This window comes from Vibrio sp. R10-SG3-ISO10, from assembly GCF_059834185.1.
Window position 1 is genome coordinate 861,810 of the sequence record NZ_JCBDHG010000022.1, and the last position, 57,671, is coordinate 919,480.

Genomic DNA, 57,671 nt, shown 5'->3' on the forward strand with positions numbered 1-57,671 from the left:
GAATACGTGCATATCCAACGTTAAGCCCAAATGGCACTAAAGCAATTGCGGCTTAAGGTATCACTAATGGAAAGTAGAACTATGTACAACTCTGGGGTTAACTCTCGCTCATTGCGTCCTTCATCTCTTTTGCACAGGGTCAGTAAAGATAACCTAGTGCTATTTGGCTTATTGGCATTTCTATTTTCAGCGCTCACGATTTTTATTGTGATGCCTCTATGGGCGATGCTGACAAAAAGTGTTCAGAACAATAGTGGCGAGTTTGTTGGGCTGGAGAACTTTGCTACCTATTTTGCCAATGACAGCCTTTGGTACTCTGTTGGCAACACATTTACATTAGGACTTCTGGTGACTGCCGTAGTAGGTGTGCTTGCTTTTGGTTATGCCTACGCACTGACGAGATCGTGCATGCCAATGAAAGGTATGTTTCACATGCTGGGTACAGCTCCTATTTTGGCGCCTTCGCTGCTTCCTGCAATCAGCCTTATCTTTTTGTTTGGTAATCAAGGTATCGCTAAAGAGATGTTGGGCGGTCATTCAGTCTACGGCTTGGTGGGCATCTCACTAGGTCTGATCTTTTGGACCTTCCCTCATGCCCTGATGATACTCACCACCTCATTGAGAACCTCGGATGCGAGATTGTATGAAGCGGCGCGAGCTTTAAAAACGTCACCGTTCAAGACTTTCTTTGTCGTCACTCTTCCTGCTGCTAAGTATGGCTTGATCAGTACCTTGATTGTCGTGTTCACTCTGGTTGTATGTGATTTTGGTGTACCTAAAGTGATTGGCGGGAATTACAACGTTCTGGCGACAGATATCTTCAAACAGGTTGTGGGGCAGCAAAACTTCTCTATGGGTGCGGTGACCAGTATATTACTGTTAATGCCTGCTTTGCTCGCATTCATTGCTGACCGCTGGGTACAAAAGAAGCATAAAAGCCTATTTGATACTCGTTCTGTACCTTACCAACCAGAGCCTAATAAAGTCAGGGATGGGATCTGTTTTGCCTATTGTTTAATGATTTCTGCCGCGGTGATTGTGGTACTGGGGATGGCAGTGTATGGCTCATTGGTAACCTTCTGGCCTTGGAATAAGGCTTTGACTCTGAACAACTACAACTTTGCTGAAATGAGTACCTATGGTTGGTCTCCATACTTTAACTCGCTCACACTCGCAACATGGACAGCCATTATTGGTACAGCAATTATTTTTGTTGGAGCGTACTGTATTGAGAAAGGGCGGGCGTTTGCACCTGTTCGACAAGCCATGCAAATGCTCAGTGTTGTTCCTATGGCTGTACCGGGAATGGTATTGGGGCTGGGGTATATCTTCTATTTTAATGATACTAACAACCCACTGAGCGTTTTATATGGCGGCATGGCGTTTCTTGTTATCAACACCGTGGTTCACTATTACACTGTAGGTCATATGACAGCGGTAACTGCGCTTAAGCAAATTCCGAGCGAGATTGAAGCGACAGCGGCGTCGGTAAAGCTACCTCAGTACAAGCTGTTTTTTAAGGTGACGCTGCCAGTTTGCGTTCCTGCGACTCTAGATATCGCTACCTATTTGTTTATTAATGCATTAACCACCACTTCTGCGGTAGTATTTATCTACTCTACGGAAACTATCCCTGCTTCTGTGTCAGTGTTAAATATGGATGATGCAGGACAGACAGGTGCAGCTGCAGCGATGGCTGTGATGATCATGATCTCCGCTGCTATAGCTAAGTTAGCACACATGACGTTAGGCAAATGGTTAGAAAACAAAACGCAAGCATGGCGTAAAAGGTAAGGACAAGGGTGCAGTACGTAAAAATTAAAGATTCAATTGTTGAGCAAATTGAATCAGGCATGTTATCGCCAAGGCAGAAATTACCTGCAGAAAGGAAGCTTGCAGAGTCGTTTGACACCACAAGAGTCACACTGAGAGAGGCGTTATCCTTGCTTGAAGCAGAAGGGCGAATCTACCGAGAAGACAGACGTGGTTGGTTTATCTCGCCGCTGCCTCTTAAGTACGATCCGACGCAGACGCTAAACTTTACCAATATGGCGACGGCGCAGCAGCGTATACCACAGACAGAGTTGATTGCTGCAAAAGGTATTCTCGCCAATAAACAAGCGGCCAGTTTACTTGGGCTACAGCCTTTTTCCGATGTGTATCGAGTAGATAGGGTTCGATACTTAGAAGAACGCCCAGTGGTGTATGTCACTAACTATATTCGTCCTGAGTTGTTTCCAAATCTTCTCGATTTTGATTTGTCGAAGTCATTGACTGATATTTACCGTGAACATTATGGTGTTGTTTACGAAAAGATTCGCTACCGCATTAGCACCAGCACATTGCTCGGTGAAACTGCACAAGCATTGCGAGCGACGTCTGGGACGCCGGCTATGGTCGTTGAGCGAGTTAACTACAATCAAAATGGCGAGTTGATTGACTGCGACATAGAATACTGGCGGCATGATGCCATCAGCATTGAGTCCGTCGCTCAGCTTCAACGTTAATCTCACTTCTTTATTTGGGCTTCTGCGTAGTAACCAGAAGCCTTTTATCTGTTCAAGTTTAAGGAATGACTATGTCAGTGTGGGCGATATGTTTGGTTGTCGTATCGGCATTTCTGCATGCAGGTTGGAACCTTCTAAGTAAAAGTAACAAGTCGTCAGGTACGGCATTTTTCTTATCTAGTAGCGCTGCCGCTTCGATTGTGCTTGCACCATACGTAATCTGGTATCTCAATGGTGTCGGCATCGCGAATATTCCAGCAACGTTTTGGTGGATGTTGCTCGTAAGTGGTGTCGCTCAGTTTATCTATCTGATTGGTTTAGGTAACGCCTATAAGCATGGTGATATCGGCGTGATTTATCCCATTGCGCGCGCACTTCCAGTACTTATGGTTGGTGTGGGAACCGCTTTACTGGGATACCAGCTAACCACACTTGTGTGGGTCGGCTTCGTGTTAATCACCTTTGGCTGTCTGTTAGTGCCTTTGAGTTCTTTAAGAGAGTTACGTTTTAGTGACTACCTCAATGTTGGCGTGCTTTGGGCGGTGATTGCTGCCGTAGGCACGACAGGGTATTCCATTTTGGATAAAGAGGCGTTGGGAATTGTTGACCTTGAGCTCTCGCATATTATTTCCAATTTGCACTCGGCGATTTTCTATTTGGGTATCCAGTTCTGGACGATATTTTTGGTCATTACTTTCTATGTTATTGCAACACGCCAATGGAAGGAGTTTTCACAAGCTTGGAGCATCAAGAAGCCGTCTGCAATGGCCGGGATTATGATGGCTACCACTTATGGCTTGGTGCTATATGCGATGACGATGACCGAGAATGTGAGTTATGTGGTCGCACTGAGGCAGCTCAGTATTGTGTTTGGCATGATTTTCGGTGTGCTTCTATTGGGTGAACGCTTCGCCCTAACTCGAAGTTTAGGCACTTTATTAATTTTCGTTGGACTGGTATTGACGGTGATCTAATAAATAAGCGCTAATAAACACACAAAAGTTCCCTGAATTTATATGATATTTTCCACCTGTATTATAACGAATCACTCTAAAGTATGAACTAGGTTTGCTTTCTTTGTTTTTGAATCGAACTAATAACGTGTTGAGTTAAATGTCTTTTTTCTAAGCTGCATATTATGAACCAATAAAACCCTACATTTATTGCAAGAAAGAGTATTTCTCTTATTTCAAATTATTCGAATAACAAGTGCAATTATTTCTAATTCATTCTGGTCTTCTGTTACGTACTATTTGGTTACTCGGGCAACGAAATAAAGCTCGATTTTTAAAACCATTTTTAGGTAAGTAAGTATAGGTAGCTAAGGAGTCAGTTATGATTAAAGTAGTGAGTTTAGCAAGTGTCATGTTGTTTAGTTCTGTAGCGTTAGCTGGTTTAGGTGGTGCATACAATACAGTAATCCAAAGCGAAACAATGAATGGCGATGCAGTGGGTTCAAAAGAAGCGGCATTAGCAGCGGGCAAAACCATGATTATGGAAATTAACGATAAATCTCCATATGAGCTAAGTAGAGCTGTGTCTTACTCAAGCAATGACCTTGTTGACGTTAATTCATTCGAGTTGAGAAATTCACACGTGACAGTAAATGAAATTGTTACTAGTGACGGTGAAATTGCTTTCCAACCAGTGATTAATGTTAGTTACGAATTTAGAGCTCGCGACCGAGATTAACAACAGAATTTCAGTTTTTGCTAGCAAATAATAAAAAACCCAAGTTCATGCTTGGGTTTTTACTTTGTTTGAATACGCTGAGCGATTAGCTTTCCGCTTCAACCATTTCAGGTTGTTCATCAGCGCGCGCAGCTTCTAGCATCTTGCGAATAATCACAGAAGCAACTAGAGCAATCGCTACCATAACCACGGCAAGAACAGTCAGTAGTTGGAAGTAGTCGCCATAAACCGTTTGAACAATTTCTTGCGTGATCTCTTGGCCTTTCTCTAGAGCGATAGAGGTAGAGAATACTGCACCAACGATACCACTTAGTGCCATTGCAACAGAGAATAGTGATACAGAGAAACCTTCGATATGTTTTGGCGCTACCGAAAGGATAAACGCAACCACAAGGCTACCGACAATAACTTCTGCAAATGCTTGGAAGAAGTGAATCGCTAGGAAGACTTCAGGGCGAATTACTACATCTTCACCAATGTTCATCACCGCCATGGTCAAGATACCAAAAGCAATCGCTGTAAAGATAAAGGCAAAACCAATCTTAGTTGCGGTTGAGAAATTGATGCCTTTTCTCTCAAGAGAAGAGAAGGTCATAGCAATAACAGGACCGGCAACAATACACCACAGAGGGTTCATTGCCATGGATGCTTCTGGTGCAATTGGGATCAGGTTGAATAGATCACCACGCATTGTATTGATCGTTACCATTGTCATTGATGTCATCATCTGACCGTAGTAAACGAAGAAACATGTTGTTAGCACTGTCATGATTAGGATGGTACCCATCTTCAGCGCGTCTGACTTGCCTGACTTAAACATCAACGAGATGAAGTACAAGATGGCCGCTGCGCCAATGGCGTAAACGATGTTCTGACCAATATCCATGTTAGAGAACATGAAGAATACTAAGCCAACCATTGCAACAGAAACCGTTAAGAATGCTGCCCAGTTTTTAGCGCTGACTGGCTCTTGATCAATCTCAGTGGCCGCGCCAACAAGTTGCTTGTTGAAGATAACAAGCACTGCAAACGCAAAGGCTGCCATGACTGCAGATAGCGTGAAGCTTCCGTGGAAACCGATCACCAGTACGAACATTGGGAACAGGTATTGACCTAACAATGCGCCCACGTTGTTGACCGAGTAGTTTACAGGGTAGCCATTCTCGAAGTCCTCTTCTGAAGCAAAGGTGCGTTTGTAAAGACTTGGGTAAGAAGGAGACATTAAGCCACGTGCGTAACTTGCGAGTGCGATACCTGCTAAGCTCATTGGGATATTTGTTGTTGACGCGCCCAATACGAGTAAGGTGTATCCGGTAGCGAATGCACCATAAGCAATGGTGAGTGAGCGGTATGCGCCAAGAAATTTGTCGACAATAAAGCCGCCGGCGATAGCGAAAAGTGGGCCGATGGATGAGAACGCCCCGACAACCATCATGGTGTCTGCTTCGTTATACCCTAGATCTTCTAAGAAGAAACGGGTCAAGATAACCATCACACCATAGAATGATAAGCCAAACATTGCTTGGCAGAACATCATTGATTTATTGAGTTTATTCCACATAATATTCTCTTTTTGTTGATATAACACAGAGTTAACATCTGATTATTTTATCATTTGTGCTATGTTATAAATTGAAACAATTATCGCAGAATTACTTTTCTATGCACGATTTTTTCTCAACTTCGCATAAATTTTTATAATGAGTTTGATCCAAAACGTTTGCGTGGGATATTTTTGGCAAATATTCCGTGCGATAAAGTGCTCTAAAGAGATTTTTAACTTCCAAGAACTGTGCTAGCCTCCTGCATTGCTACGTAAATGTATAAGGAATGTAAGCATGAAGATTTTTAGTAATTTCGATAGTGGCAGCATCGAAGTCGTAAGCATCGAGAACAAAGATCAGATTCAACTCAAGATTCCCAATGACAATCAGTCAGAGTTTTATCAATGGTTTCACTTTCGCCTAGAGACTCAAGCAGAGCAATCTCATACTATTCAATTGCTAGATCTAAAGAACTCGGCCTACCCAGAAGGGTGGAGCGGCTATGACGTTGTCGCATCTTACGACCGTGAAGAGTGGTTCCGTATTCCTGCCGAGTTTGATGGTGATACGTTAACATTCAACGTTATCCCTGAGCGTGGTTCTATCTATTTCGCTTATTTTGCACCTTATACATATGATCGCCATCTTGACTTGCTTCACATGGCGCAGAGTGCTCATCACTGTCAACTTGAAACACTTGGTAGCACGTTAGATGGTAACGATATGAGCCTACTGACATTTGGTGAGCCAGAAGAAGGTAAAAAGAAAATCTGGTTAATCGCTCGCCAGCACCCTGGTGAAACTATGGCGGAGTGGTTTATGGAAGGCTTTATTCAACGCATGTTGGATGAAGACGATACTACGGCTCGTGCACTTCTTGAAAACGCAGTGCTTTATGTTGTGCCAAATATGAACCCAGATGGTGCGATTCGTGGGCATTTGCGCTGCAATGCGATTGGCGTGAACCTAAACCGTGAATGGCAATCTCCATCAATGGAACGCAGCCCGGAAGTCCATTTGGTACGAGAGCGTATGCTGGAAACAGGCGTTGATATGTTCCTAGATATCCATGGCGACGAAGCGATTCCATTCAACTTTGTCGCTGGCTGTGAGGGTATCCCATCATATGATGAGCGTTTAGCAGATCTAGAAACAGCATTTAAGCAAGTGCTTCACACGGTTACACCAGAATTCCAAGATGAGCATGGTTACGATAAAGATGAACCAGGCAAAGCGAACTTGACCGTTGGATCTAACTGGGTGGGTGAACAATTTAAGTGTTTGTCTTACACCGTTGAGATGCCATTTAAGGATAATAATGATTACCCAGACCCGCTTTACGGTTGGTCACCAGAGCGTAGCGTTAAGTTTGGTCACGATATGCTGACTGCAACCTTTGCTATGGTCGATAAGATTTAACTCACCCCACTAGAATATAGGCGCGGTTCATTCCGCGCCTTTTGCGTTAGTAAAGCTTACGCTCAGCGTAACAATTCCTCGCTGTGCGTCTGCTTCCAGCCGCGATACATTTTCTTCAGAGGAAAAATGAAGGAAATGAACATGTCATCTCATCTATCTTATTGGTTCAAACAAGCGCTAGAAATGGAGCAGCCGCTCGATACTCAAACTCTCACTACGGACATTTCAGTCGATGTGGCGATCGTTGGAGGAGGTTACACAGGGCTTTGGACTGCTATTATGCTCAAACAGCAACAACCTCAGCTTGATATCTTAGTCATAGATAAAGGGTTGTGTGGCAGTGGTGCTTCTGGTGCCAATGGTGGCTGTATGTTGACTTGGTCAACCAAATACCCAACGCTCAAACGACTATTCGGCGAAGATCAGGCGCGATGGCTAGTGGAAGAGTCTGAGCAGGCGGTATATGACATTGAGAAGTTCTGCCTTGAGCACAATATAGACGCGCATCTCTATCGCAGCGGCACTTACTATACCGTGACTAATTCAGCGCAGCAGGGGCAGATGAAGCCAGTCGTTGAGCAATTGGATCAACTCGCTTGCAACAGTTGGAATGTCTGTTCAGAACAAGAACTGCGTTCATCATCTGGCTCGAAGCAACACCTTGAAGGATATTTCTCTCCCGCTGCTGGCAGTGTGCAACCGGCCTTGCTCGTGCGAGGCTTGCGTCGGGTGGCGATTCAGCTTGGAATCAAGGTATACGAAAACAGTGCGATGGAGAAGCTCGATTTTGGAGAGCCTGCGGTTGTGCATACCCCGCAAGGAAAGATCTACGCAGATAAGGTCGTTTTAGGGTTAAACGCTTGGATGGTAGAGCATTTTAAGCAGTTCAAACGCAGTATTGTTGTCGTCTCTTCAGACATGGTGATTACTGACCCAATTGAAAAGCAGCTAGAACAAAGTGGACTTAAAAGGGGCGCGGCAGTCGTCGATTCAAGGATCTTTGTTCACTATTACCGAGATACCCGAGACGGACGTTTAATGCTAGGGAAAGGGGGCAATCAGTTCTCGTTTGCTAATCGTGTTGACCCTATGTTTAACAAGCAAAGCCAATATGTCGATTTGCTCTCGCGCTCTTTTGCTAATCTGTTTCCTGAACTAAACCAGTCTCAGTTCGCTTATAGCTGGACTGGAGGCTCTGATCGCTCTGTGACAGGCTTGCCGTTCTTTGGCAATTTAGATGGGCAGAAGAACATATTCTATGGTTTCGGCTACTCCGGTAATGGGGTTGCTCAGACCCGAATTGGTGCCAAGATTCTTACCTCTCTGGTGTTAGAACGAAAAGATGTTTGGTCACAATGTGGTTTAGCTCAAGGTCCATTAGGTCATTTTCCACCAGAGCCGATTCGTTGGCTAGGAGCGATGATGGTGAGAAATGCGGTGCGCAGGAAAGAAGACGCCGAAGACAGGGAAGAGAAACCTAAGTTGTTAGATAAATGGCTAGCTAAGTTTGCAGGTGCAGCAGGTAAAGCAGACAAGGTGACTTAACGCCATTGTCATATTTTGTTGGCAAGATGGGCGCTTGTCTAATTAAAGCGCTCATCAAAGCCAATTGATCTATGTCTGATAACGCCTCTACACAACACTCGCAACGATTTTTACCGCCATTCAATGCGCTGAAGGCGTTTGAGTCTGCCGCGAGGTTACAAAGCCTGACCAAAGCCTCTGAAGAATTGAATGTAACGCGTGCTGCGGTGAGCCAACAGGTCAAACAGCTGGAACACTATTTAGAGGCAACCTTGTTCGAACGCAGTGGCTCTAGGCTGAAACTCACGGATGACGCGCAATACTACCTGCCTTTGTTAACACAAATGTTTGACGCATTGTCGGTTGGAACAGAGCAACTTTTTGAGCGCAAGAGGCGGAACTTACTCACACTTAATGTCGCTCAAAGCTTTTGCCATCAGTGGCTTATTCCGAGGCTTACGGAATTTAAGCGACTTAACCCGGATTTAGAATTTAAGATTGCCACCACATCCAATCCGTATCCAAATACAAGTCAAACTGCTGATATTGAAATCATCAATGGTATGTTACCGAAAGAAAGCCAACTTACAGAACAGCTTACTGAAGAGCATTGGGTGCTAGTGGCTTCTCCGAGTTACTTAAAGCAGCACAGCGTGATGGAGTTAGCGCATATTGCTAACGCTGAAAAGATCTCAACCTCGGGATATAGAGAAAATTGGAGCTACTGGTTCAATCAAGTCGGCTATTGCGATGACTGGGTGAAACCAAAGCTCCATTTTGACCACACACTTCTCGCGGTGGAAGCGGCGGTATGCGGGTTGGGTATTTTATTAGTCAAAGATGTACTGGTTGAAGACCAACTAAAGCAGGGCGAGTTGATGACGGTTGGAGAGTGGACAGTTCCTTGTGAAACAAACCATTATGTTCTGTACCATAACCCTTCTAACTCAATGGCTATCAAGTTTTTCGATTGGTTAAGGCACAGTTTTAATTAGCTCAGGTAAAGTAGCTTAAGCCGCTTACTCACAAGGCGGAGCCATATGGATAACGGCTAGGCCGCCTAAAGAGGTCTCGCGATACTTCTTATTCATGTCTTTACCGGTTTGATACATGGTCGCGATGACTTTATCGAGAGAGATAAGACACTTACTGGTACGCTTAAGCGCCATACGTGAAGCATTGATGGCTTTCATCGCACCCATTGCGTTACGCTCAATACATGGAACTTGAACTAGGCCGCCGATTGGGTCACACGTCATACCGAGTGAATGCTCCATGGCAATTTCTGCCGCAATACAGATTTGTTCGTTGCTGCCACCACGAAGCGCAGTTAAGCCAGCCGCTGCCATTGAAGACGACACTCCCACTTCACCCTGACAGCCGACCTCTGCGCCAGAGATTGAAGCATTAGTCTTGTACAAGATGCCAATTGCGCCCGCTACAGCAAGGAAATCTTTGAGCTGCTTTGTATCAAGTTCTTTGATAAAGCGGTGGTAATACATGAGTACCGCAGGAATCACGCCAGCCGCACCGTTGGTAGGGGAGGTCACCACTTGGCCTCCAGCTGCATTCTCTTCGCTGACAGCGAAAGCAAACAGGTTGATCCAATCCATGATTTCCATAGGATCGTTCTCAATTGATGCATTCGCTTCTAACTTTTTCAGTAAGTTAGGTGCGCGTCTTGTGACGTTGAGACCACCTTCTAAGATTCCCTCGGTCTCGAAACCGCGTTGCATACACAAAGACATTACTTTCCAGATTTGCTCAGCCTTGCGCGTGATTTCTTCTTCGTTAAAGAAGTTGACCTCATTCTGCAAAATCATACCGCCAAGGCTAAGGCCATTTGTCTCGGCCATTTCTAGCATTTCGTCCGCACTCGTGAATGGGAATGGAACATCAACGCTGTTCGCGCTACCGCCCTCTTCGAGCTCTTTTGCTGTGGCGATAAACCCACCACCGATAGAGTAGTAGGTTTCTATAGCTAGCTGGTTGCCGAGCGAGTCATAAGCCGTAATCGTCATTCCATTTTCATGCAGAGGTAGATTATCACTATGGAACAAGATGTCGCTCTCATAGCTAAAATCGATAGTGTGAGCACCCGCAAGGATCAGATAACCTTCCTGTATTGTCGTTGCAAGCGCTTGCTTTGCACTGGCCATTTTAATCGTGTCTGGTTTATTACCTAGTAATCCTAAGATCACGGCTCTGTCGGTATGGTGCCCTTTACCGGTGAGCGATAAAGAACCATAAAGATCCACTTGTACACGGTTAACTTTGGTTATGGATGAAGCGAGAAGGCGAGTAAAATGATAACCTGCGAGCATAGGCCCGTTGGTATGAGAGCTTGAAGGCCCAACCCCCACTTTGAAAATATCAAATATCGACAGCATAAACTTTACTTCCTGTTGTAGTGGCCTGTCTTTCAGGCTCTTTTATTTACAAGTATGGCACGCAAGTGGAGATAACGTCTTGCATGCGGGATGTTAACAAAATATTAACCTCTGATAAGCTAACGACAAAGTGAATGCTTGTACAGTTTATGTGTAACTCAGTAGGAATAATTGAGACATGGATAAATAATGAACATTATTAATGTAGTGCTTGTTCTCGGTAAGCGGCTATTCAACAATGAGCTGACACTTGAGGGAAGAACAAGGGTCGAAGCATTACATACGGCCGCAAAGAACCTCCCGCTCGATCAGAGCGCGATCATATTCTGTGGCGGGACGACGGACGGGCAAATGCAAACCGAAGCCCAAGCTATGTTTGACTATTTTAAGCTTTTCTCTAAAGGAGAATTACCTCCTCATATTATTCTCGAAGATAGATCCACTAACACTATCGAGAATATTCAAAATGCCGCAGATAAACTGATAGCAAGCCAGTTATGTGAGAGTGGGCAGGAAGTGAGCGTCCAGTTTGTCTCTAATGAGTATCATCTGAAAAGGATATTCGAAATACAAACCTTGATGGATGAACAGGGTCTACTTCGTACGTTGAAAACTCGCTGTGCAGAGAGCGGCTTGAAACTCAATATTCCTATGTCTTTAGAAGCACATGTTTGTGTGCCTTATCCCCATATCACCCCATTGGGTCAAACATTCTTGCGGCTGGATGAGCTCACGACTTATAGAGTCTATTTAGAGGGTGTGAAGAGCGGAACTTTTACCAGGCCATTAGAGCAAGTAAGAGAGCAGCCTTACCATATCGCTATTGCTGCAATTCAAGAGCTCAAACAACTGCTCTCAGATCACAATGAGATGAAAAGCTTAAAACTGATTGAAATAGCGGTCGAGAGGACAAGTTCGTCCGCAACTCGAGTGGAAGTGATAGACCAGTTACGAATATTGGATCAGTGCCTAACAAGTCTCAATCGGCAATTTGATCCAGAACGACAAGGCTTGTCGAAAATTTGATGAGCCAATGATTCAGGGAAAGAGAGCAAGGTGGTTCTCTTTCCCGATCGAACTAGGATTACTGCTCTTTATGGTTTTGGCGGTAATAATCCCACTCTTCGACGCGTTCGCCATTCGGAAGCAGGCAGTATGTGACACGTTCTTCATTCTCGGTCACTGTCTCAAGCTCTCCACCTTGCTGCACACAATACACGGCAGCTGGGTTTGCCATCGAAGTGTAATCTTTTACTTCATACTCATCAGGTTCATTGGCGCAACCCGCTAGAACGGCAACACTGGCAGCAACTAGAGCAAAACACGTTTTCTTCATAATTAAACCTATATTGAATCAATTAGTAGCATATCGAGTATAGAGCAAGGAACGAAAAACTCTGTCTAGAGTTTGTTAAAAGGTTAGTGATGTCTAAAATTAAAAGGAGTTATACAACAAAGCTATAGGTAGCAGCCTAGTACGTTCGTATTACGTATCCTTTAATAAAAAGACGAAGCATAGGAAGTGCCAGATGTCGGAGCAAAAATATCGACTTGTTACGCGAAGCGACTTTGATGGTCTAGTGTGTGCAGTACTGTTAAAGCAATTGGATCTCATCGACGACATTAAGTTCGTTCACCCAAAAGACATGCAAGATGGGGTCATTGAGATAACCTCCAATGATATAGTAACTAACTTGCCTTATGTGAAGCAGGCGCATCTTGTATTTGATCATCACCTATCGGAATTATTGCGCAATCCAGAAAGGTATGAAAATCATATTATCGACCCTGATGCGCCTTCTGCGGCTCGGGTTGTTTGGGAGCACTATGGGGGGAGAGAAGTTTTTCCAGCCGAATGGGAAGATATGATGGAGGCGGTAGATAAGGGTGACTCGGCTCAGTTTAATCGAGATGAGGTTCTAGACTCGACGGGTTGGAATCTATTGAATTTCCTGATGGATGCGCGAACTGGCCTTGGCCGCTTTCGAGAGTTTCGCATTTCCAATTATGCGTTGATGATGGATTTGATTGAGTATTGCAAAAATCATTCAATTGATGAGTTGCTCGATCTTCCTGATGTCAAAGAACGTATTGATTTGTATCGAGAGCATGAAAATTTGTTCAAGGAGCAGATCCAGCGTTGTGCGACGGTGTATGACAACCTCATCTTTCTCGATTTAACCGACGAAGAGGTCATATACGCTGGAAACCGTTTTATCATCTATGCGCTATACCCCCAATGTAACATCTCAATTCACAAAATGTGGGGCTTCCAAAAACAAAACACGGTGTTTGCTACCGGTAAGTCGATTTTTGATCGCAGCTCTAAGACCAATGTAGGTGAGTTAATGCTCAAGTATGGTGGTGGTGGGCACAAGGCGGCTGGCACTTGTCAGATTGACAACGATAAAGCAGAAGTGGTTCAACAAGAACTGATCAGTGCAATCACTAGCGATGGTTAAAACGAAAAGGCCCTAGCGCTGTGCTAAGGGCCTTTTTAGTCATCTCTTTAGCCTATATAGGCATCACGCGATTTCGTCCTAGCTCTTTTGCTTCATAAAGCAGTTTATCGGCTCGTTCGATGAGCGATTCTGCAGATTCCCCTGGCTGAAATTCAGCCACACCCATAGAAATGGTGATGTTACCGACTTGTTCAGAGGTTCGACGATCTTTGATCGAAAGTTTTTCTACCGCTCTACGCAGGCTCTCTCCAAATTGACGTGCAATTCGTAACGTTTTGTTCGGTACAATTAAGGCAAACTCTTCACCACCAAATCGGTAGGCTTGAATTCCGTCGCGGCAGCTTAATTGCAATCTTCTTGCAATGCCTTTGATAACCGTATCTCCGAACAAGTGACCATAGGTATCATTGAATGATTTAAAGTGATCGATGTCTGCTAGAATCAAACACATTTTCTGCTCAGAACGAGTTAATGTACTGATATCATTATCGAATGCTCGGCGATTGTACAAGCTCGTGAGTGCATCAAATAGTGCGTCTTGCTGAACTTCAGCGAGTTGAGTCTTAAGTAGGTTGATCTCTTTGGTTGCCGTTTCTAGCTGATTATTGAGAAAGCGAGTTGAATGCCTGATCTCTCGGGACTCAGCGACAAGTTGACGTACGACAGTCATCACTTCGTCCATCGAAACAGCCTCACCCTCGACACGTTCTAGATTGTCAAAGCTCTTGTCGATAAGCTTAGAAAACTGAGATGTGTCTGTCAAAGTGTCTGTCATTGAGCTAGCGACTTCATTGACCAATATTTCTATATTGGAGCGCAGCTCCATCATATCGGTCTCAGAACGGCTCGCGACATAGTTGTTGTAGAGTTGTTCGCCGGCAGCAGGTGGGCAGATACCATAATTTTCCACGACACTATCTAACTCACGGTTGAGCTGAGGAATCGCGTTATCCACGTAGGTGTACCACAAAGCGTAGTTAGCCGGTGTAGCGGCTACGTGGTTTTTCATCATTAGCGGGACAGCTTTTTTAAGGTTAGCCGTCGATTTCTTGAAGTCGTCGTCTGTCATTTCTTAGGAATATTCTTTTCTCGACACCCTGTACATTAAGAGTAGCGGATTTCTAATCTAGATGTTTGTTCAGTATCACTTTAGAGTGAGTTATTCATTATTAATATGAACTTTAGCATAAGTATATGCTGACATTTGTGAGTGAAACATTCAATCAGCTTTAAGCAGGTACGACAACCTAAAAGTTGATGCTAATCAGACACCTTCAGGCATTTCTTCTCGAACATTTCCTGATTCTAGCTTGCCGGCTCCACGCAGCATAGCTTGGATCAAATCACCTGCATTAAATTTTTCTAGTGCTTCATGGGCACCTACTTGTTGTGCCCGGTCAACACAGATCTCACTTGAAAGAGAAGTATGAAGAATCACATAGCTATTTTTGAGCTCAGGATCGTTTTGAGTCTCGAAAGCGAGCTCATAGCCATCTAAGCCTGGCATTTCGATATCACTGACGAGCAGATCAATCGGTCTGTTGGCAGAAGCTTCACTGCGCATTAGATCAAGAGCGTCCAAGCCGTTATTACATATCTGATACGAGATGTTAATGCTATCTAGTGCATCAGACAGCTGTTTGCGTGCAATAGAAGAGTCGTCCACAAGCAAAATATTAAGCGCTTTCAGTCTCTCCCGCTCTATATCTGTCAGCATTGGGATATTGGTCGATTCATACTGCGGATAAATTTTTGATAGCAACAGCTCTACATCCAACATCTGAACGATTTGATCTTGAAATCGCGTAATACCTGTAACGAACACATTAGAACCCGCACTTTTGGGCGCGGACTCTATAGATTTCCAGTCACACTCGATGATCTTTTCAATCGAACGCACCATAAAAGCAACCACAGTACGCAAGCAGTCGGTTACTATCAAATAGCAGGAGTCATATTCCTCTGGCTGAATAGGACGAAAGCCGATTGCGGCAGGCATGTTAATAACAGGAATTGTTTTATCACGTATGGTGACTGTTCCAATTACATGATGGTGTGAGTAGGGGATTTGCGTTGTCGGCTGAAATGGCACAATTTCTCTAACTTTTAGAGTACCAATAGCGAACAACTGTTTACTGTTGGTTAAAGTAAACATCAGCATACCTTGAGACTGATTTGCTTTACTTACTGGTTTTGCCATGGGTTTCTCGTATGTGCGACTATTTTTATAAATGGTAACGGATTTACTCGGATGATCAATGGATGTACGTCAATTTTGCCTTTAATTGTCGATAAGGTGAGCATTGATAATTAGGTGGTGAAATCACTGGGGTGAAGATCTCATTTTAATCGGGTACAATCCGCGCAAACTCAGTCATTATTAGAGGCACCATCATGGCGAATACGGCGCATGCACTTCATATTTTAGTGAAGCACAAAGAGCAAGCAGAAGACATTATCAAGCAGCTTAAGAAAGGCGCAAAATTCCAGACTCTCGCGAAGAAATACTCAACATGCCCATCGGGTAAAAAGGGTGGTGACTTAGGAGAATTTCGTAAAGGTCAGATGGTTCCACAGTTCGACAAAGTATGCTTCTCTGGCGAAACATTGGTTCCTCATCTAGTGAAAACCAAGTTCGGTTGGCATGTCGTAAAAGTGCTTTATCGTACCTAGTCAGTGTGTGCTGATTTATAGAGATTTTAAAAATGGCCAAGGTAATGACCTTGGCCATTTTGTTCGCGTTTAGTTTGCTTTTGGAGTGAATGTTTGGGTGCTGCGGTCTTGCTCTGCAACAGCTTCAATTTTCTTACCGTTTGCTGCTAGGTCACGAACATAATCGATAAAGGTCTCTGTATAGAGCTTTAGCGTATTTTCGTATTTCGACTTATCAGCAGAGACTTCACCAAAGGTAATGTAGCCATCTTTACCACCCGCGATGTAATCGTTGGTCACGACAATCAACTCTCTGTCGTTGCTCAATTTAGACCAACTGCCATCTCCTTTAGCTTTGACTTCTACATTGTGAACGCGCTGTCCTTGTGGGCGGTTAAAGTCAACGTCATATCGAATACCCGCAGCGTAAGGGTAGGCACCATCTGAACCTTTAGCGCTGTTATCGACGTATTCTGCGTAAGCTTTGTCTACGGCTTCATTCAGTACCTTCTTAACCTCCGCTCCTGTCATTTGTAGGTTCACCATAGTGTTACTAAATGGCAGCACTTTTGTTGCTCCCGCTACGGTGAACTTACCTTGAGGAATGTTTGCACGAGCGCCACCACCGTTTTGAATCGCAACATCGGCACGTTTGGTTTGGGCTAAGAATGCTTGCGCTACAAGGTCGGCCACTTGAGAGCCGTGAAGGTTAGTGTGTGTATCACAGCCGTCTGCACCATTGTGCTTTTGTTGACCGGGAACGCGCTCATAACACAGTAGCTCAGAAGATTGTGCAATCTCTTGATCCTTCATAACATCGAGCTTTTGTGTAAAGGCGGATAAGGTTTGTTGTGTTGCCGCGTCGGGTTTAACTTGAATAAGATTAGGCTGGGCTTCTACATCAGCCAACACTGCGGCCAATTCGGCACCTTCAAGTGTTTGCTTTTTACCATTTTCGTCTTTGCGTTTGAACTCGGAACCGATCAATAGATGCGGTGTACCATTACAAGCAGCGACTTTGCCTTTACCATCAAAAGAAACCGACAACTCACCAAGAATCTGTGAGTATTGCCATGCTTGAGCGACACACACTTGGTCGCCATCTTTGTTCGTCATTAATGTCGGGTAAGCTCCTTCACTCTTTAAGCCTACAGCAGCGAAATCGCCCAATAGAGTATGTGAGTCACCACCGATGATGACGTCTACATCAGTAAGAGCCTCTGCAAGCTGGAGGTCGTTCGAGTATTGATAGTGAGTCAATAGCACGATATTCGACACGCCTTTAGCAACTAGCTCGTCGATGTACTTTTGTGCCGTTTCAACTTCGTTCAAGAACTGAGTGGTTTCATCTGGGTTCGATGAGTTCATTGTCTTGTCAGCAATATCAATACCGACGATACCAATCTGATGCTCACCATATTGTTTTACCATGTATGGCTTAAAGTAGTCGTTGGCAGAGTTCATTGCGAGAGGAGACACGCCTTGCTTTGGAATCACGTTAGCTGCTAGTACTTCTGTCTCTTTTGAGCACTCACCCTCATTCATCCAATCTAAGAACTGTGCTAGCCCTGCATCACCATCATCAAATTCATGGTTACCAAGTGCAAAAGCATCAAAGCAAGCGTGATTCATCATCGCAGCATCGGCTTCACCTTTAAATAGCGCGTAGTAAAGCGTGCCAGAGATGGCGTCACCGGCATGAAGCTTTAACACGTTCTCGTTTGCTTCTGTACGCTGATTTAGAGCGCTAATCAGTGCCGGAAATCCACCCACTTGAGTGTAAGTCGATTGACCCGCTAGTTTGAGTTTCTGCGTGGAAGGCTCTAAATGAGAGTGATGATCGTTGATATGTAAAATCGTTAGGTCGAATGGCGTTTCATTCGAAGTTTGTGTTGTACACCCTGAAGCAACCACTGCTGACAGGAAGGCTAGTGCCAATGGGCTATATTTCATTGTTCGTCCCTATAAATGAGTGCATGAGAAGAAAACTTGATCTTCGGCTTACGATTATAGGATTTATATGAAATACATCTTATCTTGCATGCAATAATGCGAATGATATCGTTTGGTTATGTTATAACGTATCAATAATCGTGATGTTCATCATTATTCGACTTTATAGCTTGTACTACTGACTAGCAAAATAGGCGGCAATATCTTTGAGATCTTGGTCATTGAGCCGAGAAAGCTGCGCTTTCATCATGTCTGCTAACGCGCCTGAGCGATGTCCATCTTGATAATCTTTCATAGATTGATACAAGTACTGAGCATTCTGGCCTTTTAGATGCGGATAAGCAGGGTTGAATGCTATGCCATCAGAACCATGGCAGAAGACGCAACTTGGCGCTTTGACTTTTCCAAGTTCAGCGTTACCGAAATCGTTGTTTGCTAATGCGATGGAAGGGAGAGCTAATAGTAGTAGAAGGATGCGTTTCATAGATACATCTCGATCAATATGGCTACGCAAAAGAATAAAGCTTCCCCTAGGGGGAAGCTCAAGTGAGATTATTTGATGTATTGCGCAAGTTTACTCAGTAATAGGTCGATATCTGCGCTTGAGACGTCTTTGTGAGTCACGAAACGAATCGGGTTGCCCGGTGACACAGTGATTCCGTCTTCAGCTAGCTGGTTTGCAATCTTGTTGATTTCGATACTGTCATCAAATTTAGCAAAGACGATATTAGTTTGAACGAAATCAGGGTTAACATGGAAACCGTCTAATGCACTAAGCCCTAGCGCTAGCTTCTTGGCGTTTTGATGGTCAACATTCAGTTGTGTGACTTGTTCAGTTAATGCCAGTTTGCCTGCCGCTGCCAAAATACCAGCTTGGCGCATGCCGCCCCCCACCATTTTACGCAGCCTGCGAGCTTTGGCGATAAAGGCTTTGCTGCCAAGAAGGAGAGAGCCGATGGGCGCACACAATCCTTTTGATAGACAGATGGTCATGGAATCGAAGTGTTGAGCAATCTCTTTGACGTCAACATCGAGCGCGACTGCAGCGTTATATACGCGAGCACCATCTAGGTGAAGTGACAAGCCATGTTGATTGACGAATTCTCTTGCTTCTGCCAAGTAGGAGAGTGGCAGCACCTTACCATTAATGGTGTTTTCTAAGCTTAATAACTTAGTGCGGGCAAAGTGTGAATCGTCAGGCTTAATGGCGGCTTTGAGTTTCGCAAAATCTAACGTGCCATCTGGGTTGTTTTCGATCGGTTGAGGCTGGATAGAACCTAACACCGCAGCGCCTCCAGCTTCGTACTTATAGTTGTGGGCTTGTTGACCACATAGATATTCATCGCCGCGTTCACAGTGAGCCATAAGACCGAGTAAGTTGGCTTGAGTGCCAGAAGTCGTAAATAGCGCCGCTTCAAATCCGTGTCGCTCGGCTGCCCACTGCTCTAGTTCGTTTACGGTTGGGTCGTCACCATACACATCATCGCCTACAAGTGCTTCGGCCATTGCTTTGCGCATTGCCTCGGTAGGCTTAGTTACCGTATCTGAACGAAAATCCATAATCTTGTCTCCTATATATATCCACACAGCTTTGCTTTGCTTAAACACGCGATAGTTTTCGCATCGGTGATCTCACCATAAATGATTTTTTGTTCGAGTTGTTCTACTGATAATGAGAGTACGTCGATGACTTCATCTTCATCGCATTGGTAACGTTTGGTTTGGGTTAACTGTTTTGCAACGAACAGATATTGGATTTCGTCACAAAAACCCGCAAGAGGCGTTACTTGTCCTAGAGATACCATGCTTTTAGCACTGTAACCAGTCTCTTCTTCAAGCTCTCGGTGCGCGCAGAGCTCAATCGGTTCGTCTGACTCCAACGTTCCCGCAGGTAATTCTAATAACCACTTCTTAAGAGATGGGCGGTATTGATTGATAACAATGATGTGACCATTTTCATCAATAGGCAAAATCACCGCTGCACCAGGGTGAGATATCGTCGTATGCGCGATTTTTTTACCGTTGGGTAGGAGGATTGATTCTTCGATAAGAGAGATGCGTTTCCATGAATGGATCGTCTTAGTTGTGTTTTCCATTTGATTCTTATTGTTAGTCCTAGCTTAAGACAGGAGTTACCTTACAGCCTCAATCCCCGTAGATAAAGCGCATTCTCGTCGATACCTCACAAAATCCCATACGCTATAGGTGATAGAACTCTCAAAAGTGCAAACATTGTTTTCAACGAGTTACGCAAAAACTGCATCTGATATAAAGATTTGTCCAAACTTCAAATTACGCTTGTAACAGAGTGATAACAAATGTATAAAATTATACATACATGCCATCAGGTTAACCTTAGGAGAGCGCGAAATGATTAGCCCAAATCGAGTGTCTCACTCACAAAAAGCGTTGCTCTCAGAACGAATCAATAAATTGGCGCAAGCCTTATCTGACGGTGTCTACGAGCGCGAAGAAACCATCAAACTTTGTTTGCTCGCAGCTTTGGCGGGTGAAAGTGTTTTCTTATTAGGTCCTCCGGGGATCGCAAAAAGTCTTATTGCAAAGCGCCTTATCCAAGCTTTTGATAACTCCTCTTACTTTGAATATTTAATGACTCGCTTTTCTACCCCAGAAGAAGTGTTTGGTCCGCTTAGCATTCAAGAACTCAAAGATAATGGTCGCTATGTACGTTTAACAGAGGGCTACTTGCCAACGGCGCAAGTGGTTTTTCTTGACGAGATCTGGAAAGCAGGTCCAGCAATTCTTAATACGCTGTTAACGGTTGTTAACGAAAAAACGTTTAAAAATGGTAGCGATATTGAGCGTGTACCAATGAGGCTGTTGGTCTCTGCATCTAACGAACTGCCAGATGAAGATAGTGGTCTAGAAGCCTTATATGACCGCATGCTAGTGCGTGTGTTCGTCAACCGAATTCAAAATAAGCAGAACTTCAAATCTATGCTGACGGTGGGTACGGCGCAAGAAGCTAAAATTCCGGAAGGCTTAGCGATTACAGATGAAGAGTATCATCAGTGGCAATCTGAAATCGAACAGCTTGAACTGTCTGATGCAGTCTTTGAAAAGTTGTATGAGCTGAAGAGTCTGCTAGAGAGCGCTGCCACGGCAGCCAGTGGTGTTGAAGCAGAAGACACTGATATGTATGTCTCTGATCGTCGTTGGAAGAAGGCGGTTAAACTGCTTAAAGCGAGCGCCTATTTTAATGGTCGTGATGCAATCAATCCGCTAGACCTTTTATTACTGCAAGATTGCTTGTGGAACAGCCCTGAATCACGCGACATAGTTCGTAGTGTGATTAAGCAGTTTGCTCTCAACCATGCGTTTGACCAGCAAGATGTTGAACAGCAAATCACTCTCTGCCGTGAAGAGTTAAGTGACATTCAGGATGAACTAGAGTCTGAACTGAGCGTTATGCTGTCGATGGAGTCCACCACTGGACTATTGAAAAAGCAGCAGATCAATAGTTACGACATCTCTGATGCAAAAAGCTACAAGGTAGGCAGCACCTTTGACCTTGTGAAACTTGTCCTGCTGCAAAGCAATATGTCTGTCACTGAATCTGAGAAGGGCGATAGCCGATGGGTGTACGTTCCTAAGAATGAACTGGAGCGTGTAATCAAAGAGGGTCATGGTGACGTCTATGGTTATGTAAACCAAAACACCAACATGTGCCGCTTTAGGTTCGATGTTGATGCTGCCAACAACTTAGTGATCAAAGATATTGCCAATCGGGGTGTGTTGGTTTCGATTGTGACTGACAAAGGGCTAGATGCATCATTATTCCAAGAGTGGTTTACCAAATCAGAGCAGGCTATGGCTCAGTTAGAGCTTGCAGAGCATCACTTGCGTAAGGTTCGTTCTGATTTCCATGGTGCATTGCCGCACGGCTTCATTGAACAAGAACTGCCAAGGGCGATGGAAGCAAGCTTACAGAACCTTCAGCATGTGTTGGAATCGACGAAAACTGAATGTGAACGTACGGTTTTCCGCTTTAAGCATTTAGACGAGTTCTTCTCTTAAGGGGCCAGTATGTTAGGAGCAGACGGTTTAAACTTAGCGCTAGCCATTGCTGAATCAGGAATCATTGATACAGCAGTGAATGACCTAATGGCTCGCTCGCAAGTAATGGCCATGGCAGAAAATCGCGGTGTGAAAACCTCGGTGAAAAACCATCTGCTTAAATGGCGCGGCAGTGTGAAAAAGCGCATCACCAAAGTATGTGAAACGGAACGTTTTCAGCAAGAACTCGCCCTTTATCAAGAAGTGATTCACTGGGATGAAGCGCGATTTTTTGAAGAAATCCCTGAAGTTCTGAAAAAACTAGAGTGGCACTCTGCTTTTTACTTACAAGCGCGTCGACTGCTTGAAAAGAACAAAGGGCTGAGTAACCCAATGTTCCCACATTACTTCTGCGATCAATGGTATCAAAGCCTTTCTGATGCGATTCGACAAGCGCAGGTATCAGAGCTTGAAGCTAACAAAGAAAAGCTTCTTAAAGATCTCTATCAACGCATGGAAACGATGAAAAGCATGGATAGAGTCACGGAAGAAGGTGACGAAGGCAGTGTTGGCCGCCTTTGGGATATGGCATCAGCCAAGTTGAGTCAATCTGATCTTACGGTTATGAAGCGCCATGCTGAGTTCTTAAAGAAAAACAAAGGGCTACAAGAGATCAGTGAAAAACTTGGTCGCATGGCGAGTCAAGTGAACGATCCTGATCTTAATCGTGCCCCTGTTGAAGAGCCGCAAATGGTGGAAGAGAAGGCCGATGAAGCGACTGACGATATTGTCGGTATTCATGAAAGCGATGATCTGAACAAGCTACTTCCAAACGAAACCATGTTTTTGGCATACCCTGAACTTGAGGTAGTGTTCTATAAACACCTCGTCGATAAGCGCTTGATGAACTATCGTATGCAGGGCAAATCAAGAACGTTACGTAAGGTTCGTGCGCAGCAACCTGATAACAAAGACGCAGAGGTTGAAAAAGGGCCTTTCATTATTTGTGTCGATGCCTCTGGCTCTATGACGGGGTTTCCTGAGCAATGTGCAAAGGCAATGGCTTACGCGTTAATGCAAATTGCTTTGGCTGAAGACCGTGATTGTTACGTTATGCTGTTCTCTACCGAACAGATTACCTATGAGTTAACTAAACAAGACGGGTTGCGTGAAGCGAGTGATTTCTTAAGCTACAACTTCCACGGTGGTACGGACATTGCGCCGGTTATCATGAAGTCGATTGACTTGATGTGTGGTGATAAGTACAAGAATGCCGATTTAGTGGTGATTTCTGATTTTATTGCACCTAAGCAGTCAGATGAGATGATCGCCAAAGTAGATGAGCTAAAAGCGCGTAAGAACCGTTTTCATGCCATTAGCTTGTCAAAGTATGGTAACCCAGAGTTGATGGCCATGTTTGACCACAGCTGGGCATATCATCCCAACTTAGTTGGGCGACTAATGAAGAAATGGTAAATGTGAGATACAAAAAAAGGAGCTCGTTGAGCTCCTTTTTTTGTACTTAGCTTAGATCGCCAATGGCATCTCGTTGGAAGGATCTTTTTTTCGGTAAACGCGAATTAAACCAATTAATGCTAATACCGACATCATTAACATCAGTACCCCAAGTGGCATTTGATCGGGTGCTGGGATTAATGACGCACCTAGCGTCGCTAATCCTGCGCCTAGGTTTTGCATTCCTCCTAATACCGCGCCACCTGTGCCTGCGTGGTAAGGTAGTGGAGATAGTGCGCCTGTCGTTGCTGCAGGAAACAAAATACCAGCACCTAAGAAGTAAACGGTCGCACCGCCAATTAAGCTTAGCGCATTAGTATGTCCAAGCAGGCCAGGTAGCAAGATGACCAATGACCCGAGCATGATTGCGACTAAGCCTACCGTAAGAGCGCTTTTCTCGTTACGTTTACTGGCGATGTAGCTTGATAGACCTGCACCTACCAAATAACCAGGGATTGGTAGTACGAACAGCAGGCTCACTATTGTCGCAGGAAGTTGTAAAACTCCACCGAGTAGAACACCTGCTGCAGCTTCAAAAATCGCAATACCAGAAAAAGTGGCTACCAAGCAGATTAAATAGCCTTGAAAGCGACGGTCTGACAGAACATAACGGTAACTGCTCGTTACTTTCTCATAGCGACGTTTTTCACGTGGTAATGTTTCCATAAAGCTGGTCATCATAGTAATGACAACGGCAATGCCAAACAGAGCCAAGAACAAGTAGCTAGAGCGCCAGCCAAACATTTCGGTTAGGTAGCCGCCAAGTACTGGTGCAATTAGTGGTGAGAAAATCACACACATGCTAATCAGGCTGTTTACTTTGTGCAGCTCAGCGCCTTCAAACAGATCGCGAGTCAATGTACGTGACATCGCACCTCCGCAACCAATGCCGAGACCTTGGATAAAGCTACCCGCTAGAAACCAATCGTAGCTATGAGCAAACAAAGCAACGATAGTACCGACAATATAAATCAGCAAGCCAACAACGATGATCGGTTTACGTCCTAATCTGTCTGACAATGGGCCGTAGATAAACTGCGAAAATCCGTAAGGGATCAAGTAGCACGCCATCACAGCTTGCAGGGCGGCAGGCGTCACTAAAAACTCACTCGCCATATGACCAATGGAAGGCACATACATGGTTTGAGTCATTTGACCAACAGCAGTCAAAATTGCGATCAGGAAGGTTAACTTAATCACTTGAGAAGACGCAGACATTTCTACAACACCTAAATTCAAAGCGCAAAAAACACTAACTTTGAGTAAACAAAGCTAATCATTAAAGTAAACAAAGGGAACTATCAGGCGCGAGATATTAGAGTGAGTTGGCGAGTCTGGCAATCGAAAAGTGTGATCTTAAGCAAGATAAAAATTTTGATTATGGATTAGAAAAACTTATCCAAATTTATATGCTATCAAAGCTGCGTTTTATGCAGTCGGCAGCTTAGATAAGCACTTGCGGCATAAGCAAGTATCGGTTTTTGGCAGATCTGACGTATCGCGTTTTTCAATATCAAAACACCAGCAAGTTGACTTACCTTGGCTGATGTCACATTGAGCAGGCTGATGGCATGAGGGGCAGTTATGCGTGGAAGTTTTACCGCTCAGGTTTGCCATCACTTGATCGCGCTCTTGATCAGAAAGATGGCGCCAGTTAACAATCTCATCCACCGTGCGATGACATCCACTACAGATCCCTTCGTTATTTTTACAGGCAGCGATACAAGGTGTTTTCAATGTCTGATTCCACTATAGCTAAGTAAGTGCAGGACTATACCGAGTTAAGACCACAACATCAAAAATAACCACTTAGTTGGATTACTTAACCCCCGACTTAAATGATGGCGGTTGATATTGCAGCGATGTGTCTTTTTTCATCAGTATGTTGCTCGCAATTAAACTCCCTACACAAATAAGACTCAGCGCTAGCCAGCTTAATGGCGAAGGGTGCTCATTGAAAACAGGGATCGCAAGCAGAGTTGCAACCGCTGGGGTTGCTGCGCCAAATGCGGCGGTGCGCTCAGCCCCTAAGACTGATATAGCATGAAGGTAAGTAAAAGCCGCGATTAAACCTGCCCCAACGCCTTGCAGCATGATGTGCCCACCTAGCTCTCTCCATGGCCACTCAGTAGGGTTGTGTTGGTAAAGGTAACTGTCGAGCACACCAGTAAAAATGAGGCCGCACAGAACGATCATGGACATCAGAGAGACAAGCCCAGAAGCCGCTAAAGGGTTTAGGTTTGAGACACGGGCACAAATCGTGAAAATTGCCCACATTGCGCTGCCGATAAGAAACAGCATCTGACCTTGCAGTAAATCTGAATGAGCATTGCCAACACTTTGCATCAGAAAGGTGACGATACCACCAATCACAAGCGCTAATCCAAAAAGTCGGTGAGTACTGAGTGGCTGCTTAAAAAGCAATACTGCTATTCCAGACACAAAAAGCGGGAGTGTGCCGGGGATAAGGGCACTGCCATCAGATACTGGAGCGAATTTCATTCCCGTACCAGCGATCAGGAGGTAAGGTAAGCCGCTACCTATGAACATACCGAGAAGGTAGTGTTTAGGTACCGCAAGGATCGCCTCTCTGGCTTTGTAAACGAGGGGTAGCAACACGACACAAGGAATGATAAAGCGCGTGAGCGCGATATCGGCTGTGAGCAGTTCTGAGTGCGCTCCACTTCTCAGTGAAAGGAAGAAACCAGACCAAAGTAATAGCGTGGCAATCATTGCCAAATATCCAGAAAGCATATCCATATGTGACCAAAATTAAACTTGTGAATATTATGAGACGTAATGGGAGGCGAAATCTGGCAATATTTGTCACCATATCGAGTGATATTGGCTGAATCAGTCAAATATCTTAGAGTATTAGCTAGAAAAAGGCGCAAAGGTTATGGATCGAATTGATAAGCACATCTTACGTTTGCTTCAACAAGATGCTCGTCAGTCTACGGCAGATATCGCTGACAAGGTTGGTTTGTCCGCTTCGCCTTGCGCGAGAAGAATTAAGCGACTTGAAGAGTCAGGAATCATCGCTAATTATCGTGCAAGCCTGAACAAAGATCTTATTGGTGTTGGTATGACGGTGTTTGTTGAGGTGAGCTTAAACAACCACCAAGCGTCGAGTATTGATGATTTTGAGCAAGCGGTACAAGAAATGGACGAGGTGATTAGCTGCCATGTCGTTTCTGGAGCTTATGACTACCTTTTAGAAGTGGTAAGTCATGATTTAGCAGGATATGAGTCTTTCACTCGTAAGTTGCAGCGTTTAGAAAACGTCAAAGACATACACACCCATTTGGCGATTCGCCAAGTCAAAGGGGGGAGTGAGCTGCCAATTTTTAGCGGAGGTTAGCGCGCCCAGATATTTCAATTTCACGTTGTTCAAATTGCGCCGACATGGAGGGCGTATAGTATGACACCTTGTCGCGCCCTAGACGTTTTGACTCGTATAACGCTAAGTCTGCACGTTTCATCCATTCACGAATTTCTGTAAAAGGTTCGGATTCAGCTACGCCTACGCTGATGGTTATCCCTGTAGAGTTAGCATGAACAGTATGCCTGATTTCTTTGGCGATATAGTTCATGATCTCTTCGGTAAGAAGCCGATCTTTTCCATGAAAAATAAGAAGAAATTCATCCCCGCCTAAACGAAACAGCTTATCCGACGGCCCCATATAGCGATTGAAGGTTTTAACAATCACCATTAGCACTCGGTCTCCTACGTCATGGCCATAGCGGTCATTGATGTACTTAAATCGATCGACGTCCACGATGGCTATGGTGGAAGTGGAGTAGTGCTCAACCGCGTCTTCAAGGGAGCTGTTTAGTTCATGACGATTAAATGCGCCAGTCATAGGGTCACGGACGAGTAAGTTATGCATGTCAGCCTGTAGTTTACGTACGGCTCCAACAACCACGTGAACCAACATCGCCGTGACAATCAAAGAGATGACGTAACGAGCGGTAATCCCATGGTCAACATGGAGTGTCGCTGCGTAGCCTGAAGCAATAATGATAATTGCGTTGGAAATGATGGCTTCACGTTTTGGCAGAAGAAAAATGATACCGATAACGACTGGGTAAAGCCAATACGTCCCCAGTGTACCGAAAATAGCAACGGTTAAGATCGCGGATATGATGAGTAGAGAAAGCGGTAGGTAATAACTAAAAAACGTCTGCTTATTGTAAACAATGGCAGTGACTTCGAGTAACAGAGAAATTTCAAAGGCGAGCAGCACAATACCTAGCATCAACTCGCCAATCATAATGTTCTTAATGCCGAGTGGTACGAACACGAGTAGCGTTATAGTGGCGATAACCTTTAGCAACTGTTTTTGTTGCGTTAAGTCGAGTATCGCCTCGTCATGTTGCTTATGTAATGTATCACTCTTACCCATTACATCCTCTTTGACTGCTAGTTAGAGTTTATTATTGTTGTTCAATAAACGTATGCTCAAAGCAGGATGAAAGCAAATTTCTGGGTGGTTATTCAGGTTTAGTAATGCTACCCAATTCGAGGACAGGAGCCACGTCAATATCTTCCGCATTCATCATTGAAGAGATACGTTGAACCGAAGAGAGCAGAAGCGATTGCTCCCATTCTTCTAAACGCTGGAATTTGGTAATAAAGCTTTGCTGTAGTGGGGTTGGGGCTTCTAGCAATAGAGCTTGCCCTTTTTCAGTTAAGTACGCATGAACTTTACGCTTATCTTTGACACTACGCACTCGCTGTACAAGCCCATTGCGTTCTAAGCGATCGAGAATGGTTGTCGCCGTCGCTTGACTCATGTTGGTGTGGTCCGAAAGTTGACGAATGGTTACTTCACCTAGCTCTTTAATCGAACGCATTAGGATAAGTTGAGGGCCAGTAAGACCAGACTCTTTACTGAGTTTTTTTGAGTGTAAATCGATCGCTCGAATGATTTGGCGGATCGAGATCAGAACTTCTTCGTGCTTTTCCAATGCGTTTCCTTGGTTGGTCGAGAGTTGATGGAAAAAAGTAGGCGAAAAATACCTGAAAAAATCGACGAAAAAAAGTCTCAATTATCACAATTTTTCACACTGTTTTTGCCCTCTCTTGTTTATGGTTTAGTGTACTTATTTAGTACTCAAACAGTATTGAATTTTGAGTGTAACTCAAATTGATTAATATCCAATCGTTCAGGTCACCATTTTCCTAAATTGTGGCGAAAAAACAGCTTATTACTGGCACAAAACGACAAGAAGCGTACAATATTGGGAGCTGTATCAGATTGCATTGTTACAAAAATCAATTTTAACTCTAATGATTTAAGAGTGATTTGCTGATACACATTAAGGATCAGATGCTAGAGAGGAATGATGACTAAAGGCATAGATAAGTACAGTATCGACAGTACCGACTATACAATCGGTCAAGATAATGTACAGAAATGGGGATTCGATGTGCACAATCCAGTATTTGGCTGGAGTGCAGGTTTGATTGCAGTATTTTTGATTGCAGTTCTGGTTATGGATGCAGAGTCTGCTAAAGCGACTCTGGATGGAATTAAGTGGCAGATTATAGGTAGCTTTGACTGGTTGTTTATCTGGTCGGGGAACATCTTCGTTATCTTCTGCTTAGCTTTGATAGTTTCACCTCTAGGTAAGATTCGCCTAGGTGGTACTGACGCTACAGCTGACTACTCTTACCTTTCTTGGCTTTCAATGCTGTTTGCTGCAGGTATGGGCATTGGCCTAATGTTCTGGAGTGTCGCAGAGCCAGTAGCCTATTTTACTGGTTGGTATGAAACGCCACTTGGTGTCGAAGCAAATACGCCTGAAGCGGCTAAATTAGCGCTAGGTGCGACAATGTACCACTGGGGTCTGCACCCATGGGCAATTTACGGTGTAGTGGCATTATCGCTCGCTTTCTTTGCTTACAACAAAGGGTTACCACTTTCTATTCGCTCAATCTTTTATCCAATTCTGGGCGATCGCGCTTGGGGTTGGGCAGGTCATATTGTTGATATTCTTGCTGTACTGGCTACTTTGTTTGGTTTGGCAACGTCACTAGGCTTAGGTGCTCAACAAGCGGCAAGTGGTATCCACCATGTGTTCGGTATTGAGTCTGGTCTTGGGCTACAAATCGTCGTCATCACAGTAGTGACTTTGCTTGCGGTGGTTTCAGTACTTCGCGGTATTGATGGCGGTGTAAAGGTTATCAGTAACATCAACATGATTGTTGCTTTCCTACTGCTGATTTTGGTCGCACTGATTGGTTACGCAATGGTTGTAGGCAATATTGGTACGACACTAATGGCTTACTTGGAAAACCTAATACCACTAAGTAACCCGCACGGCCGTGAAGATGAAGCTTGGTTCCAAGGCTGGACAGTATTCTACTGGGCTTGGTGGATTTCTTGGTCACCATTCGTGGGTATGTTTATCGCACGTGTATCTAAAGGTCGTACAGTACGTGAATTCATCACGGCAGTATTGCTAGTGCCAACGGCAGTGACGCTACTTTGGATGTCGACATTCGGCGGTATGGCAATTGACCAAGTGATAAACGGTGTGGGTGAGTTAGGTTCTGAAGGTCTTACCGATGTATCACTGGCTATGTTCCAAATGTTCGATGTACTTCCGTTTGGTTCGATCCTATCTATCATTGCAGTAATCCTTGTTCTGGTATTCTTTATTACTTCATCGGATTCAGGTTCGTTGGTGATCGACAGTATTACCGCTGGTGGTAAGGTGGATGCGCCTGTGATTCAGCGTGTTTTCTGGGCATTCATGGAAGGTGCGATTGCAGTAGCTCTGCTATGGATTGGTGGCTCAGAGGCGGTTCAAGCGCTTCAAGCAGGTGCTATTTCAACAGCGTTGCCATTTACCTTCGTATTGCTATTGATGTGTGTCAGCTTGCTAATGGGTATGCGTACCGAGAAGCGATAAGCGCATTTATCATATTAAAACGAAAAAGGGACGATTATCGTCCCTTTTTTAATGTGTGTGCCGTCCTAAATCCATAGTTGACTGATAGGCATACTCCTATCGTAGTGATGGGCAATTTGTGCTTGCAGAAGTTCAGCTGTCGCCACCGCATCAGTCAATGCATGGTGTGGCGTGTAGAGCGGTAACCCATACCGAGAGCGACTTGCTCCTAGTCTTACTGATTCAGGCTTTTTACCTCTTATCTTGTTTAAAATCCCACCGCTGGCTTTTTGCTGTAGTTGGGTTTCAATGTGCATCGTGTCGACAACAGGAAACTCGATTCCCTCTCGAATTCGTGCATTGAGCGCCTTGTCGAAGAACTCTCTCTCGATTCGCTGGTAATGAACCACCATTACCTTTCCTGCCATCTGAGCGAGTATCTCTTCATAAACGCCAATCAGATCTGGGGCGTCCAGCACATCGCTGTGGGTAATGCCGTGAATGACCACCGACTCTTCGGCTAACTGCTTGCGAGGTTTGACAGTCCAGTGCTGTGCCTGATTGATAAAAATGCGATTGAGGTTAAAAGGCACCGTACCTATGGTAATGATGTCATCTTGATCGGAATCAAGCCCCGTTGTTTCGAAGTCCATAGCAAGAAACGTGACTTCTTCGAGTGGGGTCGAAGGGGCGGGCACTCCTGCTTGATAGTATTGCTTTAAAGCCTGGTTCTGCGCGACCTCTAACTTACGGCTGAACTTAGTTTGCCAGTCAATAGAGGGAGGAGACATAATCTTATTCAGCATAGCCACCTCACTTAAAGTTGTTGCTGGCTTGGTAACGGAACTTCAAGAAGTTTTGCGCGTTACTTAGGATCTGGAATGCGTCTTTTAAATTGCGTCTCTCAAAATCTGACAGGTTTTCCGGCTCAATGTTGTTATCAGGATCAATCTTGTTTTCAACGTCTAGTGCTTGGTGGCGAATTCGAACCATAGAAATAAATTCGAGTGCATCACTTAAGTCTCGAGCTTTACCTTTAGGTAGAATGCCTGCCTCGTGAATATCATCTAATCGCTCAAAAGAGTTCTTAGAGCGAGAGCCAACGGCGAGCGCATGCACACGAATCAAATCTGCGAGTGGCGCAGTTCCGCGACGTTTAAGATTGATGGAGTTCTTATGCTGACCATCTTTCTCCATAACGAAGTCTTTGAAGAAGCCGAGAGGTGGAGTGCGGTTCATAGCATTGCGGGCTAAGCAGGCGAGGAAGCGATTGTTCTTACGTGCACGGCGCACAATAAACCCATTGAGGTGCTCGGCCCATTTTAATCGACCATAAACACCGTCGAGGTCAAAAAATATCGAGGCGTTAAGTAGGGCTTTAGGGTTTGGGTCATCAATCCAATCAGCAAAACACTCTTCCCATTCGGTACGAGTCATACGCCAATCTGGATTGGTTGCCATAATGTCGCCGGTACAGTAGGTGTAACCGCATTTATCTAAACCATCACAGACAATTTTAGCGAGCTGAGCAAAGTAACTATCGTGTTGCTCTTTTACAAAGGTGTTATCAAGAATGATGGCATTGTCTTGATCGGTGACCAACAGTTGTTCGTCTCTACCCATCGAGCCGAGTGCAACAAAGCAGTATGGTACCGGTGGTTCACCAAGTTCTTCTTCTGCAAGTTCTATGATACGTTGTTTGAAGCTTCGACCTATCACCGACATCGCACTACCTACCATATGTGAGTTGGCGTCTTCATTTACTAAACGTACAAAACTGTCTTTTACTTGCTCTGAAAGGGTAGAAAGCTCTTCGACGGACTGTTGTTGGAAAATGGTACTGACTAGCAGTAGAGAGTTCTGAGATTCGTAACGGACAATATCCGTAGCCTCGATGATGCCAATCGGCTGTTTGTCTTTGAGGACAGGAAGATGATGGACGTTGTAACGCAGCATCGTCAGCATGGCTTCGTATACATAAGCGTTATGGTCGAGCGAAATGACTTCTGTGGTCATAACGGTAGATACATCATCGCTTGGGTCTAAGCCTTGGGCGAGGACCCGGGTACATAGGTCACGGTCAGTGATGATACCAACCAGTGGGTTGTTATCATCTTCATCGTCTTGAGCCACGTCTGGGTCGATGATCAACAGTGAAGAGACATTTTCTTCCGCCATCTTAATCGCTGCATTCTGAATGGATTCAGATTTCGGAATCGTTGGCGCTTCGCTGGTGAGCAGAGTTCTTACTTTGGACGTTGTCAGGTCGTTTTGTTCACTACTATTAGAGACGGTTTGGCGCAAACGAGCGGTATCTTCCACTTCAACGAAGTCAGCGAAAGTCTCATGCTCGTCATAGAGTTCTTGGAAGACTGTCTCAGGAATACAGTAGAGCAGAGTATCTTTTATCGCTTTGGCAGGGAAACGCACTTTGTTGTTTGTGAGTAGACCCATTTGACCAAACAAGGAACCCTCATCAAGACGGTTATAGAGCTCGCCTTTGCGTCGATAAACTTCAACAACACCGCTTCGTACCATATAGAGATCGTGAATTTCATCGCCAAAGTGGATGATAGGCGTATCTTCACGGTAGTAAGAAATCTCAACGTGCTTGGTGACATAGTTGAGTACATCGTCTTCGAGTTCGTCAAAAGGTGGGTGTTGGGATAGGAAATTTTTGATTTCCAATAACTCTGCTTCCATGAAAACATCCGGTCTGTTCGAGTAATGTTTCAATGGTACATGATCTTGTGGTGGACTGCATGGCTTGTCGAGTTTGCGCTAAAGAAAAGAGGCTAAGTTTTAACTACTTAGCCTCTTAGAGAATTCATTGGTCAATCGCGGTTAGCTTAAGCCAATAATATTGCCGTCATCATCGAGATCGAGATTCATAAACGCAGGCTTCTCTGGCAAGCCCGGCATCGTCATTACGTTGCCACAAAGCGCATAAACAAAGCCCGCACCCGCACACAGTCGTAACTCACGGATTGGCACATCGAAGCCAGAAGGCGCACCTTTAATGCTGCCATTGGTGGAAATAGACAGTGGTGTTTTTGCAAGGCAAACCGCTAAGTTGTCGAAGCCATGCTGTTTTAACTCATCAAGCTGTTTTCTTGCTTGGTAACTAAGAGTAATACCACATGCGCCATAACCTGCTTCAGCCACAGCCATTAGCTTCTCTTCGGTTGTTTGGCTAAATTGATACAGCGGCTTGAAGTGGGCTGTTTTGTCACACTGTGCGACGACTTTCTCAGCTAACTCTACTGTGCCTTCACCACCTTTGGCAAAGCCCTCACTGATAGCAACTTCAACATCATTTGGTAAAGCTTCAATCATGGCTTTTAGAGCTTGAAGCTCTTGGTCACTATCTTGAGGGAAACGGTTGATTGCAACAACCGCAGGCACGCCGTATTTGTTTACGTTGTTGATATGCCATTTTAAGTTATCGAATCCGGCAATGAGCGCCTTTTCGTCGTTCTCAAACAGCATTTCTGGTATTGCTTGGCCGGGCTTTAAATCGTACAGCCCTGAGTTAGCTTTTAAACCGCGTAAAGTGGCAACAATGACGGCACAATCTGGTGATTTATCTGACATCTGAGCTTTGATGTTACAGGCTTTCTCAAAACCCATATCAGAACCAAATCCACCTTCCGTTACGGTGAATTCACACAGTTTTGTCGCGATGTTGTCTGCGATAATAGACGAGTTACCGTGAGCAATATTTGCAAACGGGCCCGCATGGATAAGCGTTGGAACGCCTTCTAACGTCTGCATCAAGGTTGGCTCAATCGCTTCTTTCATGCTGACGGCCATGGCACCTGCGACCTGCAAATCTTCCGTGGTGATAGGTTTGCCATCGATATCGTATGCGACAACAATTCGGCCAATACGAGCACGAAGGTCTTTTAAGTCAGAAGCGAGCGCAAGAATTGCCATCAGCTCGGAAGCGGCAGATATGTCAAATCCATCTTGGCGTTCGAAGCCATTAATGGTCTTGTTCGCTTCGTTCATGCCGACCGTCACCATACGCAGTGCTCGGTCGTTGTGGTCCATGACACGTTTCCAGACAACGCGTTGAGGGTCAATTTTGAGGGCAGTTAATCCACTGCGCTGTTCAAAGTCTTTATAGCCTTGGCGTTGCTCATGATAGATACGTGCATCAATCGCAGCTGCAGCTAAGTTATGTGCTGCAGTAACGGCATGAATATCACCCGTCAGGTGAAGGTTTAATTCTTCCATTGGAGCGACCTGAGAGTAACCACCGCCAGCCGCACCTCCTTTGACACCAAAAACAGGGCCCATTGAAGGCTGGCGTATACAGGCCATAACGGAGCGATTAAGTTTGGCGATGCCTTGAGATAAGCCAATCGTAGTAACCGTTTTTCCTTCGCCAAGTGGAGTAGGGGTTATTGCAGTCACCAATACGAGTTTTCCGGTGACGTTGTTTTGCAAGCGCGCTAAGCTTTCTAAAGTCACTTTAGCCTTGTATTTTCCCTGGCTATGGAATTCATTTGCATGCAGACCAGCACGCTCAGCAACTTGGGAAATTGGCATTAGTTTAGTATCGCGACAGATCTCAATATCAGACAGCATAAAACCCTCAAAATAGGCACATAAAAAGTGAGGCAATCGTTTGCGTGCAAATGATAGCGATTAAAATTGCTTTGTAAAGCGCTGTTTATAGAGGAGTGAATTATACGTGTGTAATGGGCGATGGGCAAAAGAAAGCCCCATGTAAATTACGATGGGGCGTTTTCGTTAGTACCAGTCATCATCAGGGATTATTTTCCCTTCAGGAGCATAAGGATCATCATCGAAAGGATGTTCAGCCTTGTTCCTAAGGCTATCAAGCTGATGTTCAAGCATCTGTACGGTGTCGTAATCACCTTCTGAGCAGGCAACATAAATTTGTTGTTCCAAAGCTCTAATGCTGTCATTGATACCCATAGTCACCTCCCTGAGCGTGTCATGCGCAGTTGAACGGTTCTACCTATTCTCAAATCTATTGTAGTCAAGCAGGCCAAATTCGATAGGTTGATCCTCTTGATACCATGCGTGAATTTTATCGCTAAACGGCCAAAATTGGTCTGAACTACGACGAATTGCAAAGGTATCCAACAGCTTAACGTAATCTTCCTCGCTCGAAATATTTTTCAACATTTCGACCAGTTTTGGCACTTGCTGTTCTTTAAGGGATAGATACGCAGCTGGGTAGCTACCGATCACTCCACGAACCAAAGTAAGATCATCATTGGTCGGATCGCGGTTACTTTCCTCATCAAATAGACTAGAGATGTTGGTATGAGCATTATTGTGCAACAAGGTGTAGAGCTGATCTTTACCGTTATCAGACTCAATCATTAACATCATTATCTGAGGCAGATAGATAAGCCCTTTGCCTTTGATCTTATCTATACTGCGCAGCAGTTGCTCATTTTCAAGCTTCATTCCTGTTTGTTCGATTTTGAAGCGATTAGTCAGCACAGGAGCAAGTTGAGTCTGTAAAATATCGTATAGCTCAGCTTTTGGATCGTCTGTTTGATACGGCACTTGTGTAGGTTGATCAAACGGCTTAACGTTGCGTTGTAAGAAGTCACTAAGCTGAGCACTTTGGTCTTTGTACCAGCTTGAGTGTTCTTTATGGCGCATATCTCTAGGCAGTAGGGCAACGAAATTACTTTCACCTTCAAGGCGTAAGAAATCCATAAACATCCTCGTCATTAACTGATGTCCGAAGTTGCCGTACACATCGAATCCAGCGACAAGTAAATAGTGGATGCGCTCGATGAGAGCATAATCCAACACCCAAGCTGTTTTGGGCGGTGTGCCGACTAAGCCTTGAACAACAGATGCACTATCAAAGTGCCTGAATACTGTAAGGGCTGCGTTCTGATTCGTTCCTTCTCCTGTCCAAATGACATCCGTGGTTAAATGTTTGCCATCTTTAAACCACTGGTTGATAAAGTCAGATTTTGCCTGTAAATAACGTGCTTGCTGCCTTGAGTAAGAGACCCAGTTGGTGATAGGTAAGGTATTGCTTTCAAGCTCTCCTGGCAGTTTTAAGTTGTCAGCTTGGGTATGATAAAACTCGTTTACTTCAGGGATATCCGCTTTGTCTGGGTCTAAAAAGAACACCCAGAAGCGGTCATTGATGACATTTAGCGCTAACTGCCCACGACAAACTGGTCCTTTAATAAAGGCATTGATCGTATTCTGCGAATTGTCGAGCATGAACTTGAAGCGAGCTTTAACTGGTAGGTCAATAAATGCTGTCATCGGGTTTGCAGCAACATCAGGGGTATAACCTGGAAGCTTAGCGACATCGTAATCGGCGTCGATAAACCACTCTTTCCAATCGTTGATTCGGTCTTCGTTCAAAGCGAATGGCATATGGGTCTTGTCAACAATGGTGCCTTGCTCGGGTATCAATCGGTAGTAAACGCGAGAAATGCCTGGATCATCGTATGGTCTTCGGGTCGCAATACGTTTTACAGGTTGACCGGGCGGTGTACTTGAACGCACTAGAGTGAAAAAGCGTGGATGCTGTTCGTTTAAGTCGGAAAAGTATAAATGTGACAAGAACAAATGCTCGTATATGTAGCGAGCAGTAAGTTGAACCTTACGAGGGCTTTTGTTGAGTAGTGTTTCATATTCACTGACTAACTGTGCTTGAGCTGAAGTCAAAGGTAGAGGCTGATTCATTGTCGCGCCATCTTGAAGCCAACTTATTAACGTGGAGTATTCGTTGGAAGCGAGGTTTGGCATTCCATAAGGCATACCCCAAGTCGGGTAGTCTTGTAAGTATTGGTCATACTCTTCAATTGTCGGGCAAACTTGAGAGCGATCAACCGAAAAGTCAAAGCCTTCGAGTTGAGCTTGATCTGGAAGAGGGTGGGCCTCTTTTTGCATTAGCATACGAGCGACAAGCCCTGCCTCTAAATTAGCTGTTGGGTTTTGTACGCGTTCGTTAAGTATTGGGTTAAAGCCGAGCTCGCGCCACTCTTGGGTGGTTTGAGCATCTTCAAATAGTCGATGAGGTGTGGCTGCTGTAAGACGAGTGCCTTGATAAATCAGCTCTTTGCTCGCGCCACGGTCAATGCCTTCAACCGATGACATTTTTAGTTGGCAAGGAGCATCGTAACAAGCGTGGCAGACTACACAGCGTTTATCGAGAATAGGTTTAACCTCGGCAAGGAAGAAATCACTCTCCGAGCTATTCAAATCAGTTCGGCGCTCTTGCACGCTAGGCTCGCCAAATAACTGGTCGTAATTTAGCCCAGCATAGGTGGCACAACCGGCAAAAGTTAATACGACTGCCATCATTAAAAAAGTACGTAAATTCATCTGGATACTTGTACTGACTATTCGATGGACTAATTGCAGCAGATGGTTTCAATAATGGCAAACAATACTTTGCTTAACTGATAAAAATAACAAAGAAAATAACAGGGGCTTGATTGTCGAAAGTCGTAATTAATAGTGTATCGCTTAGATAGCGAAGTGCATTCAAATAAAGATAAATGAAATCAAAATACAATTGGGTTGACTGAAAATATTTTAAAATGTTTAATGTAATACAATTTTAGTTGTGTGGGTTGATAAATCGTGATTTTTGATAATGATACTCAAGTTTCAGCGAATGAAACGGTCAAAGAAAGTAGTCTTATTCCTGAACTTCCAAATATGGTTTCATATAAAAGTAAGCATTTTAAAATACTACTTGAACATGCTGACAATGAAACGATCGAAAGTGTGAGGAATGAGTTCAATGCCGCCTGCGACGAACTCATTAAGGAAAATAGTGAAGCTGTACTCGAAGTCGCCTATAAACTGCTGAAAGATGCAGGCATCAGTAAGGAGTATCTGTTTGATAAAATTGAACAGAACGAGAAGAAAACAGACGCTTATATGATTCGCAAAGGCGAGCAGTGTTTTGAAGTGCGAACAATAGGAAGAATAACCGAAGAACTTGCCGTATTTCTCCATGAAAACAATCTTACGCGTAAGGGAGTTATCGCCCACTTAAAACAAAGTGGGGAGAAGGTGTACCTAATAGAAGGTTAAGGCGTGTTCTTTAAAATTCGCATTATCAATTTTTATTTTTTGTCTTAGTTTGTTCCAAAGTTCATTTTGAATGGCCTAGAAGGTAATACCTTAGAGAAAAGTGGAGAATACTCCGTCACTTAACTATGCTCGGTTAATAACAAAGGTAAAATAGAGCGACCTTTTGGGCCTAGCCATGATCGAGAGCGACACGATTAGCATTACCTGGATTCTGTTGTGTACTGCATTAGTTCTGCTGATGCAGCCGGGCTTTACTTGCTTTGAAAGTGGGTTGGTTCGTAACAAAAACAACATTAATGTCTCGCTCAAAAATGTTGCCGATTTTTGTGTCAGTGGGCTGTTTTACTGGTTAATCGGTTTTGGCTTTATGTATGGAGAAAGTTGGAACGGATTGATAGGGACGGACTTGTTTGTCTTGTCAGAACAAACCGTGCCACTGATTCTGGCGTTCTTCCTGTTTCAAATGATGTTTTGTGGCACCGCAGCGACCATTCTATCTGGCGCGGTGGCCGAACGGATGCGGTTCTCAGGCTACTTAATTAGCTCATTGATTACGGCAACCTTGTTATTCCCAGTTGTAGGCCATTGGATTTGGAATGGCACCCATATTAAGTCAACGGGAATGGGCTGGCTCGCTGAACGCGGCTTCATTGATTTTGCAGGCTCTACAGTGGTTCACTCTGTCGGTGGGTGGATCGCTCTGGTTGCCATTATTGTTGTCGGTGCGCGTCTAGGTCGCTATACCGAAGATGGTAAACCAAGAGAAATGTACAGCCAAAACTTACCTCTTTCTGCGCTTGGCACGTTTCTACTTTTCATTGGTTGGTTCGGCTTTAATGGTGGTAGCGTAATCCATCCTGATGAAAACCTAGCAAAGATATTTTCAAATACTGCGATATCAGCCTGTACCGGCGGTTTTAGTGCCTTATTGTTGTCTTGGAACATCCACTCCATGCGTGGTACGCGTTACATATTGAATGGACTTTTAGCTGGCTTGGTGTCTATCTCGGCAAGTGCCAATATTGCTAACTTGGCAGGAGCGGTTGCCATTGGTGCAGTTGGCGGATGCATTAGTGTAATACTGGTTAGCCTCTTAGAAAGACTCCGATTAGATGATGTAGTATCAGCCGTCCCTGTTCACTTAGGCGGCGGAGTGTGGGGGACCCTCGCGGTCGCATTGTTTGCGCCAATAGAACAGCTCCACGCTGCTAGCCGAATTGATCAGTTATTTATACAGTTGACGGGCATCGCCTCAACCGCTGTATGGGTGGTCGGGGTGAGCTATCCACTACTCAAACTCATTAACCATTTTCATCCTCTCCGTGTGTCGGCTCAAACCGAAACCATCGGGCTTAATTTTGGAGAGCATGGTATGAAGGATGAGCTCATTGACTTGATGGAACAGTTTGATCGCGTAGTCAAAAGTCATGATGAAGAAAAGCATCTCGAAGTCGACCACGGTTCAAGCTATTCCAATCTCTCTATGACCTATAACTATTTGCTGGATAGCACCAACAAGCATTTTCGCAAGAAAGAACAAGAACTGCTGCGTATGGCGAGCCTAGACCCCCTGACTGGGATTGCTAACCGCAGAGTTTATGAGCAGGCAATGGAAAATACCATGCGCCAGAGTCACGAGAGTGATGAAGACTTTGCCTTGCTGATTTTGGATATTGATTATTTCAAACAGTATAACGACCACTATGGGCATCAACTCGGTGACTACTGCTTACAAAATATTTGTCAGGCATTGAGCCGAATTACCAGCCGTAAAAGAGATGTGTTCGCGCGAATAGGGGGTGAAGAGTTTGCTTTTATTCTGCGTAACACCACGATTGAAGAGGCTAAGAAGGTTGCTGAAGCGTTGCGCTATGAAGTTGAGAAACTAGAAATACCTCATGCTCATGCCGATTGTGATTTTGTTACTGTGAGTATTGGTGGCGCTTTGTGGGATGGAAGAATCAACTTGCCTCACACCGCTTTGTTTGACGAAGCGGATCGAGCGCTATTTAAAGCTAAGTCAAAAGGGCGAAATCAAGTGATGTTCTTCTCTGAGTTTGCTGAGTAAAGAGCCAGCAGTGGATACTGACTGGCTCTTTAGTGATGGTTTAATTCAGCACGGCGTTGACGTCATCAATCATAAATTGTGTCGCCTGAATACCGCTGGCTGAGATGTACCAAGCATGTGGGTTAAGATAGTGGATGTGGCCATTCTTAGCGGCTCCCGTTTGCGCTACCAAAGGGTTATTGAGCTTTTTAAAGGCTTCACCAGAATCACGTCCAATGGCTTGATCTCTATCGAGGATTAGCAAGTAGGGTGGATTGGCGTTTGCAATAAACTCGTAGCTAATCAAATCACCGTGAGTTTTATTTTCCTCATTAACGGTAACTTCTGAAAAACCAAAAAGTTTATACAGAGCACTGTAGCGAGATTGTGCGCCGAACACGGTCAACTTGCCCCCATTGGTCATAACTAACATGATTTGATGTGCCGGGGTTGTCTTCGATTTAATAACATCAATCTGCTGTTGTTTTTCCGCGATAACTTTTTCTATTTGCTCACTCTTTTCAAAAATCTTACCCAGCATGCGCCATGCTTCTTGTGTGGTTGCCCAGTAGTTTGCAGGGTCAGCCATAAACACCACGGTTGGTGCAATTTTTGTCAGTTCTGAGTAAGACTCTGAGCTGCGGTTACTGGCAATGATTAAGTCAGGTTTAAGGGTATAGATAGTCTCAAAGTCCGGTTCGAACAAAGAACCGACAGCAGGGTACTTATTGCTTTGATACTTATGTAGATACTGCGGCATTGGCACTTTTACCACGCCAACGGGCTCTATGTTTAAACTATCAAGTACATCTAAGGTATCCATGCCTAAAACGATAACCCTTTGAGGGTTAGACTCAAGTGTGGTTTGACCCATAGGGTGCTCAACAGTGATAGTTTCAGCACCCACTAAAGGGCTAAAGATAGCGATGCCGACGATCGCGAGTAATTGTTTTATCGAATCCATTCCAAGCTCCTAAAATGCGTAGCTAACATTAAAGCGGAAGTCACGACCTGCATTGGCGTAACCTTTCGCTACAGGGCTTCCGATGTATTCGTGGTAAGAACCATGATCGAGGTAGTATTTATCAAACACGTTTTTAACCGATACGGTGAGAATGAGTTCCTCGTCGCTGAGTGGACGCCATTGAGCGTATAGGTCGTGGACATCGTAACCCGGCTTCTCTGGATTTACCTTAGGATCGGCGACATCGGTGAGCTTTTCTACCAAGGTGACATGCCAGCCAAACTCAAGGTTTTCATTCCACAGATAGTTAAGATCTAGTAACCAAGTATCGCCAACAGACGTACCCAAAGTCATGTTATCGTCACTCAACGGTTTTCCATTAAGCTCTGGCTTTGATTGGTTGTAGCTTAACGTGGCAAAAAAGCTCTCTAGTGTTAGCCCGACGTTTGCGGTTACCCCCGAGGTTTCGAGTTTGCCTGCATTAACATACTTACGCACGCTGTAATCGAACGCGACAACGTCATCGATCGTAGTGTCGAAGACAGTCACACCCGCTCTGAACATATCGTTCGCAAACTTGACACCATATTCAATGTTTTTCGCTCGCTCTGGGCCACGTGTTGGAGAGTTTTCGTTAGAGCCCAATACGAAGTTTTCTTTGACTTGCTGTCCTCTGAAGGCTTCTGCATAACCAGCAAAGACGCTGAGGCCATTGTCGAAGCGGTAATTTGCAGAAACGTTATGGCTGAAATCGCTCGATTCAAAGTTTTGATCTAGGTTGTCATCGAGTTCATACCAGTCGTATCTCGCACCAGCAGATAGCAGCAGTGATTCGGTTACGTTCCAATCATCTTGAAGGAACAAACCGTACACAGTGCCTTTTTCCGTGTAGGTATTGGTTGAGCCTTTTAACTTGTTCTTATCTTGCTTGTAGTCAGCGCCCACAATTAGGGAGTTGTTTGCCCATGTTGCGGTGTTGAAGACTTTGCCGCCAAAGGTGTTAATTGTTCCCTCACTGGTTCCCCACTGTGGGTGGTCTATGTGAGCAATACGGTTTTCCGTGGTGTAAACCGTTGTGTCGATCTTGATGAGATCACCCTCTGTATAGACGTGATTGGCGGTGATGGTCTGTCTGTCTGCTTCCTGTTGAAGAGGTTCGTTTTTAAAACTTGGCTGGAAGTGGGGACGGTTTAAGCGCGTACTGTCATCATCACGATAGTCATAGGCGAGGGAGATATAGTGGTGACTGTTAATGTTGCCAGATAACTTCAGCAAGGCGACTTTTTGTTCTGACTTGGTATAAGGCTGCTCTTCACCGTGACCATCAACGATATTATCTGTATCTTGGTAGCCAAATGAAGCCAGAAGCCCTAGGTCTTCAGAAACCTCACCATACAGGCTTGCTGACCCTTTATAACCTTTGTTGTTTGTGTAGTAGCCCCCTTTTACTTGAGCGCCAAATGTGTCGCCAGAAGAGAGTAGATCATGGGCGTCTTTGGTTTTAAATTGAATCGCACCACCTAACGCCCCCGGGCCATTTGTCGCGCGTCCAGCACCAGCACTCACATCAACTTGCTTAAGTAATTCTGGTTCGATAGAGAGGCGACCTTGGTGGTGGAAAAGATTCCCTGACTGTTCGGCACCATCAATAGAGATATTGAGCATGGTATCTTCAAGACCACGAACATAGATCTTTTGTGAGATTCCGGAAGAGCCACCGACTTTAACTTCTGCGTCTTTACGAAAGATATCGTTGAGGTCTTGGGCTTGTTGCTTTGCTAAATCATCTGCTGTGATTGTTGCATCAACGCCAAGGGTTTTCTGACCTAAGACTTCTATGGTCTCTGTTGTGTCATCTGCTACAGCAAAGTTTGTAGCTAATAGTAGTGCGATAGGGCTTAACTTGAATACGGTGTCCATTTGACCGCAACCTCCACTGGTAATGAGAATTATTATCGAGAAGGATTTTGCGGTGATTGATTGAGTGAGTAAATGAGTTTTACAACTGTTACAAATGAGCTTGAGTCACTAATGGATGAGGCGGGTAGAGGAATCAACTCTACCCGAGTAAACGAGATCAGTTGGGTAGCACAATCACCATATCAAGCCCTGGAGAAGGCTTGTTCCTTGCTTCAATCGAACCTTTGACCGCTTCTATATGTCGCTTAGCGAGAGCTAAACCAACCCCGAAGCCTTTACGCGAACCCATATCGTTGTCTGCTTTAAAGAAAGGTCTAAAGATCTTACTTGTTAGCATCGGGTCTAGTCCCGGGCCACTATCAGAGATAATCAGCTTGAACTGCTCGCTTGTCGCGTTGCCAATGATGTTGAGGCTTTCTCCTTCAGGAGTGTATCTCAGGCCATTGCGGATGATGTTTTCGATAGCTTGAGCTAATGCACGTTGATTAGAGTGCTGCAACTCAACTTGCTGTGGCAATTGCAAGCAGATCTGCTTGTTTGGGTATTCAAACTGAGCATCTTCAACAATTGCCTCGATGAGTTCGATGACATCAAAGGTTTCATTGGTTAACTCCGGTCGTTCGTTTTCTAGCCAAGCTAAAGTGAGAGTATCTTCAGCCATCTGTCGCATTGCTTTGGTTTCTGAGCGGATCCTTTGCACCATCTCACTTGTGTCGATTTGATTCTCGACACAATCCGTTGCCATTTCGACACGCGCCAACGGCGTACGGATTTCATGGGACATTTCCGCGATCAAATTACGATTGTGCTCAATCACATTAGAGGTGCGCTCTGCCATCATGTCGAACGTTTTCGCAATCTGGCTGAGCTCATCATTTCCTAGCTTAAAGCGGTCAGCGATACGGGCATCGTAGTTGCCTTGGCTAAATTCAGAGGTCGCTTTGTGGAAGTGACGTAAGGGCCTCATGATGTAGCGATAAATATAGATAGTTAACGCGAGCAAGGTCGTGAATGGAAGTATGAAACGGAAGAACCAAAATGCGTGTGACATATAAGTCCCCGGTCTCATTCTATCTGGAAGGATGACCAGAAAATGATAGTTAAATGGGTCTAGTCCGACTTCCATGATTGGGTTTTCAGGGAAGTAAAGGTGGATCTTCCACTCAACATTGCGCCCGATACCGTAGCCTGACCAAAACCGTTGGTTAAGCGGGTTACCTGCAATCACATCAACTTGAGAGCGGAGCACCGTCGCCCATGTATTTTCTCTAATGGATAGTTGTTCTAGCCATGCGTTGAGCTCGTCGTGTTTCCCTTGCGACAACAAGTCTTGGACATGCGCACCTCAATCGAGGATCTCTTGCTGGTGAGATTTATCGATGTAGCTCATCTTTTCATTCGAAAGAATGGCAGCGCTATGCAGCAATGAAAAGAACATGACACCGCCAAGAGCCAGAACGATAAACAATCGCCAAAATAGCAGTTTTTTCATCTTACTAAGTAGCCTTTTCCGTGGACAGTTTGAATGCGATCTTGCGGCATACCCATTGACGTTAAAGTTTTGCGAACTCGGCTTAAATGCATATCTAGGCTGCGATCATAAGGGCTGAACTCACGCTCTAGAACCATTTGATATAGGTAGGGTTTACTTTGAACCACACCATGATTCTGTACGAGAGTCCACAGTAGTTTGAATTGTATTGGTGTCAGCGTTACTTTGCTTGCACCTAGCACGCTTACTTCATATTCGTGGCGATCGAGTTTGAGCTCATGATGTTCAAGGTAGCGGTTAGAGCTAGGAGTAGCGTTGTAACCTGAACGACGCAAAATAGCATCGATGCGTAAGCTCACTTCAGTGAAATTACACGGCTTGCTGATATAGTCATCCGCGCCAAATTGCAGGCCACGAATACGATGTTCCTCGGCACCAAAAGCCGTGAGCATGATAACGGGGGTATTGGAATGAGCTCGAATATAATTAAGCAGACCAAACCCATCAACCTCAGGAAGGTTAACGTCAAGAATGATAAGGTCGAACTGGCATTGACTCAATGCTGACAGTGCTTGAGCGCCACACATAAGATTAGTCACGCTATAAGAGCGACTTTTCAGAAGGGCAGTGAGTTGCTTGTTAAGAAGTTCATCGTCTTCTACTAGCAGAATCGAGGGGGCGCTGGCACTCGTTGTATGAGTTATCTCACCACTGTCAAACGAAGACGAGTTAACGCTGCCATCAAACATAACAAACTCCTTTTATTGATAATGCTAATTATTATCAATAAAAGGAGGGGTAGATGCAATCCTATTGCATACTAATCATTAACAAGAAACTGAGATTGTATAACTGTTCGTTATTCTTGCGACACGTAGCATGCAGCAAATGGAACCTCGAGTTCAATAAAGTGCTTAAACCAACGCCATTGGTTATCTTGCAGCTTATCTCCAGGTCCTTTGACTTCAACCCATTCAAACTGACCTTGTTTGAAGAGAATGAGATCAGGCATGCCACTTCGGTAGAGTTTGAGATCTTTTAGCATCACTTTAAACAGGGATAGTGCCACGTGGTTTGGTATGTGCTTGATGCAAGCCTCTAGCAGTTCTAGCTCAAACCCAGCCCAATGGACAAACGGGTTCGCCAAGCCATATTTCTGGTGGTAGGTGCTGAGAAGAGAGTTTAGTCCATCACGCTCTAGAGTGTAGAATGCTTGGTCAATCAAAGCTTGACGCTTGATGGCAAAATCGGCGTGATACAAATCCAACGGGCGATGTTGATAGCGGTTAATGAAAGCACCTTCTATCGGCGCGAATACCACATCCCAGAATGCCAAGCCAAACAAGCCATTGAGCAAAAGGTTCTCGGCATAGAACACCTGATAACCAAGCTGCTCAAAATGCGATTTTACTGCGAGTTCTACTCGCTGCTCAGAAAGACCTAACTCTAAGTGGTATTCGTGAATATTTGGCTTTTTCTCTCTTGGGACTTGAAGCCCTTGTTTGCGTTTGAGCCTTTGTTCAAGCTTGTGCGCAGTTTCTAACTCTCCAACATCCACAGGCTGGAGTAATATGTCAGTGACAACGTCACTCATGTCATCAATGTTATCCAGTTTATCGTGGACTCGCGCTTGACGCTCGCGCGATGGTGGCAGGGAGGTTTTCGCAAACCACTCTAGGCACTCTCCTAGTCTTCCTAGCCGCTCTAGATCTCTCGCCATATCGTTGATCAATTGCTGACGCTTACGTTCTATATAGTTATGACAGAATGGGTGCTCAATTTCGCCCAGCAGATCCAATAAGCTAGATGCGTCTTTCCTATCAGAGTCTATATAACGAGCATGTAAATCGGAAAGGTGTAGTAACTGGTTAAGCTCAGTCCGTGTGGAAAAGAATCGGCGTTGTTCGCTAAGCTGATAGTTTTCAAATTGATGCAGACCTAAATCATCAAGAACAAACTGGCTGAGATCTTGGTGTGTGTTAGCGAAAAACAGCGCTAGTAAGACATCAATAACCTCAGATTGCTTAAGTCTGATTACTACAAAGTTAATGTCATCAAAACGGGTAAATGGTTCCTGAACGATCTGGTTTAACAACACCTCCTTGCAAGCTGTCTTATTCGAGAAGGTAAACAATGAGCATAGTTCCGGCTTTGTAAGTAGCTCGGAGGCAAGCGTTAAAGAGCAAACATCGTGATTAACAGTAATGAAATCGCTGAGTCGCAGGGACTCTAGACAAGGTGTGATATCGCCAATTTCAGGGTAGTTTAATTTATCAGAGCGAAACCACTCGCCTTTGCGAGATAGTAACCGCACTAACAAACATTGTGAGTTTTTGTCTAACCGTTCGAAACTGTGTAGCCAATTGAGTTCATTTTCAGTCAGAAAGTCAGGATACCAGTCTAAAGCATGAGTAATTAGCTTGGTGAAATTGTGAAGATAATAGTCAGGTGCAAGTTCGATAGGGTCAGACATAACTGCGAGATACAAAAAAGGCTTAACCCTAAGGTTAAGCCTTTTTGCTAGTAATTCAATATATTAAGCGCTTTTAAGCTCAGCGATTTTCGCTTCAGATAGCGGTCGAGTAATGAAGGCAAGTACGATACAAACTGCCATCATCGCTGCTGAGATAGTGTACGCAAGACCGTAGCCTTCACCATTAGTCATTGAGAAGCCAACAACTGCAGCACCGATTGCACCACCAATACCCCATGCTGTGTATAGCACGCCGTAGTTAGTACCATAGTTCTTAAGACCGTAGAACTCAGCGGTTAGGGTCGGGAATACTGCTAGAAGAGTACCGTAACCTACTGCTGCGATCGCTGTACCAATGATTAGTGTGAACTCAGAGTTGAAGGTTGCAAATAAAACCATGTTGATGCCCTGAAGAACGAACGCTAGAAGTAGTGTACGTACGCCACCAATTTTGTCTGCAAGCATACCAGCAGCAACACGGCCGCCAGAGTTGAATACCGCTAGGATAGACGCTAGGTAAACTGCGTTTGGTAGGTTTGCTTGAACACTTGCGATGGTCGTGATGTTACCAATGATCATCAGGCCAACAGACGCTGCGAACGCGTACATGATCCATAGAGAGTAGAACTGAGGCGTTTTAAGCATAGCTTTCCAAGTTAGGTCGTCAGACTTCTTAACCACTTTTGGCGCTTGGCCTTCTTTTACTTTTGGTTCAGCAGGCGTGTAATCTGCTGGTGGGTTGCTGATAGTTGCAGCTAAAGGTACAGCGATAGCAAGGACACCAACACCAAGAATCATAAAGCTGGTTTGGATACCCATGCTTGTGATTAGAGCAGAAGTCACCGGCGCTAAGTAGATAGCTGCTAGACCAAAGCCTGCTGCGATAATGCCGTTAACCATACCTTTCTTAGACGCGTGGAACCACTTCATTGCAGAAGGAGAAAGACATGCATAGCCAAAACCGATACCTGCACCAGTGATAACACCAAAAGTGATGTTCAGCATAAGTGGTGAATCAACAAAGCCAGATGCGATCATGCCTAGACCTGTTAGCACAGTACCTAGGATAAGGATCAAGCGAGGGCCCATACGGTCTTGTAGGATACCAGCAACCAGAAGACAGATAGAGAAAGTGATCGTTGCCGTTGCGTAAGGCGCTGAAGCTTCAGCTGCGCTCCAACCTGACTCGGTCACTAGTGCCTTGTTGAATACACTCCAAGCATACAGGATGCCAAGACAAAGGTTGATACAGAATCCCGCTAGCAGGATACGCATAGCTTTATCAATCTTGCTCATTTTTCTTCTCGTTTTTCCTCAAAAGAGGATCGGTTAACAGGTCATTTGCTCAAATTAAGTTTGCGTTTATCAACATAAATCGCAATGGGCGCGAATTATAACCGAATAAAATGTGATTGGAATCTCTTTTTCAACTAATTCTAATATTTCTCTAATATTGTTGAATTTTTGTATCCTAAGAGATTTCCTGCAGATGATGAAACACGGGGAGGTGAGCGATAATTAGCCTGATATATAAGTTGGGTGAATGTAGTTGATAGAGGAGTACAGAAAAGAAAAGGCGCAGAATGGTACTGAACTGCGCCTTGAGAAGGAGGGATTAATTACCAATTAGAGCAGGGATACCAGGTAACTGACCGACAAACGCGAGTGAGCCAACACAAATGATGAATGCAAGACCTGGAATAAGGTACTTATCTTTTGGTGATAAAGACTTCGCACGCTCGTGGTCGCCAATTAGCCCCATGTTATCGAGCAGCATGGTTGTCGCCCAGCCAAAGACAGGGTTCACAAACGCACAAGCAAAGATACAGATACCAGCACTGAGCGAATCTTTGTGCTTGTGAATCATCTGCATACCCGCTTCAAGTAGTGGTAGGAAAACACCCACAATAAGTGCGACTCGTAGTACAGGCTCCCACATGGCCAGGTCCATCGGATAGCCAATAACTGATGCTGCGATACACATCAAACCTGTCAGCAAAGCACCACCTGGGATAGGGCGTTTAGCAATCGCCGCAGGAATCATGTACGTACCCCACGATGAGGCTAAGTTACCACCACCTAAAAGTGCACCGACACCTTGGCGAACTGACGCGCCAACCATAGTATCGTCAACGTCCATTAAGACGCCTTTGGCCTCTTTCGGGTAGTTCAGTTCTTGGAATACACGGTGGCCTAGATAGTCAGGTGACCACATAGCGACGGCAAGCAGAGCAAAAGGTGTGACCGCGATAAAGTGTTCTAGATTAGGCCAACCTAATTGCCAACCTGTGTCTTCGCCCCACCAGTAGAATGGACTAAAGTGTGGGAGGCCAGGTTCTGTTGTAAACGAGAAATCAGCACCCATAACGTACGCTACGATACCTGCAAGCGCTGAACATAGGGGGATGGCTAACCAACGTTTATTGATTTTGGCGAGATAAGCATAAACCATCACAGTCACACCGATAACGGCAAAAGAGATGTAGCCCTGATCGCTACTTGCAGCCCACGCTTCGGTCTTGTTGATTTGACCAATCAAACCGACCGCGCCTAGGTAAATCAATAAGCCTCCTCGCACACCGACCCCTGTTAAGGTCATGAGCTTGGAACCCCCTTTAGTAAAGGCAAGGATCAAACCAAAGGCACAGACCATTAAGCCAAGCGCTAACGGATGCCCACCCGCGGCAGCGATAAGCGGTATCAATGGGATCATTGGCCCATGAGTCCCGGCTAAGTTAGCGTTTGGATTTAAAATGGCTGAAAAAAGGATAACAAACAGAGCACCCGCAATGAGCAGTTCGTAACGAACGTTTTCTGCAACAAATTCAGGTGATAAACCAAATTGAGCAGCAAAGGCGGCGACCATTGCCGTCACCATGACCACTTTACCTATGGTCGCGGCTAGGGCAGGAACCCAGTCTTCTATTTCAATACTGTAATCACGTGAGGGTAAGTGAATACCCCAGCGGCGAAAACTCATGATCTTTAGATCATGGTTGAGAAACTCTTCTCGGCTCTCAAATTCATGCGCTTTCTTACGCATATCTCTGTAAAAGGTTTTACTAGTGTTAGACATTTCGTCTTCCTTTGTTATGAGACGAAGTTGAACCATGTCAATTAGCTCTCCACTTACACTTGGTATACTGACCTTCGATCAGTACGAGACGACATCCCAGACGCTACCAAGAACCTTATCTCATTGAAAAGGTGGGAAAACATGAACTCACTTCGTTGATGACGACAAGATAACTCTTGGGCACCTTGTCAAAAATCGAGTCAAAACATTGGCCTCATACTAAGAAAGGGGTATTTGATAATTATTGATTTCGATTAAGTAAAATTTCGAAGGTATAGTTACGATGATTGGGTTTTAATAAAAATGCTACGTGCCGCACATTTTTGATTTATTTATCAATATGCAAGGAAATGACTAAAATCCGATGAAAATTTCTGAACACGCTAACCGAACAGAGCGCTTATATGGACTTCGTGCTGAAGATATTCATCGTTGGATAGACGGCTTTTTTGACTTCAATGGCGAAGGTCACCATGAAACCATGGCCAGAGAGCTGGAGTTTGACCCTTATTCCCACCGGCGATTCCGTCATTGCAAAGAGGCCCTTTCTGAAGCTATTCAGGAGTTTGGTGATAAGTATACGAGCCAACAGATAAAAGACGTTTTTGAAACTCATGTACGTGATGACTACCACGGATATTTACCGTCGAAAGCTGACTTTGAGAACGGCTCTTTCACCGCCAAGTACCATGATGTCAATCATCAAGATGAGCTTGGTGATGTCCTTGATGAGCGCGAGCTTGAAGATTACTTTGCTGGCTTAAATGCCCAGCAAACTGATCATCAATCTACATTAAGCCGATTTAGTTTACGTATCGTTTTGCCGACAGTCAGCGCCATTATTTTGTTCGTTACCGCGATTATTTATGTGATTTTGCCCTTAGTGGAAGACTCCATGGTCAACCAGAAACAGCAGATGCTTAAGGAACTCACTTCCACGGCAGTCAGTGTGGTCGACAGATACATCAAACTGGAACAAAGCGGCAAGCTAAGTAGAGAAGAGGCTCAGTCTAAAGCGGCGATGGATATTAAGTCGATGAGGTATGGCGCTGAAAATAAAGATTATTTCTTTATCACTGACATGCATCCAAGAATGATTATGCATCCTTATCGCCATGATCTAACCAATAAAGACTTAACCCATTATTACGAGAATGATGATTCACGTTTTCCCATTTTTGTCGAGTTAGTTAATCTGGTGAACAGTTCGCACGAAGGCTATCTAGAATATCTTTGGCAATGGAAAGACGATGCGACGGTTACCGCTCCGAAGATGACATATGTTGAAGGGGTAGAAGAGTGGCAGTGGGTTGTTGGTACAGGCGTCTACTTACAGGACGTACAGCAAGAGATTGATAAACTAGAAAGTACGCTATATCGAGTGTTTGTATTGATCACTTTAGGTTTGGCGCTCATTTTGTTCTACGTCATCGCTCAATCAAAAGTGATAGAGCGAAGAAAGAAACGCGCTGAACACGCTCTAAATGAGGCGAAGAACCGCTATAAGGCATTGGTTGAGTCTTCTAATGAAGGATACATTTTAGAAGCAGATGGCAAGATTATTTTCTCTAACTCTCGCCTTCATCAATTACTTGGCTACACAGATACTGAACTCAAGTCTCAAACGATATGGCAGGAACTATTCTCCAGTGCGGCACATAACAAAAACGTTATAGAACATTTATTACAGTTATTTAGCCACCAAACAGAGCCTGCCGAGTTTGAAGCTCAGATCGTCACTAAAAGCGGTCGCGAGATAGACATTATTTTAAGTACCTCTCGAATCTTCCTGTCAGAGAAGTTAGGCCATGTTATCTCTTTTCGTCCTATCGTTCGCAAAGTGTATGGCGCGAGCTTTGGTTCAGTAAACCCGAGTACAGATTATCAAAAAACCAGTGCAAGTATCGTTTTAGACATTGAGCATGGAGAAAGCCATAGCCATGTTATTGAATCTCTCAACCGATTGACCGATTTGATTCGCGAGATGATTGCCGCAGGTGCTCGTCCCGATCACTTAAGAAGACTAATTGGCAGTACCTATGATGCGGCGATTGGTCGCTTTATCGAACTGACCATTCAAGAGATAGGTGAGCCGCCCGTGCCATTCTCTTTCTTATCGTTTGGTAGTAATGCTCGCCATGACATGACTCTATTTTCCGATCAGGATAATGCGATCGTATTCGAGACACCCGATGACCAAGACCTTAAAGCCACTCGTCGCTATTTTCTTCACCTAGCAGAAAAGGTATGTGCCATGCTCAATCAGGCCGGTTATAGCTATTGTGACGGCTTGATTATGGCCTCTAACCATCAGTGGTGTTTGAGCGAGAACGAGTGGCAAAGCAATTTTGACCAGTGGATCCAACAAGCGACCCCTGACGGCATATTGGAACTGAACGTATTCTTTGATATCCGCTCAACCTATGGTGACCCCCGATTAGCGGCTGGGATCCAGTCTCATATTCAGAAGCTATTATCGAATCAACCAGAGTTTCTTGGTGTATACGCGCAAAACTGTCTTGCGCATTCTATTCCTCTCAACGATGAAAACGTGCTAGTTACAGAGCAACATGAAGGGCGTGAAACAATCAACCTTAAAGATTGCCTAAGGCCAATGGAGATCTTTTGTCGTCTCTATGCTCTCAAACATGATATCCGAGAAAGTAATACGGTCGAACGGTTAAAAGGGCTCCATGCTGCGCAAGAAATCGATGCTAAAACCTTTAGAGAAATGGTGTATATCTTCGATCATATATGGCATCTCCGCTTTATGAATCAAATCATAGAATACAGCGACTTAAGGCAAATCAATGACATGTTAACGGTCGATGACTTAACTCTATTAGAACAGCAGAACCTTAAAAATGTCGTCAGCCGGATTTCGATGTTTCACCAAAAGGTGCGGCATGATTTTGGGCTGGCTACATAGTTGTGTAGTTCGGTCCGCCGCCCTCAGGGGGAACCCAGGTGATATTTTGCGAAGGATCTTTTATATCGCAGGTTTTGCAATGCAAACAGTTCGCTGCGTTTATCTGTAACTTAAGCTGCCCCTCGACTTCAATAATCTCGTAAACTCCTGCAGGGCAATAGCGTTGGCTAGGTTCGTCAAATAGGGTTGTATGATGAGTAATAGGCAACTGCTGATCGGCAAGCAGTAAGTGACAAGGTTGGTTCTCTTCATGAAAGGTGGACGAAAGAAAGACGGAAGAGGTTTTGTCAAAACTAAGAACACCATCAGGCTTAGCGTAGTGGATTGGCTTACAGCGAGATAACTCATGCATCGCTACATAGTCAGCTTGTTGGTCGCCAATATCCCAACTGGATTGTCCGTTGGTTAGCTTATGCCAGACATTTTGTTCCAACAGCGCCAGCGCTCCCCCCAAGAGGGAACCATATTTATGAATCGCGCCGGGGAAATTACGGGTTTGATTGAGCTCTTGGTATAGCCAAGAATCTAAAAACAATGCTTGGTATTCTGCTTCCACTTGGTCTCTTTCAATAGCGTCGAATGCGGCTTGTGCAGCCAGAAGCCCAGATTTCATTGCGGTGTGACAACCTTTGATTTTGGCCGAGTTGAGTGTGCCAGCGTCGCAGCCAATTAAAAGTCCACCAGCAAATTGCTGCTTAGGAAGCGAGAGCAAGCCGCCTTTGGCAATAGCGCGAGCACCATAAGCGATTCTTTCAGCCCCTTGCAGAAAATGGGCAAAACGTGGGTGATGTTTAAGCCTTTGGAATTCATCGAAAGGGCTCATGTAAGGGTTGTGATAATTAAGGTCGGTGATCAATCCTACCGCAATCAGGTTATCCTCAAGATGATATAAAAAGCCGCCTCCCGTCGAGTCAGACTCGCTCAAAGGCCAGCCAGTAGAATGAACCACTAAACCGGGACTGTATCTTTCATCACCTTCAGGCAGTGTCCAAACTTCTTTAATACCCAAGGCGTAGTGTTGTGGCTGACGATCACGATCAAGGTTGAAATGTTTGATTAGGCTTTTCCCTAGACTACCTCGCGCGCCTTCAGCAAAGATGGTTTGTTTGGCGTTGAGTTGTATGCCCGCTTGGAAGGTGTTTTTCTGCTCGCCATTTTTATCTAAGCCCATGTCGACAGTGATAATGCCAGTCACGGCGCCATTGTCGTCAAAGCAGACTTCTTTAGCAGGAAAGCCGGGAAAAACCTCAACGCCTAGGCTTTCAGCTTGCTCTGCTAACCAGCGGCATAGCTTACTCAAGCTAATCACGTAATTCTGGCTACTGTTTCTCATCGCGAGTGGGGTGAATAACTCGGGTATCTGAACATGATTTTGCGCGGTGGTGAGATACAGAAACTCATCTTGCGAGACGGGGGTAGTCACTGGTGCACCTAGTTCACGCCAGTCTGGGAAGAGTTCATCAAGAGCCGATGTTTCAAACGCCGCCCCAGAGAGTATGTGCGCGCCAACTTCGGGGCCTTTTTCTACCACGCAAATAGAAAGAGGTTTCTCTTGTTGCTGAGATAGTTGTGCAAGCCGACATGCAGCTGAAAGCCCGGCAGGACCAGCGCCGACAATCACTACATCAAAATCCATGCTTTCTCTTTCCATTGTGTTCAACCTTCCATTTTAAAAATGTTGATTGCATTAAATATAGTTACAGTTGACGTAAACGTAAACTTTACTAAGCTCAAACTACATACATTGTTCTTGGAGAGAGTAATGAAAGTACTGGTAGCGATTAAGCGTGTGATTGACCCGTATACAAAAGTCAGGATAAAGGCGGACGAGTCTGGTGTTGAAACAGGCAACGTCAAAATGACCATTAATCCATTTTGCGAAATAGCCGTTGAAGAAGCGATTCGACTTAAAGAAAGTGGTGTTGCGAGTGAAGTCGTCGCGGTTTCAATTGGTTCGGCTGTGTGTCAGGAGCAGCTTAGAAGCGCGTTGGCCCTTGGTGCGGATAGAGCGATTCACCTCGATACCGAGAAAACGTGCCAGCCTCTTGTTATTGCCAAACTACTTAAAGCTATTGCGCTTCAAGAGGAGGCTAAATTAGTCCTACTGGGTAAGCAATCAATCGATAATGACAACAATCAGGTCGCGCAAATGTTGGCGGCTATAATGGCATGTCCTCAGGCGACATTCGCGTCGAACATACAGATTGAAAACAATAAAGCGATTGTGACGCGAGAGATTGATGGTGGCTTAGAGACACTACAAATATCGTTACCTGCTGTGGTAAGTACCGACCTGAGATTAAATGAACCGAGATATGCGTCACTACCTAACATCATGAAAGCGAAGAAAAAACCATTAGATGTCGTCGAGGCGGAGTCTCTTGGAATCGAGATTAAATCTTCGCAGCAGACGCTGCAAGTCTTTGCACCGCCGAAGCGAGAAGCAGGCGTTATGGTCGCTAGTGTTACTGAGCTAGTCGACAAACTTAAAAATGAAGCGAAAGTCATTGAATAGGGGATAGCAATGAGTGATATCAAAGTATTAGTGTTAGCACAACATGATAACCAGACCCCGAGCGCAGATTTTTTAGCCACCTTGTCGGCGGCAAAATCGATCATTGAGTCAGCAGGGAGCGGTTCGGCTGACGCTCTGGTTGTAGGTTGCAACTGTGACGATGTTGCCCAGTTGATTAAGCGGTCGTCCTTGCTAGAACGCGTTCTTGTCGCTGATAACGCATGCTATCAAGATATGCTTGCAGAGAATCTTGCTGAAGTCGTAAAGCAAGTTGGCGTCGATTACAGCCACGTATTAGCGCCAGCCAATACGTTCGGTAAAGACGTCTTACCAAGAGTGGCCGCGTTGCTCGATGTTGAAATGCTGTCAGACGTGATGGCTATAGAAAGTACTGATACGGTAGTGCGTCCTATCTATGCGGGTAACGCATTAGCCAGAGTTTGCTCGGAAGACTCGATAAAAGTGATGACGGTACGTTCGACGGCATTTGATAAAATGCCATTGGATGATGGTGGAGCAGCCCAACTGGTGAATCTTGAGACCATTGTCGCCAGCCAAGGTACTCAATTGGTAAGCCGAGAAAGCGCGCAGTGTGACCGACCTGAACTGTCTAGCGCAAGCGTAGTGATTTCTGGTGGCCGAGGTTTGGGCAGTAAAGAAAACTTCGCTTTAGTCGAAAAATTAGCCGATAAGTTAGGCGGTGCAATTGGTGCGTCTCGGGCGGCGGTTGATGCAGGTTTTGTTACTAACGACTTGCAGGTGGGGCAAACGGGTAAGATTGTTGCGCCTAACTTGTATATTGCGGTAGGAATATCAGGGGCAATTCAACATCTCGCAGGTATGAAGGACTCGAAAGTCATTGTTGCGATTAATAGTGACCCTGATGCCGCTATTTTTGAAGTTGCAGATTACGGTTTAGTCGGGGATCTATTTGAGATTTTGCCCGAATTGATCGAGTCCGTTTAGGGCTCTTGCTCTTTCCCGTAATGACTACAAATACTTGAGATGCTCATTGAGTAAAGATTGCAGAGTGCCATTTTTTCTAATTACCTTTAGTCCTTGATTGAATTTTTCGATCAAAGAAGGGCTATTTGGGTTATTGATCGGCAGTAGCAAGTGGAGTGAATTAACAAATAGGGGCTGCGGGTGATAGGTGATGTTTGCCTTTTCCGACCCTAGCCCTTCTTGCTTAATAATCAGGTTAAAATGTGTTGTATAGAGTGGAGCGAGATCGATGGCTCCGGAAACAAGTTTTATCACATTATCAGTTTCATCATGAACGCGCTCAACGTTAATCAATTTCGTTTTCTCAGCATTTTCAAACTCCTGCCCATAGTACCCACCAATCAGCGCACTAATCTTGTATCCTTGCAGATCTTTGACCGTGTCCCAGCTGAAGTTTAACTCTTTGCTATGAAAGAGATGGGCGTTTATTTCATAAACAGAATCGCTGATCAGAAAACTACTCTCATGCTGAGGGTTGTACTCCCACAACGCTGTTGCATCGAACTGACCTCGAGCGGCAGAATCTAAAGCTTCTTCCCAGGTGGATAAATGCACGTACTCAACGTCGATATCAACCTCAGCAAATGCTGCGGTGACAATTTGGGCGTTGA

General features: G+C 44.7%; 47 protein-coding genes and 1 pseudogene (2 of these 48 cut by a window edge). 20 read left to right on the top strand and 28 right to left on the bottom strand.

Features of this window, described 5'->3' with window-relative positions; genetic code table 11:
- From AC6R16_RS17470 to AC6R16_RS17490, 5 genes are all read left to right on the top strand, one after another.
- On the top strand, positions 1-56 hold the end of the coding sequence (locus AC6R16_RS17470; protein ID WP_500675224.1) for a putative 2-aminoethylphosphonate ABC transporter ATP-binding protein. It extends 1,057 nt beyond the left edge of the window; the window shows 56 of its 1,113 coding nt (coding positions 1,058-1,113); its start codon lies off the left edge, out of view; the stop codon is at positions 54-56.
- Positions 57-81: 25 nt separating this feature from the next.
- On the top strand, positions 82-1,794 hold the full coding sequence (locus AC6R16_RS17475) for a putative 2-aminoethylphosphonate ABC transporter permease subunit (protein WP_500675363.1): 1,713 nt from the start codon (positions 82-84) through the stop codon (positions 1,792-1,794).
- An 8-nt stretch (positions 1,795-1,802) separates the two neighbouring features.
- Positions 1,803-2,507 (top strand): phosphonate utilization transcriptional regulator PhnR, encoded by a 705-nt coding sequence (phnR, locus tag AC6R16_RS17480; protein ID WP_500640307.1) that lies wholly within the window; start codon positions 1,803-1,805, stop codon positions 2,505-2,507.
- A gap of 71 nt (positions 2,508-2,578) precedes the next feature.
- Positions 2,579-3,481, top strand: coding sequence for an EamA family transporter (locus AC6R16_RS17485; RefSeq protein ID WP_500675225.1), 903 nt, complete (start codon positions 2,579-2,581; stop codon positions 3,479-3,481).
- Positions 3,482-3,842: 361 nt separating this feature from the next.
- Positions 3,843-4,199, top strand: coding sequence for a DUF3316 domain-containing protein (locus AC6R16_RS17490; protein WP_500675226.1), 357 nt, complete (start codon positions 3,843-3,845; stop codon positions 4,197-4,199).
- Positions 4,200-4,284: 85 nt separating this feature from the next.
- Here AC6R16_RS17490 and AC6R16_RS17495 read toward each other — a convergent pair whose 3' ends face one another.
- Entirely contained in the window at positions 4,285-5,760 is a 1,476-nt protein-coding gene (locus AC6R16_RS17495) for a peptide MFS transporter (RefSeq protein ID WP_500675227.1), read from the bottom strand.
- Between the two features lie 277 nt (positions 5,761-6,037).
- Between AC6R16_RS17495 and AC6R16_RS17500 the strand changes: the two genes are divergently transcribed.
- The 3 genes from AC6R16_RS17500 to AC6R16_RS17510 all read left to right on the top strand — a co-directional run bounded on the left by AC6R16_RS17500 (position 6,038) and on the right by AC6R16_RS17510 (position 9,681).
- Positions 6,038-7,162 carry a M14 family metallopeptidase gene (locus AC6R16_RS17500; protein ID WP_425666895.1) on the top strand — a complete coding sequence of 375 codons (1,125 nt, stop codon included), beginning with the start codon at positions 6,038-6,040 and terminating at the stop codon, positions 7,160-7,162.
- A gap of 141 nt (positions 7,163-7,303) precedes the next feature.
- Positions 7,304-8,707, top strand: a complete 1,404-nt coding sequence (locus AC6R16_RS17505) for an FAD-dependent oxidoreductase (RefSeq protein ID WP_500675228.1) — start codon at positions 7,304-7,306, stop codon at positions 8,705-8,707.
- A 71-nt stretch (positions 8,708-8,778) separates the two neighbouring features.
- Positions 8,779-9,681 (top strand): LysR substrate-binding domain-containing protein, encoded by a 903-nt coding sequence (locus AC6R16_RS17510; RefSeq protein ID WP_500675229.1) that lies wholly within the window; start codon positions 8,779-8,781, stop codon positions 9,679-9,681.
- Positions 9,682-9,705: 24 nt separating this feature from the next.
- Here the strand turns inward: AC6R16_RS17510 and AC6R16_RS17515 are convergent, their stop codons facing one another.
- On the bottom strand, positions 9,706-11,076 hold the full coding sequence (locus tag AC6R16_RS17515; protein ID WP_500640301.1) for an L-serine ammonia-lyase: 1,371 nt from the start codon (positions 11,074-11,076) through the stop codon (positions 9,706-9,708).
- Positions 11,077-11,265: 189 nt separating this feature from the next.
- Between AC6R16_RS17515 and AC6R16_RS17520 the strand changes: the two genes are divergently transcribed.
- The gene (locus tag AC6R16_RS17520; protein WP_500675230.1) at positions 11,266-12,102 is read left to right on the top strand and encodes a YdcF family protein; all 837 of its coding nucleotides are present in this window, start codon (positions 11,266-11,268) and stop codon (positions 12,100-12,102) included.
- Between the two features lie 58 nt (positions 12,103-12,160).
- Here the strand turns inward: AC6R16_RS17520 and AC6R16_RS17525 are convergent, their stop codons facing one another.
- Positions 12,161-12,412: a putative hemolysin gene (locus tag AC6R16_RS17525; RefSeq protein WP_500640299.1), complete on the bottom strand. Its 252-nt coding sequence runs from the start codon at positions 12,410-12,412 to the stop codon at positions 12,161-12,163.
- Positions 12,413-12,605: 193 nt separating this feature from the next.
- On the opposite strand from AC6R16_RS17525, the gene AC6R16_RS17530 reads away from it, so the two are divergent.
- Entirely contained in the window at positions 12,606-13,538 is a 933-nt protein-coding gene (locus tag AC6R16_RS17530; protein ID WP_425666902.1) for an exopolyphosphatase, read from the top strand.
- Positions 13,539-13,590: 52 nt separating this feature from the next.
- Here AC6R16_RS17530 and AC6R16_RS17535 read toward each other — a convergent pair whose 3' ends face one another.
- Positions 13,591-14,607 (bottom strand): GGDEF domain-containing protein, encoded by a 1,017-nt coding sequence (locus AC6R16_RS17535; RefSeq protein WP_500640298.1) that lies wholly within the window; start codon positions 14,605-14,607, stop codon positions 13,591-13,593.
- Between the two features lie 195 nt (positions 14,608-14,802).
- Positions 14,803-15,738 carry a chemotaxis protein gene (locus tag AC6R16_RS17540; protein ID WP_500640297.1) on the bottom strand — a complete coding sequence of 312 codons (936 nt, stop codon included), beginning with the start codon at positions 15,736-15,738 and terminating at the stop codon, positions 14,803-14,805.
- 194 nt (positions 15,739-15,932) lie between these two features.
- On the opposite strand from AC6R16_RS17540, the gene ppiC reads away from it, so the two are divergent.
- Entirely contained in the window at positions 15,933-16,211 is a 279-nt protein-coding gene (gene ppiC, locus AC6R16_RS17545; protein ID WP_038201315.1) for a peptidylprolyl isomerase PpiC, read from the top strand.
- A gap of 69 nt (positions 16,212-16,280) precedes the next feature.
- On the opposite strand, the gene AC6R16_RS17550 is transcribed toward ppiC, so the two are convergent.
- The 4 genes from AC6R16_RS17550 to AC6R16_RS17565 form a co-directional block, all read right to left on the bottom strand.
- A complete protein-coding gene (locus tag AC6R16_RS17550; RefSeq protein WP_500675231.1) occupies positions 16,281-18,143 on the bottom strand; it encodes a 5'-nucleotidase C-terminal domain-containing protein in 1,863 nt (620 codons plus the stop codon).
- A 175-nt stretch (positions 18,144-18,318) separates the two neighbouring features.
- Positions 18,319-18,627 (bottom strand): c-type cytochrome, encoded by a 309-nt coding sequence (locus AC6R16_RS17555; protein WP_500675232.1) that lies wholly within the window; start codon positions 18,625-18,627, stop codon positions 18,319-18,321.
- Between the two features lie 68 nt (positions 18,628-18,695).
- Entirely contained in the window at positions 18,696-19,703 is a 1,008-nt protein-coding gene (ltaE, locus tag AC6R16_RS17560) for a low-specificity L-threonine aldolase (RefSeq protein ID WP_500675233.1), read from the bottom strand.
- Positions 19,704-19,714: 11 nt separating this feature from the next.
- The gene (locus AC6R16_RS17565; protein WP_500675234.1) at positions 19,715-20,239 is read right to left on the bottom strand and encodes an NUDIX hydrolase; all 525 of its coding nucleotides are present in this window, start codon (positions 20,237-20,239) and stop codon (positions 19,715-19,717) included.
- A gap of 274 nt (positions 20,240-20,513) precedes the next feature.
- Between AC6R16_RS17565 and AC6R16_RS17570 the strand changes: the two genes are divergently transcribed.
- Positions 20,514-22,181, top strand: a complete 1,668-nt coding sequence (locus AC6R16_RS17570) for an ATPase RavA domain-containing protein (protein ID WP_500675235.1) — start codon at positions 20,514-20,516, stop codon at positions 22,179-22,181.
- A gap of 9 nt (positions 22,182-22,190) precedes the next feature.
- Positions 22,191-23,636 carry an ATPase RavA stimulator ViaA gene (gene viaA / locus AC6R16_RS17575; protein WP_500640290.1) on the top strand — a complete coding sequence of 482 codons (1,446 nt, stop codon included), beginning with the start codon at positions 22,191-22,193 and terminating at the stop codon, positions 23,634-23,636.
- Positions 23,637-23,687: 51 nt separating this feature from the next.
- Here viaA and emrD read toward each other — a convergent pair whose 3' ends face one another.
- The 3 genes from emrD to AC6R16_RS17590 all read right to left on the bottom strand — a co-directional run bounded on the left by emrD (position 23,688) and on the right by AC6R16_RS17590 (position 26,408).
- Positions 23,688-24,893 carry a multidrug efflux MFS transporter EmrD gene (gene emrD, locus AC6R16_RS17580; RefSeq protein WP_500675236.1) on the bottom strand — a complete coding sequence of 402 codons (1,206 nt, stop codon included), beginning with the start codon at positions 24,891-24,893 and terminating at the stop codon, positions 23,688-23,690.
- A gap of 210 nt (positions 24,894-25,103) precedes the next feature.
- Complete coding sequence (locus AC6R16_RS17585) at positions 25,104-25,412, bottom strand: cysteine-rich CWC family protein (RefSeq protein WP_500640288.1); 309 nt, start codon at positions 25,410-25,412, stop codon at positions 25,104-25,106.
- A gap of 81 nt (positions 25,413-25,493) precedes the next feature.
- On the bottom strand, positions 25,494-26,408 hold the full coding sequence (locus AC6R16_RS17590) for a DMT family transporter (RefSeq protein ID WP_500675237.1): 915 nt from the start codon (positions 26,406-26,408) through the stop codon (positions 25,494-25,496).
- Positions 26,409-26,574: 166 nt separating this feature from the next.
- Here AC6R16_RS17590 and AC6R16_RS17595 point away from each other — a divergent pair, with 166 nt between their 5' ends.
- Positions 26,575-27,036: an Lrp/AsnC family transcriptional regulator gene (locus AC6R16_RS17595; protein ID WP_069668246.1), complete on the top strand. Its 462-nt coding sequence runs from the start codon at positions 26,575-26,577 to the stop codon at positions 27,034-27,036.
- Here AC6R16_RS17595 and AC6R16_RS17600 read toward each other — a convergent pair.
- Positions 27,023-28,081 carry a GGDEF domain-containing protein gene (locus AC6R16_RS17600; protein ID WP_500675238.1) on the bottom strand — a complete coding sequence of 353 codons (1,059 nt, stop codon included), beginning with the start codon at positions 28,079-28,081 and terminating at the stop codon, positions 27,023-27,025. The two genes, AC6R16_RS17595 and AC6R16_RS17600, sit on opposite strands and share 14 nt — an antisense overlap.
- 88 nt (positions 28,082-28,169) lie before the next feature.
- A complete protein-coding gene (locus AC6R16_RS17605) occupies positions 28,170-28,646 on the bottom strand; it encodes a MarR family winged helix-turn-helix transcriptional regulator (protein WP_500640286.1) in 477 nt (158 codons plus the stop codon).
- A gap of 378 nt (positions 28,647-29,024) precedes the next feature.
- On the opposite strand from AC6R16_RS17605, the gene AC6R16_RS17610 reads away from it, so the two are divergent.
- The gene (locus tag AC6R16_RS17610) at positions 29,025-30,596 is read left to right on the top strand and encodes a BCCT family transporter (protein WP_500675239.1); all 1,572 of its coding nucleotides are present in this window, start codon (positions 29,025-29,027) and stop codon (positions 30,594-30,596) included.
- A gap of 65 nt (positions 30,597-30,661) precedes the next feature.
- Here AC6R16_RS17610 and AC6R16_RS17615 read toward each other — a convergent pair whose 3' ends face one another.
- The 5 genes from AC6R16_RS17615 to AC6R16_RS17635 all read right to left on the bottom strand — a co-directional run bounded on the left by AC6R16_RS17615 (position 30,662) and on the right by AC6R16_RS17635 (position 37,919).
- Complete coding sequence (locus tag AC6R16_RS17615) at positions 30,662-31,381, bottom strand: 3'-5' exonuclease (RefSeq protein ID WP_500675240.1); 720 nt, start codon at positions 31,379-31,381, stop codon at positions 30,662-30,664.
- Positions 31,382-31,388: 7 nt separating this feature from the next.
- Positions 31,389-33,278 carry a DUF294 nucleotidyltransferase-like domain-containing protein gene (locus AC6R16_RS17620; RefSeq protein ID WP_500675241.1) on the bottom strand — a complete coding sequence of 630 codons (1,890 nt, stop codon included), beginning with the start codon at positions 33,276-33,278 and terminating at the stop codon, positions 31,389-31,391.
- A 141-nt stretch (positions 33,279-33,419) separates the two neighbouring features.
- Positions 33,420-35,168 carry a formate--tetrahydrofolate ligase gene (locus tag AC6R16_RS17625; RefSeq protein WP_500675242.1) on the bottom strand — a complete coding sequence of 583 codons (1,749 nt, stop codon included), beginning with the start codon at positions 35,166-35,168 and terminating at the stop codon, positions 33,420-33,422.
- A gap of 165 nt (positions 35,169-35,333) precedes the next feature.
- A complete protein-coding gene (locus tag AC6R16_RS17630) occupies positions 35,334-35,522 on the bottom strand; it encodes a hypothetical protein (protein WP_239852971.1) in 189 nt (62 codons plus the stop codon).
- 39 nt (positions 35,523-35,561) lie between these two features.
- On the bottom strand, positions 35,562-37,919 hold the full coding sequence (locus AC6R16_RS17635) for a fatty acid cis/trans isomerase (RefSeq protein WP_500675243.1): 2,358 nt from the start codon (positions 37,917-37,919) through the stop codon (positions 35,562-35,564).
- A 261-nt stretch (positions 37,920-38,180) separates the two neighbouring features.
- Here AC6R16_RS17635 and AC6R16_RS17640 point away from each other — a divergent pair, with 261 nt between their 5' ends.
- A complete protein-coding gene (locus AC6R16_RS17640; RefSeq protein ID WP_500675244.1) occupies positions 38,181-38,639 on the top strand; it encodes a hypothetical protein in 459 nt (152 codons plus the stop codon).
- A 175-nt stretch (positions 38,640-38,814) separates the two neighbouring features.
- Positions 38,815-40,707 carry an ammonium transporter gene (amt, locus tag AC6R16_RS17645; RefSeq protein WP_500675245.1) on the top strand — a complete coding sequence of 631 codons (1,893 nt, stop codon included), beginning with the start codon at positions 38,815-38,817 and terminating at the stop codon, positions 40,705-40,707.
- A gap of 40 nt (positions 40,708-40,747) precedes the next feature.
- On the opposite strand, the gene AC6R16_RS17650 is transcribed toward amt, so the two are convergent.
- From AC6R16_RS17650 to AC6R16_RS17680, 7 genes and pseudogenes are all read right to left on the bottom strand, one after another.
- Positions 40,748-41,650 carry a siderophore ABC transporter substrate-binding protein gene (locus AC6R16_RS17650; protein WP_500675246.1) on the bottom strand — a complete coding sequence of 301 codons (903 nt, stop codon included), beginning with the start codon at positions 41,648-41,650 and terminating at the stop codon, positions 40,748-40,750.
- Positions 41,651-41,659: 9 nt separating this feature from the next.
- A complete protein-coding gene (locus AC6R16_RS17655; protein ID WP_500675247.1) occupies positions 41,660-43,570 on the bottom strand; it encodes a TonB-dependent receptor domain-containing protein in 1,911 nt (636 codons plus the stop codon).
- Positions 43,571-43,727: 157 nt separating this feature from the next.
- Positions 43,728-45,062, bottom strand: a pseudogene (locus AC6R16_RS17660) (sensor histidine kinase).
- The gene (locus AC6R16_RS17665; RefSeq protein ID WP_500675248.1) at positions 45,059-45,811 is read right to left on the bottom strand and encodes a response regulator transcription factor; all 753 of its coding nucleotides are present in this window, start codon (positions 45,809-45,811) and stop codon (positions 45,059-45,061) included. The pseudogene AC6R16_RS17660 and the gene AC6R16_RS17665 overlap by 4 nt, the downstream one beginning before the upstream one ends.
- A gap of 110 nt (positions 45,812-45,921) precedes the next feature.
- Complete coding sequence (locus AC6R16_RS17670) at positions 45,922-47,535, bottom strand: VRR-NUC domain-containing protein (protein ID WP_500675249.1); 1,614 nt, start codon at positions 47,533-47,535, stop codon at positions 45,922-45,924.
- 63 nt (positions 47,536-47,598) lie between these two features.
- On the bottom strand, positions 47,599-48,831 hold the full coding sequence (locus tag AC6R16_RS17675) for an L-lactate MFS transporter (RefSeq protein WP_500675250.1): 1,233 nt from the start codon (positions 48,829-48,831) through the stop codon (positions 47,599-47,601).
- A gap of 319 nt (positions 48,832-49,150) precedes the next feature.
- Positions 49,151-50,611: a DUF3360 family protein gene (locus tag AC6R16_RS17680; protein WP_004743081.1), complete on the bottom strand. Its 1,461-nt coding sequence runs from the start codon at positions 50,609-50,611 to the stop codon at positions 49,151-49,153.
- A gap of 364 nt (positions 50,612-50,975) precedes the next feature.
- On the opposite strand from AC6R16_RS17680, the gene AC6R16_RS17685 reads away from it, so the two are divergent.
- The gene (locus AC6R16_RS17685; RefSeq protein WP_500675251.1) at positions 50,976-53,540 is read left to right on the top strand and encodes a DUF294 nucleotidyltransferase-like domain-containing protein; all 2,565 of its coding nucleotides are present in this window, start codon (positions 50,976-50,978) and stop codon (positions 53,538-53,540) included.
- On the opposite strand, the gene AC6R16_RS17690 is transcribed toward AC6R16_RS17685, so the two are convergent.
- Positions 53,533-55,191, bottom strand: coding sequence for an electron transfer flavoprotein-ubiquinone oxidoreductase (locus tag AC6R16_RS17690; RefSeq protein WP_500675252.1), 1,659 nt, complete (start codon positions 55,189-55,191; stop codon positions 53,533-53,535). The genes AC6R16_RS17685 and AC6R16_RS17690 overlap by 8 nt on opposite strands.
- 111 nt (positions 55,192-55,302) lie before the next feature.
- On the opposite strand from AC6R16_RS17690, the gene AC6R16_RS17695 reads away from it, so the two are divergent.
- Both AC6R16_RS17695 and AC6R16_RS17700 read left to right on the top strand, forming a co-directional pair.
- A complete protein-coding gene (locus AC6R16_RS17695) occupies positions 55,303-56,055 on the top strand; it encodes an electron transfer flavoprotein subunit beta/FixA family protein (protein WP_500675253.1) in 753 nt (250 codons plus the stop codon).
- A 9-nt stretch (positions 56,056-56,064) separates the two neighbouring features.
- A complete protein-coding gene (locus AC6R16_RS17700) occupies positions 56,065-57,021 on the top strand; it encodes an electron transfer flavoprotein subunit alpha/FixB family protein (RefSeq protein ID WP_500675254.1) in 957 nt (318 codons plus the stop codon).
- Positions 57,022-57,045: 24 nt separating this feature from the next.
- Here the strand turns inward: AC6R16_RS17700 and AC6R16_RS17705 are convergent, their stop codons facing one another.
- Positions 57,046-57,671: the 3' portion of a substrate-binding periplasmic protein gene (locus tag AC6R16_RS17705; protein WP_500675255.1), read on the bottom strand. It continues 157 nt past the right edge of the window; 626 of the gene's 783 nt are visible here — the last part of the coding sequence; the start codon falls outside the window, past its right edge; its stop codon occupies positions 57,046-57,048.

Excerpts from the sequence above, each read along its gene's own strand:
- AC6R16_RS17475 (WP_500675363.1), top strand. The coding sequence starts at position 82 with ATGTACAACTCTGGGGTTAACTCTCGCTCATTGCGTCCTTCATCTCTT.
- AC6R16_RS17485 (WP_500675225.1), top strand. The coding sequence starts at position 2,579 with ATGTCAGTGTGGGCGATATGTTTGGTTGTCGTATCGGCATTTCTGCAT.
- AC6R16_RS17490 (WP_500675226.1), top strand. The coding sequence starts at position 3,843 with ATGATTAAAGTAGTGAGTTTAGCAAGTGTCATGTTGTTTAGTTCTGTA.
- AC6R16_RS17495 (WP_500675227.1), bottom strand. The coding sequence starts at position 5,760 with ATGTGGAATAAACTCAATAAATCAATGATGTTCTGCCAAGCAATGTTT.
- AC6R16_RS17500 (WP_425666895.1), top strand. The coding sequence starts at position 6,038 with ATGAAGATTTTTAGTAATTTCGATAGTGGCAGCATCGAAGTCGTAAGC.
- AC6R16_RS17505 (WP_500675228.1), top strand. The coding sequence starts at position 7,304 with ATGTCATCTCATCTATCTTATTGGTTCAAACAAGCGCTAGAAATGGAG.
- AC6R16_RS17510 (WP_500675229.1), top strand. The coding sequence starts at position 8,779 with ATGTCTGATAACGCCTCTACACAACACTCGCAACGATTTTTACCGCCA.
- AC6R16_RS17515 (WP_500640301.1), bottom strand. The coding sequence starts at position 11,076 with ATGCTGTCGATATTTGATATTTTCAAAGTGGGGGTTGGGCCTTCAAGC.
- AC6R16_RS17520 (WP_500675230.1), top strand. The coding sequence starts at position 11,266 with ATGAACATTATTAATGTAGTGCTTGTTCTCGGTAAGCGGCTATTCAAC.
- AC6R16_RS17525 (WP_500640299.1), bottom strand. The coding sequence starts at position 12,412 with ATGAAGAAAACGTGTTTTGCTCTAGTTGCTGCCAGTGTTGCCGTTCTA.
- AC6R16_RS17530 (WP_425666902.1), top strand. The coding sequence starts at position 12,606 with ATGTCGGAGCAAAAATATCGACTTGTTACGCGAAGCGACTTTGATGGT.
- AC6R16_RS17535 (WP_500640298.1), bottom strand. The coding sequence starts at position 14,607 with ATGACAGACGACGACTTCAAGAAATCGACGGCTAACCTTAAAAAAGCT.
- AC6R16_RS17540 (WP_500640297.1), bottom strand. The coding sequence starts at position 15,738 with ATGGCAAAACCAGTAAGTAAAGCAAATCAGTCTCAAGGTATGCTGATG.
- ppiC (WP_038201315.1), top strand. The coding sequence starts at position 15,933 with ATGGCGAATACGGCGCATGCACTTCATATTTTAGTGAAGCACAAAGAG.
- AC6R16_RS17550 (WP_500675231.1), bottom strand. The coding sequence starts at position 18,143 with ATGAAATATAGCCCATTGGCACTAGCCTTCCTGTCAGCAGTGGTTGCT.
- AC6R16_RS17555 (WP_500675232.1), bottom strand. The coding sequence starts at position 18,627 with ATGAAACGCATCCTTCTACTACTATTAGCTCTCCCTTCCATCGCATTA.
- ltaE (WP_500675233.1), bottom strand. The coding sequence starts at position 19,703 with ATGGATTTTCGTTCAGATACGGTAACTAAGCCTACCGAGGCAATGCGC.
- AC6R16_RS17565 (WP_500675234.1), bottom strand. The coding sequence starts at position 20,239 with ATGGAAAACACAACTAAGACGATCCATTCATGGAAACGCATCTCTCTT.
- AC6R16_RS17570 (WP_500675235.1), top strand. The coding sequence starts at position 20,514 with ATGATTAGCCCAAATCGAGTGTCTCACTCACAAAAAGCGTTGCTCTCA.
- viaA (WP_500640290.1), top strand. The coding sequence starts at position 22,191 with ATGTTAGGAGCAGACGGTTTAAACTTAGCGCTAGCCATTGCTGAATCA.
- emrD (WP_500675236.1), bottom strand. The coding sequence starts at position 24,893 with ATGTCTGCGTCTTCTCAAGTGATTAAGTTAACCTTCCTGATCGCAATT.
- AC6R16_RS17590 (WP_500675237.1), bottom strand. The coding sequence starts at position 26,408 with ATGATTGCCACGCTATTACTTTGGTCTGGTTTCTTCCTTTCACTGAGA.
- AC6R16_RS17595 (WP_069668246.1), top strand. The coding sequence starts at position 26,575 with ATGGATCGAATTGATAAGCACATCTTACGTTTGCTTCAACAAGATGCT.
- AC6R16_RS17600 (WP_500675238.1), bottom strand. The coding sequence starts at position 28,081 with ATGGGTAAGAGTGATACATTACATAAGCAACATGACGAGGCGATACTC.
- AC6R16_RS17610 (WP_500675239.1), top strand. The coding sequence starts at position 29,025 with ATGACTAAAGGCATAGATAAGTACAGTATCGACAGTACCGACTATACA.
- AC6R16_RS17615 (WP_500675240.1), bottom strand. The coding sequence starts at position 31,381 with ATGCTGAATAAGATTATGTCTCCTCCCTCTATTGACTGGCAAACTAAG.
- AC6R16_RS17620 (WP_500675241.1), bottom strand. The coding sequence starts at position 33,278 with ATGGAAGCAGAGTTATTGGAAATCAAAAATTTCCTATCCCAACACCCA.
- AC6R16_RS17625 (WP_500675242.1), bottom strand. The coding sequence starts at position 35,168 with ATGCTGTCTGATATTGAGATCTGTCGCGATACTAAACTAATGCCAATT.
- AC6R16_RS17630 (WP_239852971.1), bottom strand. The coding sequence starts at position 35,522 with ATGGGTATCAATGACAGCATTAGAGCTTTGGAACAACAAATTTATGTT.
- AC6R16_RS17635 (WP_500675243.1), bottom strand. The coding sequence starts at position 37,919 with ATGAATTTACGTACTTTTTTAATGATGGCAGTCGTATTAACTTTTGCC.
- amt (WP_500675245.1), top strand. The coding sequence starts at position 38,815 with ATGATCGAGAGCGACACGATTAGCATTACCTGGATTCTGTTGTGTACT.
- AC6R16_RS17650 (WP_500675246.1), bottom strand. The coding sequence starts at position 41,650 with ATGGATTCGATAAAACAATTACTCGCGATCGTCGGCATCGCTATCTTT.
- AC6R16_RS17655 (WP_500675247.1), bottom strand. The coding sequence starts at position 43,570 with ATGGACACCGTATTCAAGTTAAGCCCTATCGCACTACTATTAGCTACA.
- AC6R16_RS17665 (WP_500675248.1), bottom strand. The coding sequence starts at position 45,811 with ATGTTTGATGGCAGCGTTAACTCGTCTTCGTTTGACAGTGGTGAGATA.
- AC6R16_RS17670 (WP_500675249.1), bottom strand. The coding sequence starts at position 47,535 with ATGTCTGACCCTATCGAACTTGCACCTGACTATTATCTTCACAATTTC.
- AC6R16_RS17675 (WP_500675250.1), bottom strand. The coding sequence starts at position 48,831 with ATGAGCAAGATTGATAAAGCTATGCGTATCCTGCTAGCGGGATTCTGT.
- AC6R16_RS17680 (WP_004743081.1), bottom strand. The coding sequence starts at position 50,611 with ATGTCTAACACTAGTAAAACCTTTTACAGAGATATGCGTAAGAAAGCG.
- AC6R16_RS17685 (WP_500675251.1), top strand. The coding sequence starts at position 50,976 with ATGAAAATTTCTGAACACGCTAACCGAACAGAGCGCTTATATGGACTT.
- AC6R16_RS17690 (WP_500675252.1), bottom strand. The coding sequence starts at position 55,191 with ATGGAAAGAGAAAGCATGGATTTTGATGTAGTGATTGTCGGCGCTGGT.
- AC6R16_RS17695 (WP_500675253.1), top strand. The coding sequence starts at position 55,303 with ATGAAAGTACTGGTAGCGATTAAGCGTGTGATTGACCCGTATACAAAA.
- AC6R16_RS17700 (WP_500675254.1), top strand. The coding sequence starts at position 56,065 with ATGAGTGATATCAAAGTATTAGTGTTAGCACAACATGATAACCAGACC.